The organism is Pontibacter sp. 13R65 (assembly GCF_047525655.1).
GTDB lineage: Bacteria > Bacteroidota > Bacteroidia > Cytophagales > Hymenobacteraceae > Pontibacter.
In genome coordinates, this window is the sequence record NZ_JBLIQL010000033.1 from 1 (window position 1) to 40,407 (window position 40,407).

Sequence of the window (40,407 nt, forward strand, 5' to 3'; positions counted from 1 at the left end):
CCCTGCTCATCCACGAAGCGGCCGGTAGACTCAAGCACCACGTCCACCCCGAGCTTGCCCCAGGGCAGGTTCTTGGGCTCGCGCTCGGCCGTGATCTGGATCTCCTGGCCGTTGACGATGATGCCTGTCTCGGTGGCCTCCACCGTGCCGTTGAACCTGCCGTGCACCGAGTCGTACTTGAGCAGGTGGGCCAGCGTCTTTGTATTGGTAAGGTCGTTGATGGCTACAACTTCCACGTTCCCCTTCTCAAGCAGGGCCTTGAAGGTCAGCCTGCCAATACGGCCGAAGCCGTTAATCGCAACTTTAATCTTTGACATAACAGAACTCTATTTAACATGTATCAGAAGTACAGCCAATCTGTACTTCAAAATTCACTTACAAAATTCACAATATTAAGCCGAATGCTTAACCGATTAAGCAAGGTATAAAGAAAAAATCAGTATTAAAAGTTATCTTTTTGTGATTTTTCTCATCATTCATCAATTCAGAAAATAAGGTAGAGCACCTTCAGCAATTATTTATTGTTTTAGATAGATAAGTTCTAAAAACAGTAAATTAAACTAGCACTATATTCTAACTTCAGCTCACCACTTTCAAGCCAATATGGCGACTAAAGATGGTATTTGGCAAACCAATTATTCTAATCAAATGGTGCTTCCAGTGCCTTTTTTACCTTATTTAAAGCTAGGGCCTCCTTTTTTACAGTAGTTTAAGTGCAAATTTATTTTCTACAGATAGAATATATCTAACCTGCTAGTGGAGCGTAAGCTTTTTACTTAATAATATAATCATGGCTGTTCACTCTAGCTGAAGGTGGTTCTACTGTGGCTGGCATAAAGGCTATATAATCGTGCAGAGAAATTAGAAATAGCTCTATTGCAGAAATTGCAAAAACCAAGTTATGCAATTGGTAATTTTGTGATTCTATCTCCATAAAAAAGAGACCGCTGATCGGCGGTCTCTTTCTGAAATAAGCGTATTATTTATGTTAATCCAGATAGGCATAATCCTGCTCTAACAAGCCCTTATCTTTCATGGCTTTCCAGAAATCAGTAGGCACGGTGGCATAGGCATTGTCTATGTTCTGTTTCACGCGCTTGGGGTTGGTGGTGCTAAGGGCTAAGCTAACAACACCTGGCGTGTGTAAAGCAAACTGTACACAAGCTTGCGCAGGTGTTATATTATATTCCTTACACAAAGCAAAGAACTCGTCGCGCCATTTAAACAATTCCTTGTTTTCTTCTAAATCGGGCGATACATGTTTATAATCGTAGTACTCGCCCCCAATCAAAAAGCCACCATGAAATACAGCCGAGTTGATAACCTGTACCCCTTGCTGCTTTAGCTCCTGCATAAAATCCAGCAGGTCTTGCGGGTGCTCTTTTAAAGTCATGCTGTTGGCGATCATTACCCAGTCGAGCTGCACATCGGCGGCAATTCTTTTAATAATGGGCCAGCTCTTGGCTCCTACACCTATTGCCTGCACCTTTCCCTGCGCCTTCAGGTCGGCAAGGGCTCGGTATCCATCCAGAATGTCCTGGTAAAGTTTGTCTGCCTCTGCTTCGGTTTTTGCCTGGGCCATGTACTCATCCGGATCGTGCACCGATACCAGTTGCGGCACATATCCTCCTAACAGCTCGTTGCCCTGTTCAAAACACTCCATTATACCATCGTAGCTTATGTGCTGCACGGCATCATATTTAAGGTCTTTCCATACGCCAGGCTCAAAGGTAGGCTCAGGAGTTTTCAGCTCAGTTCTTACCCAGCCTAACTTATTGCTGATTATAACATCTTCTGGTTTTATGTTAAGCTCCCGCAGGCATTTCCCCAGGGACTCCAAAGCAAGGCCTGCACCATATTTACCAGCAGAATCGAACACAGCAGGCCCTTTGGAATGCACAAAGCACTCTTTTACAATCGCGAGCTTCACCTCGTCGCTCAGGGCCTCATATAAGTTGCCCAAACCACTGGTGCCAAAAATAACCGGAGGAATATTGATAGATACTTTCTGAGTACGATTCCCTTCTCCAGCAGTCGCTGGTGCGGGTACATCGTCCTTTTTCAGAGGGTTGGTAGCTGACATAAATTTTGAGTGCCGTTTTCAATTAAACTTTATACCAAAACTAAAGTAGACAGTTTGCTGAAGTTTATGTGAGGCTTTGTATAGCCAGCAACATTAAAAATGAACCTTACAGCTACTGCTCTTTCTGGCGTCAATCTATAACAAATATCTGAATATACATAACAACGGCACATTTACCGCACATGAAGCTGTACTTTAAATTTACCTTTTGTCAGCGTCCCGGGCAGGAGCTCTACAGTTATTCCATTTGCTTTAGGCTCCTGCCATGTTACTTGTGCACAATAGTAATTGTTCTTCCTCCCCTACCTGCAGCATTAAAAACCTTGAACCGATAAGTGCCATTCTCACTTAGCGGAGAGGTGTATTGGTTGCTGGTAGTAGTAGGTTCAGAGCCATCGATGGAATAGCGAATTATAAAGCCGGGTAGCTGGCAATTTGCCTTTAGCTGGCCGTTTTCTACTACAGCACCGGCAGTCGGTATTCTATATTGAAACCCACCGGCATAGCTGTTTAGCCGCGGGAGTTCACGCTTACCCAGCACATTTACAAAGCGACTCCAGGCTTCTTCGTAAAGGGCATCTGCCTTAGAAGACTCTTGTGCTGTGGCCCAAGCCGGATCTTTGGCCCAGGCCCTTTCCGCAAAACCCAGCATCTTGGGCAATAGCATGTACTCTAGTCGCTCGGTGCTTCTAATGGTTTCGGTCCAGAGCAGGCACTGGAGGCCTACAATATTCTCTTTACCAGCCTCAGTTAAGCGCTCTTTACTGGCAAAAGTAGCTTTATCTATTGCCTTACCCTCCGGAGTTCTGGCTGTTTTATAATAGTCGAAGGGAACAAAACTAAACGAGGCATCCAGATCTGAAAATGTAGCCCAATAGGTGCCGTTCTCATCATAATCTTTTTGATAGGCCATATCAAAGTAGAAATTAGTGGCAGGTGCCAATACTGTTTTGTATCCGGCATTGGCTAATTTATAGGCTCGATCTTCTGTACCCCACCCCCATACATTATTCCAGACGTAAGCATGGATATTCTCTTTTGCAAAAAACGGGTTCGGCATGTATTTCATTTTGCCATTTACCTTTGTTTTCTGAAGGGCAACTTCTTCCCAACCAGACATATACAAACCTCGAGACTTTAGAATATCATTTACCTTCCTGAAATAATAAGACCAGAGATCGTCGGTAGAAGTTATCTGAGGATTTTGTTGTTGCAGGGTTTTCACGGCAGGCGACTTCTCCCACACACCTGATGGCACCTCATCTCCTCCCATATGAATAGTTGCCAAAGGAGCGCCGGCCTCTTGGTATATCTCTATTATTTCGTCTACCACCTTTTCTAAAAAAGCATAAGTAGAAGGCAGCGCCACATTAATCACGTTATCTTCCCAACGTTGCACAGAGCGATAGCGTGATTGATCCTGCACATCGCGCAGCATGTATTGAGCTGCCTCTGCTCTTTTACCGGCATGCAGCAGGTTTTCGTATCGGGCATCCATGGCTTTGATGGCTGCCCGTGCGTGTCCAGGTGTTTCTATTTCCGGAATTACCCGGATGTGGCGTGCTTTTGCGTACTGCAAAATTTCAATAAAATCAGCTTTGCTATAGTACCCCGTGCCAAAGCTGTTGTTGGAGGCAGGCCCGGAGCCATGGGATGGGGGAAGATGCGTTTTGCTATCGAGGGTATGAGCCCGCTTCGCGCTAATTGCCGTTAACTCGGGTAAGTCAGCTATTTCTAAACGCCAGCCTTCGTCGTCGTTTAAATGAAAGTGCAGCACATTCAGCTTATAAAGGGCCATCAGGTCGAGCACTTTCAGCACCTGTTCCTTTTGTTGAAAGTTACGAGCCACATCCAGCATAAATGCCCGATACCCGAAACGCGGCGAATCAGATACTTCGACAGAAGGAACTGATATCGTGCTTTGCTTGGCTGTCCAGGAAGTTGGCGGGAGCAAACTCTTTAAAGACTGAATGCCGTAGAAAGCACCGGCAGGTTCTGTTGCGCTGATGGTAATGTGCTGTGGTGTAACCTGCAACTGGTAAGCTTCGGGCGCAAGTCCCTCTACCTGCTTGAGCACAACACTTTTTTCTTTTATGCCTGCACCTGCACGCGGCTTCGCTCTAAAAAATATTTCAAGGTCTTTTACCAACAGGTTCGCCTCGCTATTAAATGCAGCATCAGCCCTGACAGGCACGGTGGCATCTAGAACAAAAACACCGGTTCCTGCTTGGTAGGCTACCGGAGTAGGAAATACCTTGGGTAGCTTAGCTTCCGGAACGTCTTTTATCTGCTTGTTTCTGTTGTAAACAATGGCAGGAGTAATATGCCCATCGTGGTTGGCGGCAGACAAAGGCTTTTGCACCGGATCGGCTATGGCAACTCCTTCTTCTGGCTTCTTATCCCAAACCAGGTAAAATCCGGTTGGCGCATCTTTGTAATTAATAGCCTTTCCACTTGCCACATACTCTACCTGGTGCGTTTTCCCTGGCAATATTCCTTTAAATTCCTTTGTTGGCCCCAGCTGGTTTAGGTCGCCATTCAGCGCCTCCATACTTACCTGTCCGCTTACTGCCGAAAAGTTCTTGCTGGAGTTGAAATAAATTTTCCAGCCTGTGGCAGGTAAGCCATTGCGATCGTTGTTGGTTAGCTCCAACACGGCGAGCGTTTGCGACTTGCCCTGATAGTTCGTCTTTTTCACTCCCCATGAAAGCTTCAGTTTACCTGGGTCGAAGCTTTGGGCCGTAGCCAAAACGTTTACAAAAAGTAGAAAGACAAGAGAATATAAAATTTTGATTAGCATCTGGTCATTCGCGTTCTTAAAAACTGCTATACAGCTCCACCTTCTTTTATTCAGGTGTTGTAGCAGCTTTAGAAACTAACGCACCAAAACGTAAAACAGGTAAATACAGAGGTGACAATAAGAAGTTCTCCTTCGTCCTAAAGCTAGCTTAGTTAGCGAATTATTGGAATAAAAATGACCTTCCAGAGCTAATCTATCCTTCTTGATGCCTAGGGTTATGCCTGTTTTTTCAATTAAACAAAAATATCCCATTCTGCCGAACCTTAGCAGGAACAGGCTCTTTTGTCCCAATCAGATAGGCAATAGCTGTATCCCTCCTACTACTACAACCTGCCAGGAATTTAGTCGCTTAACTGTTATATTAAAGCCCTTAGTGACCTTCCGTTACTTTAAACCGGAGATACATACTGTTGCAGCACTTCCGGACTCAGTTGTTGCAGTTTGGTAAACATCAGCAGGTCATGGTCGGCCTGTACTTCGCTGCCCGGAAATACCTGCTTCAGCACATCTTCCAGCAGGCTGTTACGCTCAAAGGTGCTGTTGCCTGCACTATAGTATTTTATAACAGGCGCTTGCTCGTAAGCCACATACGGAAGAAGTGCCGCCGCTACTATACCTGCCAAGCGGCTGGCATCGTGGTACTGCGGATCTATGGCTACCGTAAAGACCTGCTTCACCTCACCTGCCTCGCTTACTATGCGCCAGTCTGTTCTTTTAATGCCGTTATCTGCTATTAATATCATGGCAATAATGGTTTTTCACTAAAAAAGTTGTCTTACAATAATAAGGCTAAAAGGTCAAGGCTACTAACTCTCATTAAGGTTACAAAAAGGTAAGCTATCATTAGAAACAGCATTTGATATAAAAACAAGGCAGAAAACCCTTCGGAACAAATTATTCAACATACTAATAACCAGTTAAATACACGCACCATCTATGTAAAAAATGTAATCAGGAACCAAAGAACTTAGTTGATTCATGGGAGTACGTCAGCAGGTACTGTAGTAGTAATGTAGTACCGTGTAGAGGAAATGTTGTAGGCTTCTATGATTTGCAAAGACATCAAATCATTCAAATTTATAAGAAAAGGACCTCTTCCTGTGGAAAAAACAGGCAAGGCACCCACTGAACCTTCAGAAAGTTCTGCAGTCACCCTGCCTGTTAGGTTGTACGGTTATATGCGGTTCTTCTACAGTTTTTTAAGGCCTTTCAGTTCGTCTTTGCTGCCTTCTTTTATGCTAATGGCAACACCACCGCTGGAGGCCAGCCGCTGCTTCAGCTGGCTTTTTGATGTTACTATAACTTTGCGAACAGTATAGCTCTGCGGATTTTTGTCATAGCTGGCATCTGCGCCGTCAGCATAAATAGTGGCGATAAATTGCTTCCCAGCCGGCAGGTAATTAAAAGGGATTGTGGCTGTACGTGAGTTCTCATCTGTAATACCTCCTACATACCACTCATTCTTTCCTTTGGCCTTGCGTGCGATAGTTACATAATCGCCCGGCTCTGCCTCCTGCACGTAGGTATCGTCCCAATCGATGGCTACATCTTTAATAAACTGAAACGCATCAGGAAAGCGGGTGTAGTTTTCTGGCAGATCGGCCGCCATTTGTAAAGGACTGTACATCGTTACATAATAGGCCAGCTGCTTCACCAGGGTTGTGTTTACGCGCTGGTCGCTGCCAGTGCCGTAGTAAGAAAGGTCCGTCTGGAAAATGCCAGGCGTGTAATCCATAGGGCCGCCCATCAGGCGCGTAAATGGCAGAATAGTAGCATGTTCAGGTGCCAGGCCACCCATGGCCTCAAACTCAGTGCCCCTGGCAGATTCCTGCGCAAACCAGTTTGGGTAAGTACGGTGCAGGCCAGTTGGTCGCACAGCCTCGTGACTGTTCACCATAATTTTATAGTCGGCTGCAGTTTTAGCTACGTGTATGTAATGGTTCACCATCCATTGGCTGTCGTGGTGCTCGCCACGCGGAATAATTTTGCCCACGTATCCGGTTTTAACAGAGTTATAGCCATGGTCGGCCATAAACTGGAAGGCCTGGTGCAGCCGGCGTTCGTAGTTAGTGGCGGAGCCGGAGGTTTCGTGGTGCATCATAATACGTACTCCTTTGTCAGCGGCATATTGCTGCAGGGCCTTCACATCAAAATCGGGGTAAGGCGTTACAAAATCAAACACGTTTTCTTTCCAGTTGCCAAACCAGTCTTCCCAGCCAATGTTCCAGCCTTCTACCAGCACGGCATCAAAGCCATGTTCGGCAGCAAAATCGATGTGTTTTTTTACGTTTTCGTTTGTGGCACCGTGGCGGTTGTTGGTGGTGAACTTGCTGAAATCCTGGTCCAGCTTTACATTGGTTTCGTCGCTGTAGGCCCAGGAGCTTTTGCCTGCCACAAAATACTCCCACCACACGCCAATGTACTTCACCGGCTTAATCCACGATACATCTTTGTAAGCCGTTGGCTCGTTCAGGTTCAGAATCAGCTTAGAAGCAAGTATGTCGGTGGCTTTGTCGCTCACTACAACCGTACGCCACGGCGACTGTGCATTTGTCTGCACATAGCCTTTGTTTCCAACCGCATCCGGCACCAGGTGCGCACTCATTTTAAAAGCTTTGTCGTCTACGTTCAGGTTCATAGCCGGGTAATCGATCAGGGCTGCTTCGTGAATGTTGATGTAAAGCCCATCGGCCGATTTCATCATGGCAGGTGTTTGCACAGCCAGGTTCTTTATCGGCTGTTGTGCGTGCACATCAATGGTGGCTTTTTTTATCAGGCCAGCAATGCCAGAAATTTTTGAAGTGGTGTAAGCGTATTCGTTTGTGTCGTAATCTCCTGGAATCCAGAAAATTTTATGGTCACCGGCCAGGTTAAATTCGGTTCTCTCTTCTTTTATAACAAAGTAATTTAGCTCCGGCTGCTGCGGAAACTCATATCGGAAGCCAAGCCCATCGTTAAACACTCTGAACCTGATTCGGATGAAACGGTCTTTCTGCTCTTTTTGCGCCAGCGTTACCAGTAGCTCGTTGTAGTTATTGCGAATAGATTTCTGCTCACCATATATCGGTTCCCACGACTCATCCACTGTTTTCTGCTCCGCATTTGTTACCGAAAAACCATTCATAAATGAGGCGTCTTCGTTCAGCTCCAGCCCTAGGACACTTGGCTTTATGACTGGTTTCTTTTTATAGCTCAACTGGTAGGTGGGCTCCCCTTTGGCGGTAAGCTCAAACTTCAACGTCAGGTTTTTGTCTGGCGAAGTAATAACCTGTGCATGCAGCAGCGAAGCGAAGGTGCTGGCATACAGGAGTAGCAGTAGTTTGCGCATGTTCTTTTAAATTAAATCGAAAATTGGTTGAGTGTTTTAATGTTAAGTTTCTTCTGCTGGTAGGCAGCTACAAAAACTAACAATTGTTATAATACAAATTTGCAGCACAACAATACCAACATCAATTATTCGAAGTGAAATGTAGAAAAAACAGGCATATAATTAATTTTATTTAATTGAAAATCAATAAGTTAAACCCATATCACAATTTAAGAAAAGTAGGTAATGTGTAAGGTGTTTATAGTCTCTTCTCAAGGGTTTATAGCTGTTTAAATCAGTTTTCATGTTTATGTTTTGGCCCCGACTCTTTTAGTTTCTGCTTGAAGCGATGCCCCTAAGCTTTGATGTTGTATAGCTTTCGCTCCGAGCGCTCACGGCCGCAGGGCCGTGAGCGCTCGGAGCGAAAGCTATAGAATAAGAATGTGTAAGGGCACCGCATCAACAGTTGCCAAGACAGCCAGTGCTTAGATAATGAAAGAACAACTGCATTTTAATTATTCTAATGAAAACACCCTTCCAAAGCCAAAAACTAGATCTAAGCGACAAGGCTTAGCCTTGAGCATGCGCTAAAAACAAAACCTCACAGGCTTGAAAGACACTGTGAGGTTGCTGGAATTATTTCTTACTCTGGAGACAACTGCGTGACCCGCATGTAATCCAGCATCGCCTGGTTTACCTTCAGGTTCATGTTTTCGTTGGCTGGCTCAAACGTGAGGGATATGGTGTGGGAACCTTTAGGCAGGTACACCTGCACCGCATTGCTCATGCCCCAGTTCGACCACTCCTCTACCCCCCGCTGTGGCAGCACTACTGTACCGGCAAAATCGTTCCCGACTCGCAGCGTTCTGATGGCGCACATGTTCAAGGTGTTGGTAGGTCCGTTGCCATTGGCGTAGCGGAAATCAATGGCCTAGGTACCTGCTTCAGGTACGCTGATGGGTATTTTAATGCTGGTGTTTTTCTCCCTTGTAGTTTCAACAAAACCCTCTCCTGAAAATCCTTTGTAAGGCAGCGCAGCTTTAAGAGCTACTTTCTCCAGTTCATACATCTGTACCGCTTTGATAGGTGCGGCTAGTGGCTCACTTGCAAAAGACATCAGACCTGCTGCATCTTCGGCTATTAGTTGGTATTCGGCATAACCGGCTGTGCTGATGGATTGAGAGGTGGCTTCAGTAGAGGCCATTACGTTGCCATTCTTTAGCACCACATAATTAACGGCTCCTTCTACCGGCTGCCACAGCAGCTTGTTTCCAGATAAACGTACAACCGGAACAGCCGGCGATACGGTATGCGGCACCTTGTTTACTTTGTTCTCTTGAACCGCATTGTTAGCAAGCACGATGCGAAGCTGGTGGAGGCCCTGCAGGTTTGCGGGCAGTTCTGCGTTTGCCAGTGGTTTACCATCCAGCGTAATAGACCTTATTTGGTTGCCGTAACCTTCCAGCGAAATATCCAGCACGGCTTGCCTGTATTTAAAATTTGACAAGCTATGTTTGCCTTTAAAGGCTTTGGGCACAAATGGCTTAAAGACCAAACTGGTAGCAGTATAGTCTATCCCGAAAAGTACTTTATATACCATGCTCATGTTGCCGGCTACGCTCCAAAGTTGCCTGCTGGAGTTGATCTGAGTGCCGGCAAAGTCGCCGTTGCTGGCTACAAAGTTTTCTTTGTTGGTGAGGAATAACGCAGCCGGGCGGAAAATGGCACTCATGCTCTCGACTAGCGCCTGCTCATTGCCCGCTTTGGCAGCAGCCAACGACCAGTATGCCTGCACGAAAGGCCAGATGCCGTTGTTGTGGTAAGGCGGGATGTTCGGGATCTGCGGAAAAATACATGGAATACCAAAGTCGTAAATTGGTGTGTTGGCTACAATCGATTTTTCTTTTGTTGCGTCCGCAATGTTATACAGCACACTCAACGCCTCCCCCAACGCTTCGGCACGGGGCGACAGAATTTTGAGGTTACGGCCATAAAGGTACTGCCCGTAGTAGCCTTTCTCCGGCACCCATAGCTGTTCGTTTATACCGTTTTTGATCGTCATTGCCACCTGAGCATATTTTGCGGCTGCTTTGCTATCGTTCAGGAGTTTTGCCATTTCTGAGAGAATGACGTTAGCCTGGTAATGCACCGCGTTCGTACCCAGAGACTCTGATTCATAAATATCGACAGGTTGCATCCACTTCGGGTACGTTTGCTCGCGCCAATCCAGGAAAGAGGATTCTCCTTTAACCAAACCGGTCTCAGGGTTATGTGCATTTTTCAGATCATCTTCTGCTGAGTTTCTTACAATCTCGTATGCCTGCTTCAGCCAATTGTTATCGCCTGTTACCTTATAAATCTCCCAGGCCGCCAATGCCCACACAATCCGGTCGGTAGACACGGGGTAAGCACCACCGGTGCCTGTATCCTGAATAATGCGGCCGTTCTGCACCTTCCGCATCAGGCTGTACTGCGATACCTTCGGCTGCAGCGTAGCCAATGACAGAATAATACTGTAGCTGATGTCGCGGGTCCAGACACCGGCCCACTCTTCTCCGGTCCGGAACGTGCTGTCGGCTTCAATATCTAGCTGCATCTCTTCCAGCGACAGGTTATAAAGCGCATCAATAAGCGGATAGTCGGAGCTGTACTTCGGAAAAGCCGCCAGATCAGCGGATAGCTCCCAGCGTGATGCAGTGGTCTTGGCATCGGCAGGCGCATTCAAGGTTAATATGGCTTCGTAAATGCCATCTCCATCCGGATCCTTCATCTCCAGTTCCGGCCGGTTCACCAGGTTATCGAAATCCCACATCATTGGGGCGGTATTGCCGGCAACAAACACACTTTTAAAGTCGTCTTTGTGAATAGTAGTGCCGTCGTAGGTGGTATAGAACCCTTTTGTATTCAGGGCCTCAAGCACATGGCGCATGTCCAGCTTTACTGTAAGTATTGTATTAGGTGCCAGATAAGTATTGGCAGGCACACTGGCCTCGTCGGTGTATTGCTGCCCAAAGGTTATTACTGGCGTGGCGCAAGTACCACCTTCTGTGGCACACACAAAGCGGTGGCCTTTGCCCGAAATCATTTCGTTGTCTTTGCCATTGATGCTGAACTTGAACTGCAGCTCCGGACTCTGAAACTCATTGGCCGGGCTCTGGTAATTCGACACCATGGCGGTGGCAGATTCTGCTCTTGCTTCTTGCCCCTGCTGCACTACTCTATCCGGGTAAAGCGTGTATGCCCGCGATTGCCAGATGGCCGCCGTGCTGCTGGTGGAGCTAGTGTTTACACGCTGCTGTGTATGGCAGGAGCCGAAGAACAGCAACGCCAACAGCAGACAGGATTTCATAGATGTGTCTTTCATGGAATTATTTATCATTCCGCCTCCCAGATCACGTACCAGCTTTGTAGTTCGAAATCAGTCTGACGAGTTTTTAGAAAAATTAATAATATCCTGTAGCATGCTGTGGTCGGCAGAAAATTAGATTTACATGTTTCTTCAGGCCGGCACCCTACACTTCTTATCTGTTCCTGAACCGAGCGTCCAAACGAACAGCCGTTTATAACACAAATTTGAAGGCCTTTAGAAACAACATCAACATATCTATCTAAAATATAGAAAATAACGCTCCTTTAAATCATTATAATATTGAATACAAGGACATTATCTATAATTTAATAGAACCAAAAAATAGATGAAATATTAAGAAAGCAACCTCTCTGTGGGCCATTGAAGTATCTCCTTTGGCATTTTAAATTTGATTTTTAATTTAAAATTTAGCGAAGCTGTTATGTATCTCCTACTGTAGCCCTTTCGTAAGCAGATGATTCTGTTTATACTTATCTTGCATCATGATCTTCGACCTCTTAATAACAAACGCTTCTGTCGTAGACGGAACAGGTGCTGCTCCTTTTGCAGCAACTCTTGGCCTGAAAAACGATACCATTGTACTCATTGATAAGCAGCAGATGCAAACCTACGAGGCTGTTAAAACCATAGACGCCCGAGGATTGGTGCTGACCCCGGGATTTATAGATGCACACGCACATGGCGACCCACTGGTAGAGCCAGAGTTTTCTAATTTCCTGGCGATGGGCGTTACCACCATTTGCCTGGGGCAAGACGGATTTAGCCCGGAGCAGGAAGATGTGAGCGAGTGGATGGATCGTGTAGACGAAGTAGTTCCCGGTGTGAACATTGTGCTCTTTGCCGGCCACAACACGATCAGGATGCTATCTGGGGCAAAATACGACCCAGTGCCCTCAGAAGCTCAATTTATGGAGATGGAGCGTTTGCTGGCCAATGCCATGCAGGCAGGCTGCTTCGGCCTTACCACTGGCTTGGAGTACAACCCGGGCCTGTATTCTGCTACACCTGAGCTGGTTCGTCTGGCAAAAGCCGTTGGGAAGCACCAAGGCCTGATCATGAGCCACATGCGCAGCGAAAGCGACGACTCTATTACAGCCGCCATAGACGAACTACTTGAGCAGGGCCAGCATTGCCCTGTGCAGGTGTCGCATATAAAGGTGGTGTATGGCAAAGGCAAGGCAAGAGGCGAAGAAATTCTGGCGCAACTGAACAGCGCCAGAGCCAGAGGCTTACAAGTTACTGCCGATTTTTACCCCTATACCGCCAGCTATACCTCTATCGAAATCCTATTCCCCGATTGGGCAAAAAAACCGTTTAACTATGACGAAGTAGTGCGTACCAGAGGCGAAGAACTGAGCACCTTTCTGAAAGAGAAAATCATTTTCCGGAACGGACCGGATGCTACGCTAATAGGTTCAGGACCTTACGCAGGCAAAAAGCTTTCGCAGATTGCAGCGGAACTTAACAAGCCCTTCGAGCTGGTGCTGATGGAGGATATTGGCCCCTACGGAGCCTTTGGCGCTTACTTTATTATGGATGAGGAACTGCAGCAAACCCTGCTCCTGGACCCGCACACCATGATCTGCACCGATGGCAGCCCCACCATGAAGCACCCACGCAGCTTTGGCGCTTTCCCGAGGGTGTTGGAAACTTTTGTAAAAGAACGGCAGGTGCTCACGCTGCAGGAGGCAATACGCAAAATGACTGGCTATACGGCCGAAATTATTGGCCTGCACAACCGTGGCTTTATAAAAGAAGGCTACAAAGCTGATCTCTTGCTCTTCGACCCGGCCAAGGTAAAAGCAAAGGCAACTTACGAAGCTCCTACTCAACTGGCTACAGGTTTCCGCTATGTTATCCTGAATGGGCAAATTGTAAAAGAACAGGAGCAGCTAAGTGAAATGCGCGCAGGAAAGATGCTTAAAAAGTAGTACCTACTTGCCAGCGCCAAGTAAACAATAAACCCCTGCCGCTATAAAATTATTTTAAATAAAAGATGGCAAGCAGCCCCCTGAACTCCAAATAAGTATTTAACTCTTTGGAAGATCATTATCATTAGAAGAATTCATTCGTGCAAAAGCTGCCTCCCCATTCAATAATATATTGCGGCAGGAGGCAACTAAGCGAACACCTCTGCCAGGTGCACCTATTGACGATTTTTTGTTCGAGCGTTCAGCGAGTTCAAAATTGTCTTGATTTTTTTGGTTCTTTTTGTATCAAGACAAAAAGAACAAGAAAGTTAGCAATGTAATAAATAGCTATAGCTAACACCTTAGCAATAGCAATGCGAACTTAGACTTCCAAGCCAGTATCCAAAGCTTTCGAAGCTCGCCCTAAAAGATCCCTGCGGGATGACAGAAATTGTGGCGGTGTAAGTTTAGGTGATCAGCTATTTGCTACCGCACAACCTAAATTAGAATAATTGAGGTGCCCGAATATAACTAGCCTAAAAAATCACAGTCTGCTTACTTCTTCAAATTCCGGATTTCTACTTTTCTGAAGTCAATAGGCTGACCTTCGCTTTGAAGCGCAATAAAGCCTTGGCTCAGAAGTTTACCATCCTGTTTTTGCACCGGATCGAAATTGTTTACTACGCCACCGCCAATCTGTGGCTTGGTATATTGCAAGACTGTATCGCCGTTTACAATATGCGTGACAAGAGAATCGCCGAGCACGATAAGCTCTGCCCGCACCCACTCATCGGGCGCATAGGTTTTGGAGGTGGAGTTGATGCAGTGGCGGGGGTCCATTTCGCCGTTATAAATTACTTCCGTGCCAGGAGAGCACATGTTGCCTGTTGGACGTTCCTTCCCGTCTCCTAAACCAGCCAGCAGCTGGTACTCTACTGATATAGGCCAGTCTTGGTCGCGCGGCATGGTTTTAGGGTCTTGCGAGTGAAACATGATGCCGCTATTTAGTTGGGTGTAGGAAGGGGCGTCTTCGCGCCACTTATCCGCAAACCGATACTCTACCACCAGGTGGTAATGCGAAAAAGGCTGCTTGTAATACAAATGCCCGAAGCGGTCGTTAAACTCCGGATACTGGTCATAGCGCACCTTCAGCAGCCCCTCCTCTACCCGAAACGTGTTCCCGAAGTTATCGCCGAGCTCGTGGTGGTTGATTTTAACTACCCAATCTTCCAGGTCCTTGCCATTAAACAACGACACCCACTCCTCCTCTTCCTGGCCTGCAGCTTGTTTATCAGAGGCACAGCTTATAAGAGCTGGTAAGAGCGCAAAAACCAAAAGCCGAACGGCCACATGAATAGAGAAATATTTCATAGAATTGACAATAATTAACAGGCGAACAATACAGTTTTACAGGTAGCGCAAATCCCTAATTTACTGCCACCGGCGCTAATATAGAAATTTTATACTAACGATTGTTATTAACAACCTAGCAAAACTTATTCGTGCCTTTCATGTTGATTAGCAACTTCCGTTTCGTTATATTCGTCTTATTTACTGCTAACAAAGCCTGTATACTCTAGGCTGTTCGCACAGTTTTCTTCCTCCAGTTAAGTTTGATTGTTTACCCTAAACAAATGTACCAATGCAAACCTTACCAATAGACTGGCTAACCAAAGGTCTTATAGATTTTGAATACAAGAAGTACTTGTTGCTAGCTTATTTGCAGAGTGCCAAATCAGAGTTTAAACAACAGCGCCTCTACCCGGTTTTCTCGGACCTGATTATGCATTATCGTAACCTGCAGCAGGTAAAGGAGCATAAAAAGCTTATATATGAGCAGTTTCCGCAACGCATTAGTCGGGCCGATTTTGAAAAGCTGGAGCTGGTGTATGAAAAAATTGTGGAAGACGATGAAACCATGAAGCAGATAGAGGAGATTCTGCAGTTTGCCGCCCCACTTTTTGTAAATGCCGTAGACGCTGGCAAGGAGCTATACGATTTTATAGAGAAACACCTGGAGATAAATCCGGTTGGTATTACCCCTATGTACTTCGACGAAGGCTACCTCTTCCTGGACACGTTTTATGGGAAAGAAACCCAGGTGTACCTGTACCGGATTACTATTTTCCAGAACACCTACGAAAAATACAGAGGCATACACACCCACCTCCTGAAGACTGTGCGCCGCGGCCTCTCCCTTACACACGAGGGCCTGAAGGTGCAACTGGTAAAAGAAAACCGAGAGTTGCCTAATCCCGCCACCTTTGCGGCCGTGGCCAAAGTACCTTGCCCGGTAGAGCATTCGCTGCTGCCCATCGCCAAGCGCTCACTCGTGAAATATGTTGCTTCTATGGCGGCTTGAGGCCTTCGCCAAATTAAAAATTAGAAATTCAAAATTAGAGTTAAACCTATAGCCTTCTGGTACCTATTAGCCTCCGGAAGGCTATTTTCATTAGAAAAATTCAGATTTTGAATGATTGACTGAATGAGTAAATACTACAAAACACCATCCCCAAAATCCTTTCATCCAGTAAATCCTAATTTAGACGAAATGCCCTCTGCCCTTTTTTGGAAAAAATCCTCCAGAAGGCTAAAATCATTAGAATAATTTAGCGAAGGCTAACCTCAACTAATGTATTGCGGCAGGCGGCAACGAAGCAAACACCTCTGCCCGATGCTCCCACTGACGATTTTTTGTTGGGGGAAGGGGCCCTCTTTAAAGAGCGTTCAGCGAGTTCAAAATTGTCTTGATTTTTTTGGTTCTTTTTGTATCAAGACAAAAAGAACAGGAAAACAAGCAATGAAACAAATAGCTATGGCTAACACCTTAGCAGCAGCTATGCGAACTTAGACTAAAACAGCACTAGTAGCTGAAAGATCTCGCCCACGCTGGAAAGTGAAACCATTGGCATGAAAGTACGAGCTACAAGCTCGCACTAGCGAGGAATTTAAACCAAAAAGCTAATAGCGACTGCTGTAGGGTCTCGCCCACAAGATCCTTCCAGGATGATAAAATGAGAAGACAAAGTGAGGAGGAAAAGACCTTTCAAAAATCATCTTTAGCTAAACTCCTTCAAAAGCTATTTTTACAAGAAAATTCCATTCCCATAAACAATTTGTTGATAAAAAGCATTTTATATCAAAAAGTTCTTAACTTTGCAGAAGCAAAAGCCATTTTGGCTTCAACGAAATTTATAGAAGAAGAGGCGAGAGATTAGGCTCCACGACCCTCTGGCAACCACCCGTGTTGGGGAAGGTGCCACTTCCTAGCCCGAAAATCGGGGAAATATAAATTTTTTATAACAATGATGATAAGCACGCATACTAGCAATTCAGAATCTGGCAGTTTAACCGCTGTACCCTCTCCTATTTCCTTTTTACCGAAAGCTGCCAATGGCATGCGCCTGCCTGGTTGCTGTTGTTGCAAGTGCTAACCATTGCCCTGACGAACTCCTGATACTACAGGTCTGTTATACCCCGCTGTAGCCCCCGACTTAGCTTATTCAAACTTTACTACCAATTTATGTCAGCAAGCAATGGCTTTGGTGTATTCTTCCGAATACCAGACCTGTCTACACTTTTTCAGGAATGCCAGCACACTCTTTATAGAATCCGGAACATATTTCCTAATTTTACAAATTGTGCGGAATTAAGAAATCAAGCGCACTTAGAACTGCAAAAAGCGACCGGGCACAGTTTGTGTTTATTACAGCAAAATAAGAGGCAGATTTAATTAGTTGATGAAATGACACAATTCGCGCCTGATTTTTGTTCTGGCTCTGAATACACGAGCAACTCTATAGAAATTACGTGTTGCTAAACATTTACCTAGCAGTGGAAAGTAAATACCGCTGCCGTTTTAGATTAAACATTACCGCTATTGAAAATGAGTCAAACAGAAGCTTTACATATAAGCCTACCACAACTGGAAGAAGCCATCGACCAAAAGTCGATTGTGGAGAGTCTGCAGTACCTGGCCGAGCAGTTTCCGGGCCAGATTGCATTCTCCTCCAGCCTTGGTATTGAAGATCAGGTGATTACACACCTTATTTTCTCCAATAATATTCCGATCAGAGTGTTTACGCTTGACACAGGCAGGCTTTTTAACGAAACCTACAACCTGTTGCATAATACAAACAAGCGCTACAAAACCAAGATAGAAGTTTACTTCCCTAACACGGAATCGGTTGAGAAACTAGTAAATGAGAAGGGCCCCAATAGCTTTTACCAATCGGTAGAAAACCGCAAAGAGTGCTGCTACATCCGTAAAGTGGAGCCTCTTAATCGTGCGCTGCAAGGCGTAAAATGCTGGGTTACCGGTATCAGAAGAGAGCAGTCTGATGCCCGACAAACACTAAAGGCGCTGGAGTATGACGAAAAACTGCAGCTCGTGAAGTATAATCCACTTCTTGAGTGGAGCTTCGAAGAAACTACTAAATTTGCGAAAGAGAATTACGTGCTTTACAACCCTCTTCACGACCAGGGCTTTGTTAGCATCGGCTGTGCTTCCTGCACAAGAGCCATTCAGCCAGGTGAGCACTTCAGAGCCGGCAGATGGTGGTGGGAAGATAACTCTAAAAAAGAGTGCGGATTGCATACACATTAAGAATTTTGAATGAGTAGATAAGCGAATTTAGTACATCAGATTGCCCATTTACTCACCTAATTATACTGAGGGATGACTGGTGGCCAGAATCCTTTTAAATAAAAAAGTACAGATATTAATAAAATGAACAAGTACTATCTCGATTACCTGGAGCAGCTGGAAGCAGAGGCGATACACATCATGCGAGAGGTGGCAGGGCAGTTTCAGAAGCCGGCTTTGCTTTTCTCGGGAGGCAAAGACTCCATCACGCTGGTAAGGCTGGCTGAAAAAGCGTTTCGTCCGGGCAAGTTCCCTTTTCCGCTCGTGCACATCGACACGGGTCATAACTTTCCGGAAGCCATTCGTTACCGCGATGAGCTGGCCGAAAGATTAGGCGAAAAACTGATTGTGCGCCACGTAGAGGACACTATCAAGAAGCAAAACCTGTCGGAGCCAACCGGCCGCTATGCCAGCCGCAATGGCCTGCAGACCTACACTCTGCTCGAAACAATCGAGGAATTTGGCTTTGATGCCTGTATCGGTGGCGCTCGTCGTGACGAAGAAAAGGCCAGAGCCAAAGAAAGAATTTTCTCTGTGCGCGATGAGTTCGGCCAATGGGACCCTAAGCGTCAGCGCCCGGAGCTGTGGAACATCTATAACGGCCGCATAACTCTAGGCGAGAACGTACGTGCCTTCCCTATTAGTAACTGGACTGAACTGGACGTTTGGAACTACATTAAAAGAGAAGGGATTGAGCTGCCTAATATTTATTTCACGCATGAGCGCGAATGCCTGGTGCGCGACGGAAAACTGATGGCTACTTCCGATTTTATCCACCGCGATCCGGAAGAAGAAGTGGTAACCCGTAACGTTCGTTTCCGCACCGTGGGCGACATGACCTGTACGGCAGCAGTAGAGTCTATTGCCTATGACATAGACAGTGTAATTGCCGAAATAGTAGATTCAAAAATTAGTGAGCGTGGCGCAACCCGCATCGATGACAAACTGTCGGAGACTGCCATGGAAGACCGTAAAAAAGGAGGGTATTTCTAAGATGGATATTTTAAGATTTATAACAGCAGGAAGCGTAGACGACGGTAAAAGTACCCTCATTGGCCGACTGCTATACGATACCAACCAGATTTACCTGGATCAGATTGAAGCCATAGAAACCTCTGGCCGCGTAAACGAAGATGGTAACATCGACCTCTCGCTTTTAACCGATGGTTTAAAAGCCGAACGTGAGCAAGGCATTACCATTGATGTGGCTTATAAGTACTTCAACACACCGAGGCGTAAGTTCATCATTGCCGATGCGCCGGGGCATATCCAATATACCCGCAACATGGTAACGGGTGCCTCTAACTCTAACTTGTCTATCATTCTGGTAGATGCTCGTAACGGAGTGCAGGAGCAGACGCGCCGCCACTCTATTATCTCCTCGCTGCTTGGTATTCCACATTTGGTTATCTGTATCAACAAAATGGACCTAGTGGGCTACGACGAAGCCACTTACAACCAGATTGTAGAGGATTACAAGCAGTTTTCTAAAAAGCTACATTCTAAAGACATTACTTTTATTCCGGTTAGTGCCCTTAAAGGCGATAACATTGTAACTAGGTCTACAGAAATGGATTGGTACAATGGCCCAAGCTTGCTGGAGCATCTGGAGCAGGTTCCTGTTTCTTCTGATTTTAACCTGACGTGCCCACGTTTTCCGGTACAGTACGTTATTCGTCCTCACACGCACGAGCACCACGACTACAGAGGCTATGCCGGTAAAGTAATCAGTGGCGTGTACAGCAAAGGCGATAAAGTTATTGTACTTCCTTCTGGCCAGACTTCTACCATCAAATCAGTAGAACTGGGTGGTAAAGAGCTTGAAGAAGCCTTTGCTCCTATGTCGGTGGTGCTGCAACTGGAAGATGATGTGGACATTAGCCGCGGCGACGTAATTGTGCGCCAGGAAGATAACCTCGACGTATCAAAAGAGTTTGAAGCACTTGTTTGCTGGATGAATGCGAAAGCACTGCGTCCGGGAGCAAAACTGTTGCTTCGCCACAACTCTACCGAAACCCGTGCTATCATCAGAGAAATTCAGTACAAAGTAGACGTAAACACACTCGATAATATTGAGGATGTGGACCAGGTGCAGCTAAATGACATTTGCCGCGTGCAGATTCGTACGGCCACTCCCCTGCTGCTCGACAAGTACGAAAACAACCGCGCTAACGGAGGCTTTATTCTGGTAGACGAAACATCGTACACCACGGTAGGAGCCGGTATGGTAGCCAGCATCGTACACGAAAGTGAACTGAACTACATGATCTAAGAACAGGACACAAGTATCAGGACGCAGGACACAAGACTATTTGAGTCTCATACAAAATTCGGCGAACTGATTCTTACTTACATCTTAGTGCTTAGCAGATTTTAAATAAGTCCCACTTTCAGCTCCCGTAGTTGCGAGTGGGATTTTTACTTTCAACACAAGGTCAAAGAAAAGATAGAAAACTATGCAAGTAGAATTAAATAGAGTAGATCAGGATTATCATTTCCAGGCGACAGGCTCGGCTGGCGTAACGGTAAATATAGATGGCTCTCCTGAAATTGGAGGACACAATGCCGGTGCCCGCCCTATGGAGCTGCTGCTCATGGGCCTCGGTGGCTGCAGCGCCATCGATATTATCCAGATACTGAAAAAACAGCGCCAGCAAATAGACTCTTTCAACATTAAAGTAAATGCCGAAAGAGCACCAGTAGAAGAACTTCCTTCTGTTACCGTTTTCAAGGCAATTAACATCCATTTTGCATTTACCGGCCCTTTAAGTGAGGATAAGGTAAAAAAAGCGATTGATTTGTCGCTGGAGAAATATTGCTCTGTAGCGCATATATTGTATAAAACGGCCACCATCGATTATACTTTTGAAGTGGTACCGGCTGAAGCTCCGGTTGCATAAGTAACTGATAACCTCTGAAGGCACAAAAGCCGTTACTGTTTGGAGCAGTAACGGCTTTTGTATTTGCTGAATCAGAACTGGAAATATAATTGCTTATTCACTTTTGCACTAATTCCCAAAGGCCTTTCCACATTTCACATTGTCATCCAGAAAGGATCTTGTGGGCGAGATCTGTTAGCTTTGGTTATTGGATCTAAGTTCGCATAGCCTCTGTTCTCTCTTTGACAGCTGCAGGTTATTAGTTCATTGCCTGAGTCTTTATTCTTTTTGTCTTGATACAAAAAGAACCAAAAAAATCAAGAAAATAAAAACTCGCTGAACGCTCAGACAGTTTATTTTCTTCTAGTGCACCTAGCAGATGTGTCCGCTTCGTTGCTTCCTGCCGCAATACATTGTAATTGGTTAGCTTTCGGTGAAATTATTCTAATGAAATCACCCTTCCAAAGGCAATTTGTGATTTTTCAAGCAAGGGTGTAAAAAGTCAAATTAAGGCTATGAATACATGAAGAAGCTCTTCATTCCTCACAAATCAGCCTAACTTTAAACTCTTAACTATTTAAGAGTTTTATCCAGCGCCTGCGTAATGTCTGCGACAATATCTTCTACATGCTCCAGCCCTACTGAAACACGCACAAGACCTGGCGTAATGCCGGTGGCCTGACGTTCTTCTTCGGTTAACTTAGAGTGCGTGGTGGAAGCTGGGTGTGTTACAATCGTGCGGGTATCGCCGAGGTTAGAACTGAGGCTGATCATGTCGAGGTTATCAATAAAGCGTTTGGCCGCATCGAAACCGCCTTTAATGGTAAGTGTTACAATACCTCCCCCCTGCTTCATCTGCTTTTTAGCCAGCTCGTACTGTGGGAACGATGGCAGGAACGGGTAGCGTACTGTTTCTACGGCCTCATGCTTCTCGAGTGTCTGCGCCAGTTGCAGGGCATTGCTGCAATGCTTGTCCATGCGCAGCGACAGGGTCTCGAGGCTTCTGGAAATAATCCAGGCGTTGAAAGGCGACATGGCCGGTCCTGTGTGGCGGGAGAAGAAGCGGATTTCGGCAATCAGGTCTGCTCTACCAACTACCAAGCCACCTAACACGCGGCCTTGTCCGTCCATGTACTTGGTGGCAGAGTGAATGATGAGGTCGGTACCGTAGTCAGCAGGTGTCTGCAGTATAGGTGTGGCAAAACAGTTATCCACAGCCAGAATGAGGTTGTGCTTCTTTGCCAACTTGCCCAACCACTCCAGGTCAATAATTTCCAAACCTGGGTTAGAAGGCGTCTCGATCAAGATAATTTTAGTGGCCGGTGTAATCAAGGTTTCCCATTCTTCGGGTTTGCTTACATCCGCATAAGAGAAGGTAATACCCCACTTCGAAAATACCTTGGTGAGCAACTGGTGCGTAGAACCGAACACGGCGCGGGCAGCCAGAATATGATCACCAGCTTTTAGCAATGCCGCCAAGCTCGAAAAAATAGCAGCCATACCCGATGAAAAAGCAAAGCCATCTTCGGCTTTCTCCAGGTAACATACTTTTTCCAGCAGCTCGTCTACGTTCGGGTTAGAGTAGCGCGAGTAAATATTGCCTTGCTCCTCGTCGGCGAAAATAGCTCTTGCCTGCTCTGCATCCTCAAACATAAAGCTGGAAGTAAGATAGAGTGGCACCGAATGCTCCCGGTTGTGTGAGCGTTTTGCCTGAAGTCGTATGGCCTTGGTTTCTTTTTTCGACATATGATGAGGTAGTAAAGTCAATGGAACTTGTAATGGAACAAATTTACGTCAAATGCGCCACAGTTTATAGGTGCTGTATAAACTTGTTAAATATTTACCCTGTCTCTAGCGTTAAAATACCGCCATATAAATCAGCCGTAGGCTCATAATAATTACCACAATACCTACAATGAGCATCAGGGTTTTGGCAGGCAGCCTGCGGGCAATGTAGGCGGCTATGGGAGCTGAGATTGCCCCACCTATAACGAGGCCCAGAATTACCTGCCAGTGCGTTAAGCCGATCAGGGTAATAAAGGTAACGGAGCTGGCCACAGAAACAAAAAACTCTGCCAGGTTAACGGAACCAACAGTGTAGAGCGGGTGACGACCTTTGGCTATGAGTGTGGAAGAAACAATTGGTCCCCAGCCTCCACCGCCAATAGCATCCATAAAACCACCCATGGTTGCCAGAAATCCAAGGCGCTTCACCGGCTTCTTCTTCACTTTTTTCTTGAGTACTTTTTTAATGATCAGAATACCCAGGAATAAGGTGTAGCAGGCAATAACCGGACGTATAAAGTGGATGTACTGCTCCAGGCTGTAAAGCAGAAAGGCCCCAATGATAGCTCCAATTACACCTGGTAACACAATTACCCGGAAGAGCTTTGCATTTACATTGCCGAACTTCAGGTGCATGAGCCCCGATACCCCGGAGGTAAAGATTTCTGACGTATGCACACTTGCGCTGGCTGCCACTGGGCTTACGCCAAACGAGAGCAGAAAGGTAGTGGCACTTACGCCATACGCCATCCCCAGGGCCCCATCTATGAGTTGCGCAATAAAGCCCCCCAGTATAAAAATAAGGATAGTTGAATCTATTTCGTTGAAGGCGCTTACGGCCATGCCACCAATCGTACGGAGTGGGATGTAACTGAACAGCAGGTGGCCGGTTACCATCAGGGCCAGTGCTGCGACAGCATATAGCAGGATAAACTTCGGCCGGAAGGCTTTCCGTTTCTTTACCATCACCGGCGCTATTGGCGCAGGAGTTTTCTTAGCTTTTACAGGTGCGGACTTTGGCGCCTCCACCGGAGTTACCAGTACCTCCGTAATCTCGTTCAGCTTTTTTACTTTGTAGGCGAAGTCGCCTTGCAGTTTATTGCGAATAGCACCTAACTGATCGAGCACACTCTCCAGCTCATCCGGGAAAGCAGCATCGAGCACTTCCCGAATGCGTTTGGAAACAGTAGGAGACTTGCCGTTGGTGGAGATGGCCAGCTTCAGGCTGCCCTTCTGCACAATGGAGCCCAGGTAAAAATCGCAAATAGCTGGTGTATCAGCTACATTCGTCAGGATTTTATATTTTTTGGAGAGGTCGCGTATTTCCCTGTTAAGTTCTTTGAGACTGGTAGCGATTAGCACGATGTCTTTTCCTTCCAGATCGCGCTCTTCGAACTTACGTTGGTGCAGCGTCAGTTTCGGGTAGCGTGTGGCGAGTTCAAAAATTTCAGGAAGGATATCGGGTGCTACCAAATCGACCCGCGTGTCAGGAGAGTTATTAAGGATGGCGGTCATTTTCTCCAGCCCAATGGGCCCGCCTCCTACCACCAATACATGCAACTGCTCCAGCTTCAGGAAAACCGGGAAGAGCGGATTAACCGGACGAGGCTCGATCGGCTCTGGTGAGGCTGCAGAAGTAAACTGGTTGCTCATTCTTTTCAATTTACCGTTGAGGCACCTTCTATGCTAAACAGGACTTTCTGCTTGCTTTAGTCGAAGGATAAGTTTAAACAAAGATGCAGGCCCGGTAATTGCCAGACCTGCATCTAAAAAAATAAGTAAGTATAATAGATTGCTGCAGCCAGATGTTTCTAATGAAAAAGGCCTTCCAGAGCCTTTTTTTTGACTAAAAGCACCTAGGCTTTTGAGCAGCCTCCGGTTTATTAAGAAATTACTTCTGCTTTTACTTCTCTGAAGCTTTTGGCACTGTTCAAAAAATCCTTGGCTTCAGCCAGGTATTTCTCAGCAAAAGCCTTGCTTGGCTCGTTCTGGTTTATCTGCAAGGCCACTGTTCTGAAATCAGGTTCAAAAGCGAAGGTTCCTTCAGCTACATAATGGGTGTCGAAATCGTTGATGATGCCGTTCTGCGTGTTGCAGTTTACGCCTTTATCGAGCAAAAGAGCCTTGGCAGCACTTACAAACGTGCTGTAGCTATGGTAGATAGAGTCGGCAAATCGTTTTTCTTCGAAGGCCTCTACTGCCCACTGCAGCTTTTCTTCAGATTCGTACAGCAAAGTAGCTACCAGGTCGATCATAACACCGGCACACTCACCTACACCAATGGCAGGCTGGTACTGTTCCTGGTGCCCCCAATCCACGAAATCATCGGAGGTCAGTTTGGTCATGTCTGCAAGCGGCTTCAGCAGCTGATAGAAATGGTCTTTACCCTGGCGCTCAAAGAAATCATGGAATTTTTCATTCTCCAGTTTCAGGGCGCGGTAATCTTCGATTACGTAACGCAGCACATCCGGCCCCTTTTTGCTTGGCACCTTAATAATTCGTTGTGCAATACGACCTTCGCCATCGCCCAGTGTGCCACCACCAATCATTACTTGCAGAGCAGGCACCACGCTCTTACCACTCTTAATAGAAGAGCCATGGAAACCAAGCCCGGCCAGGCCGTGCTGACCGCAAGAGTTCATGCAGCCACTAATTTTTATTTTCAGGTCGGTGTTGAACAGCAGCTCTGGGTACTCTTGGATAATTACGTCTTCCAGCACCTTGGTAATGTGCGTACTGTTGGATATGCCCAGGTTACAGGTATCGGTGCCAGGGCAGGTGGTAATGTCTGCTACGGTATCAAAGCCTGGTTCTGCCAGACCCAGCTCATCGAGCTTGGTAAAAAAATAAGGTAGTGCCTCTTCGCGCACGAACTTGAGTAGTAGGTTCTGCCCTTGGGTTACGCGCAGTTCATCGGCGGCATAATCGCGGATCAAAGGCACCAGTTTACGAGCAGTGTCGGAACTGATGTCGCCGATCGGCACTTTCATATACACTCCAAAATAGCCTTCCTGCTTCTGCTGAAAAGTGTTGGTGCGTAGCCACAGTTTATACTTATCTGTATTTTCTATCAGGAACTCAGGCAGTGGTTTTGGAGCAGGCAAGGCAGGGTTCAGGCCTTCTCTGTTCGGAATATCGAACTCGTGCACTTTCAGGGCCTTTGCTTCCTCTTTTACAAGGCGCATCACCTCTTCCATGCCAATCTTGTTCTGAAGGTATTTAAAACGGGCCTTGTTGCGGTTATTGCGCTCGCCATAGCGGTCGAATATACGCAGAACTCCTTCTATAAATGGAATAATACGATTCTCAGGCAGGAACTCGTAAGCTACCTGTGCCAGCACCGGCTGAGCGCCCAGGCCACCACCAATGAGCACTTTAAAGCCACGCACTTCCTGGCCATCTATTACCTGCACCTTCGGGATAAAGCCCAAATCGTGTATGTAAGCAAAGGCTGTGTCTTTGTCGCTGGAAGAGAAAGACATCTTGAACTTACGTCCCATTTCCTGACAAATTGGGTTACGCAGCAGGTAACGGAAAGTAGCATCGGCATAAGGAGCCACATCAAACGGCTCTTCCGGATCGATGCCAGCCTCTGGCGAAGCAGTTACGTTACGCACCGTATTACCGCAGGCTTCGCGCAGCGTAATATCATCTTCCTCCAGTTTTGCCCAAAGTTCTGGAGTGCGATCCAGACTCACGTAATGTATCTGGATATCCTGACGCGTGGTCAGGTGCAGGTTCCCGGTAGAATACTCATCGGAGATGGAAGCGATGCGGAGCAACTGCTGTGTGGTAAGTCTGCCAAATGGTAACTTAATCCGTACCATCTGCACACCTACCTGCCGCTGCCCATACACACCACGCGCAAGGCGCAGGCTACGGAATTTTTCTTCGTTTAATTTACCTTCGCGAAAAAGCCTGATCTTCTTTTCAAGATCGATAATGTCTTTTTCAACAATAGGGTTTTCCAGTTCTGATCTGAAACTTAGCATATTATAAGATATCTCTCTACTACAACTATTATTAAAGCAAAGTCACCGCGCCAGGGTGAACTTCAATTATTTATAAATCAAAAAATGTTTCTCTGAAAACATTTGCCTCTCTTATTACGCAGAACAGCTCGCCATGTAGGTCGAGGTGCTGCTTTTGAGCATAAACCCTCCCATTTTTCTGCAAAAGCAGCCCGGAAGCTGTAAGGGTAACTCTTAACGACAGGAATGCCCTGTTCAGTTCAAGAAAAAGCGGTTTAGTGATTAGTTTGCCAATGGTTATAAGCGGCACAGCAGCAACAACAACTTGTTTTTGGCGAACAGCAGGCTATGGAACGGGAAGAGAAAAGAGGCTCTTCAGCAAAAGGAAAACGTTGGTTGATGTCTTTCATTTTAATAATTTATATTTCCCCATAACAGTTGGGCAGGATTTGGCACCTTTCCAACGGGATGGTTGCCAGAGGGTCTAAGAGCCTGTTCTCTCGCCTCTTCTTCTATAAATTCCTCACCTGGAGAATAGAATTTGCTACAAAGTTAAAAATTATTTAGCAATTAGGTAAGTTTACATCATTTATTTTGAAAAATTACTTATCAGGTGCTTAGCAAGTTAGCTCAAAATAACACCATACGCACGCTGGAGTAAGATTTTGTCTATAGAATAAATGGAGAATGAGCAGTAATTCTTCTAATGAAATTGCCATTCCAGAGAGATTTTAGACTATCTAATACTTTTCCACCTGTCTTAGCAACTGCTGATCCGGTGCCCTTAAACTATCTTGTTGCAAAGAACTGCTCTGAGCGCTCACGGCCGCGGGGCCTCGTCATTGGCCATCGCCGCTGCGTTCCCTCCTGCCCCGCAAGCGGGCTGCCGCCTTGGCGGCACCGGATCTCACGAGGCGGCTCAAGCCAATGACTGGAATTTGTGCGCTTGGCAAAGGCAGTAGCGGGAGGAATAACATTTGACAAGAAGATTATTATTTTCATACCTTCTAAGTACATTCAGTAAGATTTGCCGGGAGGAAGAGCAATTATTTAAATGAAAATGCCCTCCAGAAGGATTTCTGTCGGAATTTTGCCAAGGGTCCACTTGCCCCACAAGCACATTAACCCATTAAACCATTAGCACATTAAATATTCCTGCTGATAGATTTTTACAGCCTTTCTATATAAGAATAGGTGCTGTTGGTCTATTCTGTTTCCGCAGGTTTAAAGTTTAGCTTTTCTTTGTAGAGTGAAGCACTAAAACCAGCTTCCGGCTATCACTAGTACAAAATAAAACATGAAAAAAAGCTTACTTTACCTGCTGTTGGGCTTAACCACCTTCCCTGCCCTGGCACAAGGGCCAGGCGCTTCTCAGTCCGCGCCACAACAACAGGCCGCTCTTTCTACTCCTAAAGGCAATGCCAAAATTAGCGGCGTTGTGCTCGATGCTGCTACCAAAAAACCGGTTGAATTTGCAACAGTGGCCCTGATTGACCTGCGCACCGATCAACCCGTTAACGGCACCATGGCCGACGACAAAGGCCGCTTTACCATAGACAAGGTAGCGGCAGGCAAATACAAGCTCAACGTGAGCTTTATCGGTTATCTGCAACTGGTTATAAACGAAGTAACTGTTGCTGCCGACAATGCCGATTTGAACCTGGGCAGCATCTCCCTCACCACCAACTCACAAAATCTGAGCGAGGTGGTGGTAACCGGCGAGAAAAACCTGGTGGAGGAGAAAATTGACCGCACCGTTTACAATGCCGAAAAAGATGCGACTAATGCTGGTGGCAGCGCAGCCGACGTCATGCAGAAAGTGCCGGGCTTATCTGTAGACACAGACGGAAACGTGATGCTGCGGGGCAGCTCCAATATTCGTGTGCTCATCAACAACAAGCCTTCTTCTATTATGGCTGGCAGCATTGCCGATGCCCTGAAGCAGATTCCGGCCAACATGATAAAATCGGTGGAGGTTATTACCAGCCCATCGGCCAAATACGATGCCGAAGGTTCTGCCGGTATCATCAACATCATCACCAAAAAAGACAGCAACATGCAGGGCGTAAATGGCTCTGTGGCGCTGAGTGGAGGCACACGCTCCAGCAACGGCAACGCCAGCCTGAACATACGCCAGGGCAAATTGGGCATTAACAGCACCATCGGCTCCAACCTGTTTTACAACAAAGGCGATATCAGGCTAACGCGTCTCTCCAACGGTGGCAACGACATTTTCCAGTTCAGCGGCAAAACCAGGCCGCAGGGCGGTTTTATGAACGGACAGGTGGGCTTCGATTACGATATAAACGAAAAAAACAGCTTATCTGGTGGGATACGCTTTAATGGCGGCATGTTCCGGATGCAGAACGACCAGGAGATAAATTCCACTATGTTCGGAGAAGCCAGCCCACTAACCTATGCCGATGTGACCAACCGCTTCAGACGCCAGGGTGCCGACATTAATCTGGATTACCTACATACTTTCAAGCCTGGTCAGGAGCTCGCCATTTTGTCGCTCTACAACTTTACCAACATCAACAACAAAGCCAACCAGGACTATACCTTCCAGAGAGGCATGGACCCTTATGAATTTGTGCGCAACACCAACGATGGCGGAAACGACGAACTGACGTTTCAGGTGGATTATACACATCCTTTTGCGAACAAAACAAATTTAGAGATCGGTGCCAAAACCATTTTCAGGGATGTAGACAGCGATGCCCGCTACAGTACCCTCCGAACAAATGGCCCTGACGAGAACTCCATGAACATCTTCTTTTACGAGCAGGATGTGTATGCCACTTACCTGACCTATGGCTTTGCCCTGAAAAAGACGCTGAATGTAAAACTTGGTGGCCGCTACGAATACACCGACATTAAGGCCGACCTGAGAACCGAGAACCAGGCCTTCGGTAGCAACTACGACAACTTTATCCCAAGTGTGGCGCTGTCTTACACCATGAAAGACATGCATACGTTCAAGGCAAGTTTTACACAACGTATCCAGCGTCCGTCGCTCAACTTCCTGAACCCTTACCGCCAGGTGCAGGCTCGTAACACAGTGGTTGTAGGTGATCCGACTCTCGATGCGGAATTAACCGATTTATTTGAGATTGGCTACAGCACCTATTTTAAAACCACCTCCCTCAGCGCCTCGCTTTACATGCGCCAAACCGACAATGCCATCGAAACGCTGCCTTACCTGGAAAATGACTCTGTAACCGTTATCACTTTCCGGAACATCGCTCAGAATAAAACCTACGGCATTAACCTGTTTGGCAGTGTTAAACCAGTTAACGACTGGACCATTTCGGGGAGCTCCAACATCTATTTTGTAGACCTGAACAGCCAACAATACGGCAGCAACAATGGCTGGATGTACAACATTAACCTGAATTCAGCTTACCAGTTGGGCAAAGGCTACAGTGCTCAATTTAACGGAGGCTTTAACTCACGCAGAATACAGTTGCAAGGCAGCTTTGCCTCTTTCTCTTACCACAGCATCGCCTTCAAAAAAGAGCTGTTCGATAAGAAAGGTGGTATAAGCTTCGGTATCGACAACCCGTTCCGTAGAAACATGCGGATGCTCACAAACTTCAGAACCGATGCTTTTGACCAGAATATTGTGATGAATAACTATAACCGTGGCTTTAAACTAACCTTTAACTACAACTTCGGTCAGATGCAGCAGTCGCCGGTTCGCCGCAAGAAGAGCATTCGTAACGACGATGCCAAGCAAGGTGAAGGTGGCGGCATACAATAACATTGAATTTCCCATTTTCTAGAAAAAACCTCTCTAGTTTAGAGAGGTTTTTTCTTTTTAAAGAAGTAAGAATTGCTGATACATTTTTTATTCAAAACTTTTTCTGCACTTGTATAGAGGTCCGGCTGTACTGGTAACTGCTTTATGAGAAGCCTTTAAGCTTTGATGTTTCATCGTTTAAGTCTGAGCGCTCACGGCCGCGGGGCCTCGTCCTTGGGCATCGCGCTGCTGCATCTTTCCTGCCCGCAAGCGGGCTGCCACTCCCGCGGCACCGGAAACCTGCAAAGGCGCTCAACCCAAGGACTGGTAAAGCTTCGATAGCTGAGGCAGATTGTACTCTCCTCTTACTCATTAGTAGTAGAACAGCGTTTGCTATTTTACTCACAGTAGTTTTTATTGATAGAGGTTAGTTANAAAGGCGCTCAACCCAAGGACTGGTAAAGCTTCGATAGCTGAGGCAGATTGTACTCTCCTCTTACTCATTAGTAGTAGAACAGCGTTTGCTATTTTACTCACAGTAGTTTTTATTGATAGAGGTTAGTTAACTTCACTCAAGATTCTTTTATTACAAAAACAGCATCCCGAAGTAACTAAATATTGCTGCTCAACCAGCTACCGTAGTTAAGCGCACGTAAACCAGTCTTTGGCTTGAGCCGCCTCGTAAGATCCGGTGCCGCTTCAGCGGCAGCCTGAGCGACAGCGAAGGCAGGAGGGAACGCAGCGGCGATGGCCAAAGACGAGGCCTCGCGGCCGTGAGCGCTAAGACTCAATTAATAGAACATTGAAGCTTGAGGGCTCCGGATCGAGCAGCAACTAAGAGAGTTGGAGCTGATTAGAGGTGCAAAAGCAACAATCTTAACAGTTAACCTCTCCTATCGACTCACAACCTTGATCATGGTTCCTTGCGAAAGCTGATCGTCGAGTTGCATACCGTTGAGAATGGCGAGCTCATCTAAACGGCTATCCAGTACCTGAAAACTACGCAGGGCCTGAGCAAGAGTACTGCTACGGCTAAGTGTTTTAATGCGAATGCGCTCTGCCTGCCGGTTTATCTTTTCCGAATCAGTCAACCTGGCGAAGTTCTGCATGGTATGCTCAAACTCGGGGGCATAGTTTTCAAATTCTGCAGGCGAAGCAACACCCATAATGCTGTAGATATTGCCATTATACTGGATCAGGTACGTAAGTACCCGGAGCGAAACTTGCTGCTGCTGTACCTGGTCGGCCACAATGGCTAGTGCAGGCAAGCCGTTTACAGTTACCTGCTTTGTTTGCTGTGCCTGCAAGCTGTTTTGCTTCAAGACTTGCTCCGCCACCGCCTCCAGCGACTCTCCTTGCGCCAGTGTCAGCAGCATCATAGCCTTACCGTCTTTCGGAGCCATCTGAAAGTGTTGCGGCGAATTCTCGTGCCGCCAGTCTGTAGGAATCGGGAAGCGGAAGCGCAGCTCCGGGTGGTAAAAGACCTCCTTCTCCACATAACCCTGCTTCGGGTCTTCACCATAAATAAGGCCGTCTATCAGCTTCAGATAGGTTTCGCGGTTCACTTTAGCATCAGTTAAATTGGCTTCCTGCTGCCACTTATCGGCCAGCTGCCGCACCGTTTTAGATCGCTCTGCCGAGGCGGGGTGGGTAGACAGGAAATTTGGCATTTCTTCGCCGTCGCTGCTTTCCTGCGTGCGTTGCAGGGTATTAAAGAAGTCGGCCATTTCGGCGGCATCATAACCTAACTTGGTGGCATACTCCACGCCCAGGCGGTCCGACTCCCGTTCATCGTCGCGGCCGAACTTCAGGAACAGCAGCCCTACCCCTTGCGAGGCGGCATTGGCAAACCCTTCAAATTCTGGTGCTATAATGCGGCCTAAAACCAAACCAAACTGAGCCAGCACGCCTTTACTCTGCTGCTGTGCCGAATGTCGTGCCGCCACATGCCCAATTTCGTGCCCTAACACTCCAGCAAACTGCGCTTCGTTGTTAAAATGCGCCAGAATGCCGCGTGTAAAATACACATAGCCACCAGGAACCGCAAAAGCGTTAATCACCGGCGAGTCCAGCACTTTAAAATGGTGTTCCAGCTTGCTCCGGTGCGAAATGGCGGCCATTTGCTGCCCTTTTTCCTGCATAAACTGCTGCAGGGCAGGGTCCTGGTACAAACCAAACTGCGCCACAATTTCGGGGTCGGCCTGCTTGCCCAACTCAACTTCCTGCTCCTCCGACAGCAGCATCAGCTCCTTTTTACCGGTCACCGGGTCTGAGGAGCAACTATTTAAAAACAGAATTGCTGCCGTAAAAAAGGCCGCTACAGTGTGTTTCTTCATCTTCATGTTTCAAGCAAATTTGCCGCTTTTAACTAGCTTAATCTGTGTAGCAACGGCAGCGAAAAGGTTTGGTTACGGCAAGGGGCTTTCAGGTTATTTTACACTAAGACCCATGCGAACAGGCCGACTTTAATTGCGTCTGTTTTTGAGAGTGCAGTGCCTCTTACAATTATTCAAATGAAAGAGCCCTTCCAACGGAATTTTACCGAAATCTTGCCAAGGCTTGACCTTATACTTTTTTAACTGGATTAACTCTGGTTCCTGAATACGAAAAACTCCACCCCTGAGCCCTCGGCATAAAATGTTAAAAATAGCTCCTGAAGGCTGTTTTTATTTAAATAATTTGGTTGATGATAGTTAAATTATTAAATGGCTAAATTGTTGATTTAAAAACAGAGTGGAGGAACTTCGATTAAGGGAATGAAAGGATCAGTAATGTAAGTAAAGCTAACTTTAAACTTTGGCCTCCAAAAAGTATACAACTCTTAACTAATTAAAGAGTCTAGCATCTAAAATCTGGTATAATTAGTACCTTACCATTTGTTTTTAGAACAACGCCTAGTTCCTATTCCAATTCTACAGTACATGAAAAATTCGTATTTGCGCAGCATACTCACTTCACTATTAGCTTTTATCGTGCTTCCTGCGTTGGCACAGCAGCCAACGTTTACCCGGCAAGACACCATCAGGGGCTCTATAACACCCGAACGAGCCTGGTGGGACCTCACATACTACCACCTCGACATTGCCGTAAACCCCGCAGACAGCTCCGTGCGTGGCAAGAACACCGTGCATTACAGGGTACTGGAGCCTAACCAGCGCCTGCAAATCGACCTGCAACCTCCCATGACCATGCAGAAAGTCCTGCAGAACGGCAAACCGTTGGAAGTGCAGCAAGATGGAAATGCCTGGTACATAACCCTTACCGAAAAACAGGAAATTGGTGCTGTAAACGCGCTGGAGGTACACTACAGCGGCAAACCGCAGGTAAGTGTTCGTCCTCCCTGGACCGGCGGTTTCACCTGGACAAAAGACAGCAAGGGCCTGCCTTTTGTTGCCACTTCTAACCAGCGCGACGGTGCCAGCCTCTGGTGGCCCTGCAAAGACCATATGTACGACGAACCCGACAGTATGCTGATAAGCGTTCGCGTGCCAGGTAACCTAACCAACGTGTCGAATGGCAGGCTACGTAAGCAGGAAACTAACAGCGATGGCACCAAAACCTTTCACTGGTTTATTTCCAACCCCATCAACAACTACGGCGTGAATGTGAACATTGCCGACTATGTGCACTTCTCTGAAAAATACCAGGGAGAAAAAGGGCCGCTCGACTGCGACTACTACGTACTTCGCGAGAACCTCAACAAAGCCAAAAAGCAGTTTAAGGATGTTCCGCGCACCTTGCAGGCATTTGAGCATTGGTTCGGCCCCTATCCTTTTTATGAGGACAGCTACAAACTGGTGGAGGTGCCGTACCTGGGCATGGAGCACCAGAGCTCTGTTACGTATGGCAACGGCTACCAAAATGGCTACATGGGCTACGACCTGAGCGGTACTGGCTGGGGCATGAAATTCGACTATATTATTGTGCACGAAACGGGGCACGAGTGGTTTGCCAACAACATCACTTATAAAGACGCTGCCGATATGTGGATTCATGAGAGCTTTACCACCTACTCCGAAAACCTCTTTGTGGAGTACCACTACGGCAAAGAGGCGGGTAATGCTTATGTAATCGGCATCCGCAGAAACATACAAAACGATAGCCCGATTATAGGTTATTATGATGTAAACCAGGAGGGTTCTGGCGACATGTACCCCAAAGGAGCCAACATGCTGCACACCCTGCGCCAGATCGTGAACGACGACGAAAAGTGGCGTGGCATTCTGCGTGGCCTTAACAAAGACTTTTACCACCAAACCGTTACCACCCAACAAATAGAAGACTACCTGAGCCTGAAAACCGGCCGCGACCTCAGCACCTTCTTTAACCAGTACCTCCGCGACACGCGCCTGCCACGCCTGGAGTACAAGCAAGATGGTAACAAATTACAATACCGCTGGACCAACACCGTAGATGGCTTTAACATGCCTGTAAAAGTATTTGTAGCCGGAAAAGAGCAATGGCTGCAGCCAACAAATAACTGGCAGGAACTCAAGGGCCTGAAAAAAGGAGCCAAAATAGTGGTAGACCCTAATTTTTACATCGAAAAAGGTAGTCAGGGAGCTTCTTAAGGCGCAAAAGGTTACATTAAGAACCTATGCTTACCAGTACGCTTCCAGTTTTATCTTTAGAAAATTTTATACCTGGAAAGCAATCTTACAGCGGCTAGAAGCTGCGGAATAGTCGTTATGAGCGAGCTCACTCATACCATAATATTTTTTAATTTCTAATTTCTTAATTTGGAAGAGCACTAGTTTCGCTCCCTCAGGTATACACCTCATGTATAAATTATTAGGTTTTCTGGCAGGTCCTGCACTGTTTTTAATAATTCTGCTTACTGTACAAACAGCCTCACTCGATCCGAAAGCACCTCAGGTTTTGGCACTGGCAGCTTGGATGGTGGTCTGGTGGATAACAGAGGCTGTTCCGTTACCTGTTACAGCCCTGCTTCCGCTCGTGATTTTTCCTATTCTGCAGGTTTTCAGCATGGCTGATGCAGCCGCACCTTATGCTAACCCTATCATCTTTTTGTTTATGGGTGGCTTTATGATTGCCCTGGCCATGGAAAAGCAAAACCTGCACCGCCGTATAGCACTGAACATCATCCGGGTAACGGGTACCAAGGCAAACGGCATTATTCTGGGTTTTATGCTGGCTACCGCCTTTCTGAGCATGTGGATCTCTAACACAGCTGCCGCCGTAATGATGCTCCCCATAGCTGTATCGATTGTGACGTTGTTACGTGAACAACAAAGCGGGGAAGAGGAAGAAAGCTACCGTAAATTTAAACTGGGCCTGCTGCTGAGCATTGCCTATGCCGCCAACATCGGGGGCATTACTACCATTATAGGCACACCACCTAACGTAGTGCTGGCTGGCTACATGCAGGAGTTCTACCAGACTGAAATAGATTTTGGCCGCTGGCTGCTGATTGGTGTTCCCTGCTGCTTTATCTTGCTGGCTGCTACTTACTTCCTAATCACACGCGTTCTGTTTCCGCACCGGCTCCAAAAACTGGCTGGCTCCGAAACACTAATCCAGGACAAACTGCAAGAGCTCGGCCCCATGACACTTGCCGAAAAGCTGGTATCTATCGTGTTTTTCTTTACAGCCTTTGCCTGGATATTTAAAGCACAATTAAACCAACTATTAGGTGCCAGTTACCTAAACGACACCGTTATCGCCATGGCAGGAGGAACCCTGATGTTTGTACTGCCTGTAAATCTGGCTAGTCAGAAGTTTGTGTTGGATTGGTCCAGCACTCAAAAATTGCCCTGGGGCATTCTGCTGTTGTTTGGCGGAGGAATTTGTCTGGCCAAAAGCCTCGAAATTACGGGTGTTGTAGAGTATGTAGGCACTAAAATGGCTGGTGAAGGGGCCATGCCTCTCTGGCTGCTCATACTACTGCTCACTACCTTTACCGTCTACATAACCGAAGTAATGAGCAACGTAGCGCTTACGGTTATTTTTGTTCCGGTGGTGCTGGGCATTGCCCAATCGCTGCAGGTAAACCCCATGCTGCTGGCAGTGCCGGTTACTATTGCCTCGAGTTGTGCCTTTATGATGCCGGTTTCCACCCCTCCCAATGCCGTGGTGTTCTCGAGTGGTTTTATTAAAATCTCGGAAATGGTAAGGGCCGGTTTTTTCCTGAACCTGATTTCGGTGTTTGTGCTTGTGGCAATAGCCTTAACGCTGGTAAATTGGGTCTATGGTTAAGAGTTGCTGATTTCTCCTTTTAGCTCGCTCAGTAGTGAAGAGGCTAAGCTATAGTCAAATTTATGTTTTCCCTGAACTGGAAGGCCTCCAGACTTTTACCAGCGCACTAGCCAAAATAACAGGTCATCCTGCAGCCTGGATGCAACCAATTGCCTCTTTTGGAACTCATAGTAATGTAAAATCAATCTTTTTGCTTACATGATAACCAAATACTTTTACCTGATTTTGGCTATGTTTTTATGGAATTGCCAATCAGACAGCGATCTGCTAAATGAAACTGCTGCTACCAAAACATCTGCTGAGGGTATTCCATTTAAACAGGAGTTTTCAATAAAAATGGGCGAGCAGGTTATTTTAACAGGAGGCGAAGCTCCGCGCAAACTGCACCTGTGGCTCAAAGAGCTAAATGACTCTCGTTGCCCTGCAAATGCCACCTGCGTACACTATGGTGCTGCTTCCATTTTATTGTCAGCTTCTAACAGCCAAGGCAAAAACGATACAATAGAAATGTGCATTGGTGGCTGCTACAACCAAGAGCCGCGCAATACCCACACCATTACTACCCAGATTGGGCAAGTAACCTATAAAATTACGTTAAAAGAGATAAGACCTTTTCCGGGATTGGAGCAGGATGCAGACACAAAACAGGCTGTGCTGCAAGTAGAGAAACTCTAAAGCCACATTAAGTCTTTGCTCCATCAATTCTGCTAATAAAAAAAACCTTCCGGAGGTAATTTTAGCTAAACTCACCATAGGGTTAGCAGGTGGCATTCTTATGCCTGGAATAGAAATAAAGAAGTAGCCAGTGCTGGTTCAGTTATATAATTTTTCTTAGCCAGCTTGAACCTGCTATGTAAGCTTTAGAAAGTTTATCAATGCATAAAGAAAAGTAATGCTCCTTTTGTTTAAAGAAGGAGTAAATTGGTGATTGATTGGAAATTTTACTTACTTCTTAAGCTTTCTCCTTTTAAAGCACCTCTCTTAAAATTTTTAATCAAATTCTTTTCAATTTTAGAAATACTTTTTGCTTATTTGCAATATCGCGCAATCGATTGCGCTAATAACCATTAGTATAGATATGTCAAACAAAATTTTAAAAATCCATCCTGATGATAACGTGCTGGTAGCACTGACGGACCTGGAGTTTGGTGAGGTGGTTGAATATAACGGTAACAAGATTGTGCTTGCCGAAAATGTTGCAGCCAAACATAAATTTGCAGAACAGGAATTAGCTCCTGGCGACGAAATTTTCATGTACGGCTCGCTTGTTGGCAAAGCTGTATCTACTATTCCTACAGGTGGCGTGCTTACGATTCATAACGTGAAGCACTCTGTTTCTGAATTCACCGGCAAAACAAAAGTTACCGGCTGGACAGCACCTGACGTATCTAAATGGGCAAACAGAACCTTTATGGGTTACCATCGTGCCGATGGTCAGGTGGGTACCGGCAACTACTGGCTGGTTATACCAATGGTGTTCTGCGAAAACCGCAACGTAAACATTATCAAGCAGGCTTTTATAGATGAACTTGGTTTCGGCCATCAGGACATCTACAAGTCGTATGTGCAGCAAATGGTGGAACTCTACCAGGCTGGCAATATCGAAGAAATAGAAAGACTATCGTTACAGGCAACTTCGTCTACCGGACAGAAGCGTGTATTCGAAAACATAGACGGTATTAAGTTCCTGACCCACGAAGGTGGCTGCGGTGGTATCAGACAAGACTCTGATATGCTATGCGCCCTGCTGGCAGGTTATATCAACAACCCGAACGTAGCTGGTGCTACCGTGCTTAGCCTCGGATGCCAAAATGCGCAGGTTAGCATTCTGGAAGAAAAAATAAAGGCCATTAACCCGAACTTCTCTAAGCCGCTTATCGTGCTGGAGCAGCAAAAAGAAGGAACTGAGCAGGAACTGTTATCACAGGCAATCCGCAGAACCTTTATCGGTTTAGTTGAAGCTGACAAAAACACACGCCAGCCTGCTCCTTTGAGCAAACTGGTAGTTGGACTGGAGTGTGGTGGCTCTGATGGTTTCTCTGGTATTTCTGCCAACCCATCTGTAGGCCATGCTTCTGATTTGGTAGTAGCCTTGGGTGGTAAATCTATTCTGTCGGAGTTCCCGGAACTTTGCGGTGTAGAGCAGGACCTGATTAACCGTTGCGTAGACGAACAGACTGCTGATCGTTTTGTGCACCTGATGCGTGCATATGCGCGTGCTGCCGAGGCAGTAGGATCTGGTTTCGATATGAATCCTAGCCCAGGCAACATTAAAGACGGTTTGATTACAGATGCTATTAAATCGGCTGGTGCGGCTAAAAAAGGTGGTACCTCTCCTATTGTAGATGTACTGGATTACCCTGAGTACGTAACAAAGCCAGGTCTGAACCTGCTTTGCACTCCTGGTAACGACGTGGAAAGCACAACCGCTATGGCTGGTTCAGGTGCTAACATCATTCTGTTCACAACTGGTTTAGGCACTCCAACTGGTAACCCGGTAACTCCAGTTATTAAAGTTTCTTCTAACTCAATTCTGGCCCAGCGCATGTCTGACATTATCGACGTGAACACTGGTCCTGTAATAGAAGGCACTAAAACCATCGAAGAAATGGGCGAAGCGATGCTGGAGCATATTATTGCAGTAGCCAGTGGCGAGATCCAGACGAAAGCACAATTGCTTGGTCAGGATGACTTTATTCCTTGGAAAAGAGGGGTTTCTCTTTAATCTGATCTTCTATCAAAATATAAACCGGCTGGATTCCGAAAGGAGTTCAGCCGGTTTTTGTTTTAGTTGAGTTACGTGTCTAGGTTTATTCTGTTTTGTTGTTCTTCACCCTTCACGTTTTCCAGTGTGTTTATTTTGCCGGCCTTGCTGTTGTCTATAATGGTTAAGTCTCCTGTTGTCTCTAAAATGACCATATCAACAGAATCCAGGTTGGCAAGCCCTTGGTGCCTGCCCGCGCTGTAAACTTCTTCTTTAGTTACCCGCTGCTCCTGCATGGTATGGTACAAAAACTCACCTTTGTAAAAAATTAAGGTCGGACTGCTGGTTATAATAGTCTTCACCTTTTTTATTCTCACAGACAGCCATGTTAACAAAAACTGGAGTAAGATAAAGACAGCAAAATTAGTTACTCCGTCGGCCAGCGTCACGTCTTTACTCAGAGATAAAGTGGCCAGGCTCGAACCGAGGGCAATCGTAATTATAAAATCAAATGCGTTCATCTTAGAGAGAGTTCTCTTGCCCGAAATCCTTAACAAGATGATCATGGAGACATACCCTAACACAGTGAGGATAATTGTCCTGACAATACTCTCCCAATTATCGAAGAAAATCTGTTGCATATGCTGCTTTCTAAAGGGTTAAGTTTACTCTTTCTTTATAAGTAAAGAAGGGAAGTAAGTTTTAGAAAAAGCTTGTCTTGTGTGATTTAAGATTGATAGAAGTAATTCTTTACACAGCGCAAGGATTACGGAGTAGACACAATTTGATTTACTTATTGGATTGATGCTAGCGGCTTGGAATTCATGAGACGTGCAAGACCGTCTGCCGTAGCATAGCTTATGCACGCGGCCGTCAGACTGTCTAACAACTCCTCTACCATGTAACTTTCGTTCTGGCAAAGGACTACCTGTAAGAGTACTAGTCGCTTACTGCTATGAAATTCAAACAGGCTTTTTGCCGGGACGAGCCTCCTT

At 46.3% G+C, this 40,407-nt stretch carries 27 protein-coding genes and 2 riboswitches; of the genes, 12 read left to right on the forward strand and 15 right to left on the reverse strand.

Going from position 1 to position 40,407, the window contains the following annotated elements; all coding sequences use genetic code 11:
• The 7 genes from ACMA1I_RS21880 to ACMA1I_RS21910 all read right to left on the reverse strand — a co-directional run.
• The coding region (locus tag ACMA1I_RS21880) for a glyceraldehyde 3-phosphate dehydrogenase NAD-binding domain-containing protein (RefSeq protein ID WP_337070622.1) at positions 1 to 317 on the reverse strand (317 nt) is incomplete at its 3' end.
• 671 nt (positions 318 to 988) lie between these two features.
• A complete protein-coding gene (locus ACMA1I_RS21885; protein ID WP_337070623.1) occupies positions 989 to 2,083 on the reverse strand; it encodes an aldo/keto reductase in 1,095 nt (364 codons plus the stop codon).
• Between the two features lie 268 nt (positions 2,084 to 2,351).
• The gene (locus ACMA1I_RS21890) at positions 2,352 to 4,883 is read right to left on the reverse strand and encodes a family 20 glycosylhydrolase (RefSeq protein ID WP_337070624.1); all 2,532 of its coding nucleotides are present in this window, start codon (positions 4,881 to 4,883) and stop codon (positions 2,352 to 2,354) included.
• Between the two features lie 389 nt (positions 4,884 to 5,272).
• Positions 5,273 to 5,626: a hypothetical protein gene (locus ACMA1I_RS21895; RefSeq protein ID WP_337070625.1), complete on the reverse strand. Its 354-nt coding sequence runs from the start codon at positions 5,624 to 5,626 to the stop codon at positions 5,273 to 5,275.
• Between the two features lie 446 nt (positions 5,627 to 6,072).
• A complete protein-coding gene (locus tag ACMA1I_RS21900) occupies positions 6,073 to 8,211 on the reverse strand; it encodes a glycoside hydrolase family 97 protein (RefSeq protein ID WP_337070626.1) in 2,139 nt (712 codons plus the stop codon).
• Positions 8,212 to 8,833: 622 nt separating this feature from the next.
• Positions 8,834 to 9,070: a hypothetical protein gene (locus ACMA1I_RS21905; protein WP_337070627.1), complete on the reverse strand. Its 237-nt coding sequence runs from the start codon at positions 9,068 to 9,070 to the stop codon at positions 8,834 to 8,836.
• Between the two features lie 51 nt (positions 9,071 to 9,121).
• On the reverse strand, positions 9,122 to 11,539 hold the full coding sequence (locus ACMA1I_RS21910; RefSeq protein WP_337070628.1) for an MGH1-like glycoside hydrolase domain-containing protein: 2,418 nt from the start codon (positions 11,537 to 11,539) through the stop codon (positions 9,122 to 9,124).
• Between the two features lie 503 nt (positions 11,540 to 12,042).
• On the opposite strand from ACMA1I_RS21910, the gene ACMA1I_RS21915 reads away from it, so the two are divergent.
• Positions 12,043 to 13,491, forward strand: a complete 1,449-nt coding sequence (locus ACMA1I_RS21915; RefSeq protein WP_337070629.1) for an N-acyl-D-amino-acid deacylase family protein — start codon at positions 12,043 to 12,045, stop codon at positions 13,489 to 13,491.
• Positions 13,492 to 14,025: 534 nt separating this feature from the next.
• Here the strand turns inward: ACMA1I_RS21915 and ACMA1I_RS21920 are convergent.
• Complete coding sequence (locus ACMA1I_RS21920) at positions 14,026 to 14,841, reverse strand: DUF1080 domain-containing protein (protein WP_337070630.1); 816 nt, start codon at positions 14,839 to 14,841, stop codon at positions 14,026 to 14,028.
• Between the two features lie 271 nt (positions 14,842 to 15,112).
• Here ACMA1I_RS21920 and ACMA1I_RS21925 point away from each other — a divergent pair, with 271 nt between their 5' ends.
• From ACMA1I_RS21925 to ACMA1I_RS21950, 6 genes are all read left to right on the forward strand, one after another.
• On the forward strand, positions 15,113 to 15,832 hold the full coding sequence (locus ACMA1I_RS21925; RefSeq protein ID WP_337070631.1) for a hypothetical protein: 720 nt from the start codon (positions 15,113 to 15,115) through the stop codon (positions 15,830 to 15,832).
• 652 nt (positions 15,833 to 16,484) lie between these two features.
• The gene (locus ACMA1I_RS21930; protein ID WP_337070632.1) at positions 16,485 to 16,688 is read left to right on the forward strand and encodes a hypothetical protein; all 204 of its coding nucleotides are present in this window, start codon (positions 16,485 to 16,487) and stop codon (positions 16,686 to 16,688) included.
• A riboswitch (SAM riboswitch) is annotated at positions 16,660 to 16,765 on the forward strand. (Overlaps the previous gene by 29 nt.)
• A gap of 591 nt (positions 16,766 to 17,356) precedes the next feature.
• Positions 17,357 to 18,076, forward strand: a complete 720-nt coding sequence (locus ACMA1I_RS21935; RefSeq protein WP_337070633.1) for a phosphoadenylyl-sulfate reductase — start codon at positions 17,357 to 17,359, stop codon at positions 18,074 to 18,076.
• Between the two features lie 123 nt (positions 18,077 to 18,199).
• Positions 18,200 to 19,108: a sulfate adenylyltransferase subunit CysD gene (gene cysD, locus ACMA1I_RS21940; RefSeq protein WP_337070634.1), complete on the forward strand. Its 909-nt coding sequence runs from the start codon at positions 18,200 to 18,202 to the stop codon at positions 19,106 to 19,108.
• Position 19,109: 1 nt separating this feature from the next.
• Positions 19,110 to 20,387 (forward strand): sulfate adenylyltransferase subunit 1, encoded by a 1,278-nt coding sequence (locus tag ACMA1I_RS21945; protein ID WP_337070635.1) that lies wholly within the window; start codon positions 19,110 to 19,112, stop codon positions 20,385 to 20,387.
• A 184-nt stretch (positions 20,388 to 20,571) separates the two neighbouring features.
• Positions 20,572 to 21,015, forward strand: a complete 444-nt coding sequence (locus ACMA1I_RS21950; RefSeq protein ID WP_337070636.1) for an OsmC family protein — start codon at positions 20,572 to 20,574, stop codon at positions 21,013 to 21,015.
• A 552-nt stretch (positions 21,016 to 21,567) separates the two neighbouring features.
• Here the strand turns inward: ACMA1I_RS21950 and ACMA1I_RS21955 are convergent.
• The 4 genes from ACMA1I_RS21955 to ACMA1I_RS21970 all read right to left on the reverse strand — a co-directional run bounded on the left by ACMA1I_RS21955 (position 21,568) and on the right by ACMA1I_RS21970 (position 27,752).
• Complete coding sequence (locus ACMA1I_RS21955) at positions 21,568 to 22,740, reverse strand: trans-sulfuration enzyme family protein (protein ID WP_337070637.1); 1,173 nt, start codon at positions 22,738 to 22,740, stop codon at positions 21,568 to 21,570.
• A 111-nt stretch (positions 22,741 to 22,851) separates the two neighbouring features.
• Positions 22,852 to 24,432, reverse strand: a complete 1,581-nt coding sequence (locus tag ACMA1I_RS21960) for a TSUP family transporter (RefSeq protein WP_337070638.1) — start codon at positions 24,430 to 24,432, stop codon at positions 22,852 to 22,854.
• A gap of 230 nt (positions 24,433 to 24,662) precedes the next feature.
• On the reverse strand, positions 24,663 to 26,771 hold the full coding sequence (locus ACMA1I_RS21965) for a HEPN domain-containing protein (RefSeq protein WP_337070639.1): 2,109 nt from the start codon (positions 26,769 to 26,771) through the stop codon (positions 24,663 to 24,665).
• 395 nt (positions 26,772 to 27,166) lie between these two features.
• Positions 27,167 to 27,271, reverse strand: a riboswitch (SAM riboswitch).
• A 268-nt stretch (positions 27,272 to 27,539) separates the two neighbouring features.
• The gene (locus tag ACMA1I_RS21970; protein ID WP_337070640.1) at positions 27,540 to 27,752 is read right to left on the reverse strand and encodes a hypothetical protein; all 213 of its coding nucleotides are present in this window, start codon (positions 27,750 to 27,752) and stop codon (positions 27,540 to 27,542) included.
• A gap of 295 nt (positions 27,753 to 28,047) precedes the next feature.
• Here ACMA1I_RS21970 and ACMA1I_RS21975 point away from each other — a divergent pair, with 295 nt between their 5' ends.
• On the forward strand, positions 28,048 to 30,513 hold the full coding sequence (locus ACMA1I_RS21975) for a TonB-dependent receptor domain-containing protein (RefSeq protein WP_337070641.1): 2,466 nt from the start codon (positions 28,048 to 28,050) through the stop codon (positions 30,511 to 30,513).
• A gap of 872 nt (positions 30,514 to 31,385) precedes the next feature.
• Here the strand turns inward: ACMA1I_RS21975 and ACMA1I_RS21980 are convergent.
• Positions 31,386 to 32,834, reverse strand: coding sequence for a M48 family metalloprotease (locus ACMA1I_RS21980; RefSeq protein ID WP_414703966.1), 1,449 nt, complete (start codon positions 32,832 to 32,834; stop codon positions 31,386 to 31,388).
• 579 nt (positions 32,835 to 33,413) lie between these two features.
• Here ACMA1I_RS21980 and ACMA1I_RS21985 point away from each other — a divergent pair.
• The 4 genes from ACMA1I_RS21985 to ACMA1I_RS22000 all read left to right on the forward strand — a co-directional run bounded on the left by ACMA1I_RS21985 (position 33,414) and on the right by ACMA1I_RS22000 (position 39,433).
• Positions 33,414 to 35,063, forward strand: coding sequence for a M1 family metallopeptidase (locus ACMA1I_RS21985; protein WP_337070643.1), 1,650 nt, complete (start codon positions 33,414 to 33,416; stop codon positions 35,061 to 35,063).
• A 208-nt stretch (positions 35,064 to 35,271) separates the two neighbouring features.
• Positions 35,272 to 36,708 carry a DASS family sodium-coupled anion symporter gene (locus tag ACMA1I_RS21990; protein WP_337070644.1) on the forward strand — a complete coding sequence of 479 codons (1,437 nt, stop codon included), beginning with the start codon at positions 35,272 to 35,274 and terminating at the stop codon, positions 36,706 to 36,708.
• Positions 36,709 to 36,906: 198 nt separating this feature from the next.
• Positions 36,907 to 37,383, forward strand: a complete 477-nt coding sequence (locus ACMA1I_RS21995) for a hypothetical protein (RefSeq protein WP_337070645.1) — start codon at positions 36,907 to 36,909, stop codon at positions 37,381 to 37,383.
• Positions 37,384 to 37,786: 403 nt separating this feature from the next.
• Positions 37,787 to 39,433 (forward strand): altronate dehydratase family protein, encoded by a 1,647-nt coding sequence (locus ACMA1I_RS22000; protein ID WP_337070646.1) that lies wholly within the window; start codon positions 37,787 to 37,789, stop codon positions 39,431 to 39,433.
• 71 nt (positions 39,434 to 39,504) lie between these two features.
• On the opposite strand, the gene ACMA1I_RS22005 is transcribed toward ACMA1I_RS22000, so the two are convergent.
• Both ACMA1I_RS22005 and ACMA1I_RS22010 read right to left on the reverse strand, forming a co-directional pair.
• The gene (locus ACMA1I_RS22005; RefSeq protein WP_337070647.1) at positions 39,505 to 40,053 is read right to left on the reverse strand and encodes a DUF421 domain-containing protein; all 549 of its coding nucleotides are present in this window, start codon (positions 40,051 to 40,053) and stop codon (positions 39,505 to 39,507) included.
• A 152-nt stretch (positions 40,054 to 40,205) separates the two neighbouring features.
• A partial coding sequence (locus tag ACMA1I_RS22010) for a hypothetical protein (RefSeq protein WP_337070648.1) occupies positions 40,206 to 40,407 on the reverse strand: 202 nt, incomplete at its 5' end.

Excerpts from the sequence above, each read along its gene's own strand:
- ACMA1I_RS21885 (WP_337070623.1), bottom strand. The coding sequence starts at position 2,083 with ATGTCAGCTACCAACCCTCTGAAAAAGGACGATGTACCCGCACCAGCG.
- ACMA1I_RS21890 (WP_337070624.1), bottom strand. The coding sequence starts at position 4,883 with ATGCTAATCAAAATTTTATATTCTCTTGTCTTTCTACTTTTTGTAAAC.
- ACMA1I_RS21895 (WP_337070625.1), bottom strand. The coding sequence starts at position 5,626 with ATGATATTAATAGCAGATAACGGCATTAAAAGAACAGACTGGCGCATA.
- ACMA1I_RS21900 (WP_337070626.1), bottom strand. The coding sequence starts at position 8,211 with ATGCGCAAACTACTGCTACTCCTGTATGCCAGCACCTTCGCTTCGCTG.
- ACMA1I_RS21905 (WP_337070627.1), bottom strand. The coding sequence starts at position 9,070 with ATGTGCGCCATCAGAACGCTGCGAGTCGGGAACGATTTTGCCGGTACA.
- ACMA1I_RS21910 (WP_337070628.1), bottom strand. The coding sequence starts at position 11,539 with ATGAAATCCTGTCTGCTGTTGGCGTTGCTGTTCTTCGGCTCCTGCCAT.
- ACMA1I_RS21915 (WP_337070629.1), top strand. The coding sequence starts at position 12,043 with ATGATCTTCGACCTCTTAATAACAAACGCTTCTGTCGTAGACGGAACA.
- ACMA1I_RS21920 (WP_337070630.1), bottom strand. The coding sequence starts at position 14,841 with ATGAAATATTTCTCTATTCATGTGGCCGTTCGGCTTTTGGTTTTTGCG.
- ACMA1I_RS21925 (WP_337070631.1), top strand. The coding sequence starts at position 15,113 with ATGCAAACCTTACCAATAGACTGGCTAACCAAAGGTCTTATAGATTTT.
- ACMA1I_RS21930 (WP_337070632.1), top strand. The coding sequence starts at position 16,485 with ATGAGAAGACAAAGTGAGGAGGAAAAGACCTTTCAAAAATCATCTTTA.
- ACMA1I_RS21935 (WP_337070633.1), top strand. The coding sequence starts at position 17,357 with ATGAGTCAAACAGAAGCTTTACATATAAGCCTACCACAACTGGAAGAA.
- cysD (WP_337070634.1), top strand. The coding sequence starts at position 18,200 with ATGAACAAGTACTATCTCGATTACCTGGAGCAGCTGGAAGCAGAGGCG.
- ACMA1I_RS21945 (WP_337070635.1), top strand. The coding sequence starts at position 19,110 with ATGGATATTTTAAGATTTATAACAGCAGGAAGCGTAGACGACGGTAAA.
- ACMA1I_RS21950 (WP_337070636.1), top strand. The coding sequence starts at position 20,572 with ATGCAAGTAGAATTAAATAGAGTAGATCAGGATTATCATTTCCAGGCG.
- ACMA1I_RS21955 (WP_337070637.1), bottom strand. The coding sequence starts at position 22,740 with ATGTCGAAAAAAGAAACCAAGGCCATACGACTTCAGGCAAAACGCTCA.
- ACMA1I_RS21960 (WP_337070638.1), bottom strand. The coding sequence starts at position 24,432 with ATGAGCAACCAGTTTACTTCTGCAGCCTCACCAGAGCCGATCGAGCCT.
- ACMA1I_RS21965 (WP_337070639.1), bottom strand. The coding sequence starts at position 26,771 with ATGCTAAGTTTCAGATCAGAACTGGAAAACCCTATTGTTGAAAAAGAC.
- ACMA1I_RS21970 (WP_337070640.1), bottom strand. The coding sequence starts at position 27,752 with ATGAAAATAATAATCTTCTTGTCAAATGTTATTCCTCCCGCTACTGCC.
- ACMA1I_RS21975 (WP_337070641.1), top strand. The coding sequence starts at position 28,048 with ATGAAAAAAAGCTTACTTTACCTGCTGTTGGGCTTAACCACCTTCCCT.
- ACMA1I_RS21980 (WP_414703966.1), bottom strand. The coding sequence starts at position 32,834 with ATGAAGATGAAGAAACACACTGTAGCGGCCTTTTTTACGGCAGCAATT.
- ACMA1I_RS21985 (WP_337070643.1), top strand. The coding sequence starts at position 33,414 with ATGAAAAATTCGTATTTGCGCAGCATACTCACTTCACTATTAGCTTTT.
- ACMA1I_RS21990 (WP_337070644.1), top strand. The coding sequence starts at position 35,272 with ATGTATAAATTATTAGGTTTTCTGGCAGGTCCTGCACTGTTTTTAATA.
- ACMA1I_RS21995 (WP_337070645.1), top strand. The coding sequence starts at position 36,907 with ATGATAACCAAATACTTTTACCTGATTTTGGCTATGTTTTTATGGAAT.
- ACMA1I_RS22000 (WP_337070646.1), top strand. The coding sequence starts at position 37,787 with ATGTCAAACAAAATTTTAAAAATCCATCCTGATGATAACGTGCTGGTA.
- ACMA1I_RS22005 (WP_337070647.1), bottom strand. The coding sequence starts at position 40,053 with ATGCAACAGATTTTCTTCGATAATTGGGAGAGTATTGTCAGGACAATT.